General features: G+C 61.6%; 42 protein-coding genes and 2 pseudogenes (2 of these 44 only partly in view). 24 read left to right on the forward strand and 20 right to left on the reverse strand.

The window, feature by feature from the left end:
• Window positions 1-1,116: the 5' portion of a sensor domain-containing diguanylate cyclase gene (locus ASG57_RS06455; RefSeq protein WP_057195961.1), read on the reverse strand. The gene continues 789 nt to the left of window position 1, outside the view; 1,116 of the gene's 1,905 nt are visible here — the first part of the coding sequence; it begins with the start codon at window positions 1,114-1,116; its stop codon lies off the left edge, out of view.
• 175 nt (window positions 1,117-1,291) lie between these two features.
• Window positions 1,292-1,507, reverse strand: a complete 216-nt coding sequence (locus ASG57_RS06460; RefSeq protein WP_057195962.1) for a hypothetical protein — start codon at window positions 1,505-1,507, stop codon at window positions 1,292-1,294.
• A 105-nt stretch (window positions 1,508-1,612) separates the two neighbouring features.
• Between ASG57_RS06460 and hemE the strand changes: the two genes are divergently transcribed.
• Window positions 1,613-2,647 carry a uroporphyrinogen decarboxylase gene (gene hemE, locus ASG57_RS06465; RefSeq protein WP_057195917.1) on the forward strand — a complete coding sequence of 345 codons (1,035 nt, stop codon included), beginning with the start codon at window positions 1,613-1,615 and terminating at the stop codon, window positions 2,645-2,647.
• Between the two features lie 165 nt (window positions 2,648-2,812).
• Here the strand turns inward: hemE and hemC are convergent, their stop codons facing one another.
• Genes hemC through ASG57_RS06480 form a run of 3 tightly spaced genes read right to left on the reverse strand, consistent with a single transcriptional unit; the run spans window position 2,813 to window position 6,087 of the window.
• The gene (hemC, locus tag ASG57_RS06470) at window positions 2,813-3,793 is read right to left on the reverse strand and encodes a hydroxymethylbilane synthase (RefSeq protein ID WP_024341394.1); all 981 of its coding nucleotides are present in this window, start codon (window positions 3,791-3,793) and stop codon (window positions 2,813-2,815) included.
• Window positions 3,794-3,817: 24 nt separating this feature from the next.
• Entirely contained in the window at window positions 3,818-5,443 is a 1,626-nt protein-coding gene (locus tag ASG57_RS06475) for a GMC family oxidoreductase (RefSeq protein ID WP_057195918.1), read from the reverse strand.
• A 53-nt stretch (window positions 5,444-5,496) separates the two neighbouring features.
• Window positions 5,497-6,087 (reverse strand): TetR/AcrR family transcriptional regulator, encoded by a 591-nt coding sequence (locus ASG57_RS06480; RefSeq protein ID WP_024341392.1) that lies wholly within the window; start codon window positions 6,085-6,087, stop codon window positions 5,497-5,499.
• A gap of 99 nt (window positions 6,088-6,186) precedes the next feature.
• On the opposite strand from ASG57_RS06480, the gene ASG57_RS06485 reads away from it, so the two are divergent.
• On the forward strand, window positions 6,187-6,552 hold the full coding sequence (locus ASG57_RS06485; protein ID WP_057195919.1) for a nuclear transport factor 2 family protein: 366 nt from the start codon (window positions 6,187-6,189) through the stop codon (window positions 6,550-6,552).
• An 11-nt stretch (window positions 6,553-6,563) separates the two neighbouring features.
• Here ASG57_RS06485 and ASG57_RS06490 read toward each other — a convergent pair whose 3' ends face one another.
• Window positions 6,564-7,715, reverse strand: coding sequence for a hypothetical protein (locus tag ASG57_RS06490; RefSeq protein WP_230646598.1), 1,152 nt, complete (start codon window positions 7,713-7,715; stop codon window positions 6,564-6,566).
• 187 nt (window positions 7,716-7,902) lie between these two features.
• Here ASG57_RS06490 and ASG57_RS06495 point away from each other — a divergent pair, with 187 nt between their 5' ends.
• Entirely contained in the window at window positions 7,903-9,864 is a 1,962-nt protein-coding gene (locus ASG57_RS06495) for a putative bifunctional diguanylate cyclase/phosphodiesterase (RefSeq protein WP_024341389.1), read from the forward strand.
• A gap of 111 nt (window positions 9,865-9,975) precedes the next feature.
• Here ASG57_RS06495 and ASG57_RS06500 read toward each other — a convergent pair whose 3' ends face one another.
• From ASG57_RS06500 to pgm, 4 genes are all read right to left on the reverse strand, one after another.
• On the reverse strand, window positions 9,976-10,956 hold the full coding sequence (locus tag ASG57_RS06500; protein WP_024341388.1) for a PDR/VanB family oxidoreductase: 981 nt from the start codon (window positions 10,954-10,956) through the stop codon (window positions 9,976-9,978).
• Between the two features lie 10 nt (window positions 10,957-10,966).
• The gene (locus ASG57_RS06505; protein WP_024341387.1) at window positions 10,967-11,719 is read right to left on the reverse strand and encodes a GntR family transcriptional regulator; all 753 of its coding nucleotides are present in this window, start codon (window positions 11,717-11,719) and stop codon (window positions 10,967-10,969) included.
• A gap of 3 nt (window positions 11,720-11,722) precedes the next feature.
• Window positions 11,723-12,772: an aromatic ring-hydroxylating dioxygenase subunit alpha gene (locus ASG57_RS06510; protein ID WP_024341386.1), complete on the reverse strand. Its 1,050-nt coding sequence runs from the start codon at window positions 12,770-12,772 to the stop codon at window positions 11,723-11,725.
• 158 nt (window positions 12,773-12,930) lie between these two features.
• Window positions 12,931-14,577, reverse strand: coding sequence for a phosphoglucomutase (alpha-D-glucose-1,6-bisphosphate-dependent) (gene pgm / locus ASG57_RS06515; RefSeq protein ID WP_024341385.1), 1,647 nt, complete (start codon window positions 14,575-14,577; stop codon window positions 12,931-12,933).
• Between the two features lie 247 nt (window positions 14,578-14,824).
• On the opposite strand from pgm, the gene ASG57_RS06520 reads away from it, so the two are divergent.
• Complete coding sequence (locus ASG57_RS06520; protein ID WP_057195920.1) at window positions 14,825-15,619, forward strand: transglycosylase SLT domain-containing protein; 795 nt, start codon at window positions 14,825-14,827, stop codon at window positions 15,617-15,619.
• Window positions 15,620-15,749: 130 nt separating this feature from the next.
• On the opposite strand, the gene ASG57_RS06525 is transcribed toward ASG57_RS06520, so the two are convergent.
• Window positions 15,750-16,637, reverse strand: coding sequence for an aldose 1-epimerase family protein (locus ASG57_RS06525; protein WP_057195964.1), 888 nt, complete (start codon window positions 16,635-16,637; stop codon window positions 15,750-15,752).
• A gap of 179 nt (window positions 16,638-16,816) precedes the next feature.
• Between ASG57_RS06525 and ASG57_RS06530 the strand changes: the two genes are divergently transcribed.
• From ASG57_RS06530 to ASG57_RS06560, 7 genes are all read left to right on the forward strand, one after another.
• Window positions 16,817-17,920, forward strand: a complete 1,104-nt coding sequence (locus ASG57_RS06530; RefSeq protein WP_057195921.1) for a glycosyltransferase family 4 protein — start codon at window positions 16,817-16,819, stop codon at window positions 17,918-17,920.
• Window positions 17,921-18,171: 251 nt separating this feature from the next.
• Window positions 18,172-19,305, forward strand: a complete 1,134-nt coding sequence (locus ASG57_RS06535; RefSeq protein ID WP_057195922.1) for a glycosyltransferase — start codon at window positions 18,172-18,174, stop codon at window positions 19,303-19,305.
• On the forward strand, window positions 19,305-20,642 hold the full coding sequence (locus tag ASG57_RS06540) for a hypothetical protein (protein WP_057195923.1): 1,338 nt from the start codon (window positions 19,305-19,307) through the stop codon (window positions 20,640-20,642). The genes ASG57_RS06535 and ASG57_RS06540 overlap by 1 nt, the downstream gene beginning before the upstream one ends.
• Window positions 20,643-20,671: 29 nt before the next feature.
• On the forward strand, window positions 20,672-21,946 hold the full coding sequence (locus ASG57_RS06545) for a glycosyltransferase family 4 protein (protein ID WP_057195924.1): 1,275 nt from the start codon (window positions 20,672-20,674) through the stop codon (window positions 21,944-21,946).
• A complete protein-coding gene (locus ASG57_RS06550; RefSeq protein WP_057195925.1) occupies window positions 21,943-23,337 on the forward strand; it encodes a hypothetical protein in 1,395 nt (464 codons plus the stop codon). The genes ASG57_RS06545 and ASG57_RS06550 overlap by 4 nt, the downstream gene beginning before the upstream one ends.
• A gap of 426 nt (window positions 23,338-23,763) precedes the next feature.
• On the forward strand, window positions 23,764-27,672 hold the full coding sequence (locus tag ASG57_RS06555; protein WP_057195926.1) for a hypothetical protein: 3,909 nt from the start codon (window positions 23,764-23,766) through the stop codon (window positions 27,670-27,672).
• Window positions 27,673-28,038: 366 nt separating this feature from the next.
• On the forward strand, window positions 28,039-28,527 hold the full coding sequence (locus ASG57_RS06560) for an acyltransferase family protein (RefSeq protein WP_057195927.1): 489 nt from the start codon (window positions 28,039-28,041) through the stop codon (window positions 28,525-28,527).
• 106 nt (window positions 28,528-28,633) lie between these two features.
• Here ASG57_RS06560 and ASG57_RS06565 read toward each other — a convergent pair whose 3' ends face one another.
• Window positions 28,634-30,100: a lipopolysaccharide biosynthesis protein gene (locus ASG57_RS06565; protein ID WP_057195928.1), complete on the reverse strand. Its 1,467-nt coding sequence runs from the start codon at window positions 30,098-30,100 to the stop codon at window positions 28,634-28,636.
• 155 nt (window positions 30,101-30,255) lie between these two features.
• On the opposite strand from ASG57_RS06565, the gene ASG57_RS06570 reads away from it, so the two are divergent.
• Window positions 30,256-31,059, forward strand: a complete 804-nt coding sequence (locus tag ASG57_RS06570; protein WP_057195929.1) for a polysaccharide pyruvyl transferase family protein — start codon at window positions 30,256-30,258, stop codon at window positions 31,057-31,059.
• Window position 31,060: 1 nt separating this feature from the next.
• Window positions 31,061-32,176 carry a glycosyltransferase family 4 protein gene (locus ASG57_RS06575; protein WP_057195930.1) on the forward strand — a complete coding sequence of 372 codons (1,116 nt, stop codon included), beginning with the start codon at window positions 31,061-31,063 and terminating at the stop codon, window positions 32,174-32,176.
• A 15-nt stretch (window positions 32,177-32,191) separates the two neighbouring features.
• Here ASG57_RS06575 and ASG57_RS06580 read toward each other — a convergent pair whose 3' ends face one another.
• From ASG57_RS06580 to ASG57_RS06595, 4 genes are read right to left on the reverse strand one after another with little or no spacing between them, the layout of a single operon-like run.
• Window positions 32,192-33,280 (reverse strand): acyltransferase family protein, encoded by a 1,089-nt coding sequence (locus tag ASG57_RS06580; protein ID WP_057195931.1) that lies wholly within the window; start codon window positions 33,278-33,280, stop codon window positions 32,192-32,194.
• Window positions 33,277-34,386 (reverse strand): acyltransferase family protein, encoded by a 1,110-nt coding sequence (locus ASG57_RS06585; RefSeq protein ID WP_230646599.1) that lies wholly within the window; start codon window positions 34,384-34,386, stop codon window positions 33,277-33,279. The genes ASG57_RS06580 and ASG57_RS06585 overlap by 4 nt, the downstream gene beginning before the upstream one ends.
• A gap of 7 nt (window positions 34,387-34,393) precedes the next feature.
• Window positions 34,394-35,731: a hypothetical protein gene (locus ASG57_RS06590; protein WP_024341369.1), complete on the reverse strand. Its 1,338-nt coding sequence runs from the start codon at window positions 35,729-35,731 to the stop codon at window positions 34,394-34,396.
• 7 nt (window positions 35,732-35,738) lie between these two features.
• Entirely contained in the window at window positions 35,739-36,950 is a 1,212-nt protein-coding gene (locus ASG57_RS06595; RefSeq protein ID WP_230646600.1) for an acyltransferase family protein, read from the reverse strand.
• 636 nt (window positions 36,951-37,586) lie between these two features.
• Here ASG57_RS06595 and ASG57_RS06600 point away from each other — a divergent pair.
• The 3 genes from ASG57_RS06600 to ASG57_RS06610 all read left to right on the forward strand — a co-directional run bounded on the left by ASG57_RS06600 (window position 37,587) and on the right by ASG57_RS06610 (window position 41,092).
• A complete protein-coding gene (locus ASG57_RS06600) occupies window positions 37,587-38,099 on the forward strand; it encodes a hypothetical protein (RefSeq protein WP_230646601.1) in 513 nt (170 codons plus the stop codon).
• Window positions 38,100-38,130: 31 nt separating this feature from the next.
• Complete coding sequence (locus tag ASG57_RS06605; RefSeq protein ID WP_024341366.1) at window positions 38,131-40,332, forward strand: Wzz/FepE/Etk N-terminal domain-containing protein; 2,202 nt, start codon at window positions 38,131-38,133, stop codon at window positions 40,330-40,332.
• 472 nt (window positions 40,333-40,804) lie between these two features.
• A complete protein-coding gene (locus ASG57_RS06610) occupies window positions 40,805-41,092 on the forward strand; it encodes a hypothetical protein (RefSeq protein ID WP_024341365.1) in 288 nt (95 codons plus the stop codon).
• A 41-nt stretch (window positions 41,093-41,133) separates the two neighbouring features.
• Here ASG57_RS06610 and ASG57_RS06615 read toward each other — a convergent pair whose 3' ends face one another.
• Window positions 41,134-42,564 (reverse strand): undecaprenyl-phosphate glucose phosphotransferase, encoded by a 1,431-nt coding sequence (locus tag ASG57_RS06615; protein WP_024341364.1) that lies wholly within the window; start codon window positions 42,562-42,564, stop codon window positions 41,134-41,136.
• 614 nt (window positions 42,565-43,178) lie between these two features.
• Here ASG57_RS06615 and ASG57_RS06620 point away from each other — a divergent pair.
• Window positions 43,179-43,916, forward strand: a complete 738-nt coding sequence (locus ASG57_RS06620) for a metallophosphoesterase family protein (RefSeq protein ID WP_024341363.1) — start codon at window positions 43,179-43,181, stop codon at window positions 43,914-43,916.
• Window positions 43,917-44,098: 182 nt separating this feature from the next.
• On the opposite strand, the gene fcl is transcribed toward ASG57_RS06620, so the two are convergent.
• Both fcl and gmd read right to left on the reverse strand, forming a co-directional pair.
• Window positions 44,099-45,052, reverse strand: coding sequence for a GDP-L-fucose synthase (gene fcl / locus ASG57_RS06625; RefSeq protein ID WP_057195933.1), 954 nt, complete (start codon window positions 45,050-45,052; stop codon window positions 44,099-44,101).
• Window positions 45,033-46,103 carry a GDP-mannose 4,6-dehydratase gene (gmd, locus tag ASG57_RS06630; protein WP_024341361.1) on the reverse strand — a complete coding sequence of 357 codons (1,071 nt, stop codon included), beginning with the start codon at window positions 46,101-46,103 and terminating at the stop codon, window positions 45,033-45,035. The genes fcl and gmd overlap by 20 nt, the downstream gene beginning before the upstream one ends.
• A gap of 1,794 nt (window positions 46,104-47,897) precedes the next feature.
• Here gmd and ASG57_RS39935 point away from each other — a divergent pair.
• From ASG57_RS39935 to ASG57_RS06665, 7 genes and pseudogenes are all read left to right on the forward strand, one after another.
• A pseudogene (locus ASG57_RS39935) lies at window positions 47,898-48,008 on the forward strand (PEPxxWA-CTERM sorting domain-containing protein); the annotation flags it as partial.
• A gap of 650 nt (window positions 48,009-48,658) precedes the next feature.
• Window positions 48,659-48,793 carry a hypothetical protein gene (locus tag ASG57_RS39625; RefSeq protein ID WP_283805282.1) on the forward strand — a complete coding sequence of 45 codons (135 nt, stop codon included), beginning with the start codon at window positions 48,659-48,661 and terminating at the stop codon, window positions 48,791-48,793.
• Window positions 48,794-50,556: 1,763 nt separating this feature from the next.
• The gene (locus ASG57_RS06645; protein ID WP_082528897.1) at window positions 50,557-51,414 is read left to right on the forward strand and encodes an alginate O-acetyltransferase AlgF; all 858 of its coding nucleotides are present in this window, start codon (window positions 50,557-50,559) and stop codon (window positions 51,412-51,414) included.
• Between the two features lie 10 nt (window positions 51,415-51,424).
• Window positions 51,425-52,804, forward strand: coding sequence for an MBOAT family O-acyltransferase (locus tag ASG57_RS06650; protein WP_057195935.1), 1,380 nt, complete (start codon window positions 51,425-51,427; stop codon window positions 52,802-52,804).
• 7 nt (window positions 52,805-52,811) lie between these two features.
• Window positions 52,812-53,864 carry an alginate O-acetyltransferase AlgX-related protein gene (locus tag ASG57_RS06655; RefSeq protein ID WP_024341356.1) on the forward strand — a complete coding sequence of 351 codons (1,053 nt, stop codon included), beginning with the start codon at window positions 52,812-52,814 and terminating at the stop codon, window positions 53,862-53,864.
• 4 nt (window positions 53,865-53,868) lie between these two features.
• Entirely contained in the window at window positions 53,869-54,849 is a 981-nt protein-coding gene (locus ASG57_RS06660; protein ID WP_156402598.1) for an alginate O-acetyltransferase AlgX-related protein, read from the forward strand.
• 189 nt (window positions 54,850-55,038) lie between these two features.
• Window positions 55,039-57,633 carry an NfrA family protein gene (locus tag ASG57_RS06665; RefSeq protein WP_057195937.1) on the forward strand — a complete coding sequence of 865 codons (2,595 nt, stop codon included), beginning with the start codon at window positions 55,039-55,041 and terminating at the stop codon, window positions 57,631-57,633.
• An 11-nt stretch (window positions 57,634-57,644) separates the two neighbouring features.
• Here the strand turns inward: ASG57_RS06665 and ASG57_RS36535 are convergent.
• A pseudogene (locus ASG57_RS36535) lies at window positions 57,645-57,671 on the reverse strand (IS5/IS1182 family transposase); its annotated part runs 192 nt beyond the window's last position; the annotation flags it as partial.

Here is a 57,671-nt window from a genome sequence, read left to right on the forward strand (position 1 = left end):
CGGGGTGCCGATCAGCTGATCGGGGCGCCACCCGACGACGCGCACCGACGAGGGCGAGACATAGCGCAGCCGCTCATCGAGGCCGATGCGTGTCACCATGTCGCTGGAGCCTTCGGCGAGCAGGCGGAAGTGCGCTTCCTTCTCGCCCAGGGCGGCGGCCATGCGCTGGCCCCGATGCAACTGCCACACCAGCACGCCGCCGATGACTGCGATCAGCATCACCAGAGCGAGCGCATAGAGCATGCGGGAGATTGCGTCGGCTCGCCAAGGCGCGAGCAGCTCCTCCTTGTCCAGCGTGGCCAGCAGGACGACTGGATAACGGCTGCTGCGCCAGAAAAAGCTGACACGCTGAGCGCCATCCAGCGGCGATTCGAAATGATAGGCGCCGCTTGGCCGCTGCAGGCTGGCGTCGCGGAACAGCGCGGTGTCTGCAACGCTGCGTCCCACAAATTTTTCGTTGCTGGGATCGCGCGCGATGATCACGCCGTCGCCATGTGTCAGCGCAATCGAGCTGTTGCGGCCGATCTCGAACTGCTCGTAGAACTGCGAGAGATATCTGGAGCTGATGGTCGCGAGCACCACGCCGCCGAAGCTGCCGTCCTGCTTGTTGAAGCGACGCGACAGAGTGACCACCCATTCGCCATCGAGCAGGCTCTTCACGGGGCGGCCGACATAGGGCTCTCGTTTCGGGGAAAGCTGATGCTGACGGAAGAATGCATCGTCGCTGAGCGTCGCGCCGATCGTGCCGGGCGAGGTCAGCCAGTTGCCCTGATCATCGATGACGGCGAGGCTGTGGACACGCGGAATCGCCTTTCTGCGCGCTTCCAGGACAGTGCCGAGCTTCGCGATCGTGATGGGCCCAGTGCCATCGATCTCCAGCCGGCTGACCGCGCCGACGACGCCGGAATCCAGGAGATCGAGGCTATCCTCGGCATGCTGGGTCAGTGAACGCGCGACGTTCGCCAACTCCGTCTCGGCGCTCCTGAGCACAGTGTCGCGGGCGCTCCATTCACGCCAGCCGCTCACGCCCAAGATGGCGGCGCAGGTGAGCACGACGAACGCGGCCGCGCGCAGCGCCAAGCGGCTCCATCCGGGTCGTGTGGTGACGGCGGTCATGCGGCAGAGATCTCCGATCATCGGAACCTCTGCCTGTTCTGTTATTGAAATCTGAAAGCACCGCGGCTCGCGGCGGCGCTGCTCCGCCTTTCCAGTAGTCCTACGGGGGACCGGATTCACTCATCGCTAACAAGATGCTAGCAGGCCTATCGGAATCCGGCGCGCCTACCTCTCCCTAGCTGAAGATCGCCTTAACTTTGTCCCAGAGCGAGGGCTGGTCGGCATCTGCATCTGCCTTCGAGGGCGTCGGCTGCGCGGCGCTGACGGGATCCGAAGCCGGGAACGTATCCTTCAGCCCGGCGTCGAGCTTGGATTGCCGATCAGCGGCGAGCGCCTCGTGCGGGTCGTCGGCGAGCTTGTCGTGCGGCGCGGGATTGAATGTCTCAGCCATGATCTCCTCCATTGGCTGTTCAACGCAGCGAAGTTGCGCTGGTTCCCCTGTTCCGCTGGCGGCCGGGCCGGTGTATCAGGAGCCATAACCTCTGCAGGACCATTCGTGCCCCAATCTGCGATCAAGCCCTTCATCGACGTGCTCTCCGGCCACCGACAAGCCGTCCCGCCCGTGTGGATGATGCGCCAGGCCGGGCGCTACCTTCCGGAATATCGCGAGGTGCGCGCCAAGGCAGGCGGCTTCCTCGATCTCTGCTTCAACCCGGAGCTGGCAGCCGAGGTGACGCTGCAACCGATCCGCAGGTTCGGCTTCAATGCGGCGATCATCTTCTCCGACATCCTGGTGATCCCCCATGCGCTCGGCCGCTCGGTGCGGTTCGAGGTGGGCGAGGGCCCGCGGCTCGAGCCGCTCGACGATCCTGCCAAGGTCGCCACGCTGGCCTCGCGCGCGGATTTCAGCAAGCTCGCGCCGGTCTTCGAGGCGCTCAAGATCGTGCGCGGCGCGCTCGATCCCGACGTCGCGCTGATCGGTTTCTGCGGCGCGCCCTGGACGGTGGCGACCTACATGGTCGCGGGCCACGGCACCCCGGACCAGGCGCCGGCCCGGATGATGGCCTATCGCCATCCTGAAGCTTTCTCGGCGATCATCGACGTGCTGGTCGACAACTCGATCGAATATCTGCTGGCGCAGCTCGCGGCCGGAGCCGACGCCTTGCAGATCTTCGACACCTGGGCCGGCGTATTGCCTCCAGCCGAATTCGCGCGCTGGTCGGTCGAGCCGACGCGGCGCATCGTCGAGGGCGTACGCGCGAAGGTACCGGATGCGAAGATCATCGGCTTCCCGCGCGGTGCCGCCGCGCAGCTACCAGCCTATGTCGAGGCAACCCGCGTCAGCGCCGTCAGCATCGACTGGACCGCGGAGCCGGGCTTCATCCGCGATCATGTGCAAAGCAAGGTCGCCGTGCAGGGCAATCTCGATCCGCTGGTGCTGATTGCAGGCGGTACCGCGCTCGATCGCGCCGTCGACGATGTGCTGGCAAATTTCGCGCAAGGGCGGCTGATCTTCAATCTTGGCCACGGCATCCAGCCGGAGACGCCGATCGCCCATGTCGAGCAGATGATCAAGCGCGTGCGGGGCTGATTGATTTGGCCCGTTCGGGCACGGCAACAGAAAACCGAAAACAACCCCATGCACAGTAGACAAGCCATTGAAAGCCTTGGGCTGGCATGGCTCACCCCGCGCGTTTGACACGTCGGGCAAAACAGGCGCAGAACGGCATGATCGCCGATCGTGGTTTCGCGAGCCTCAGCGAGGCCTGCTGCGCTCGATAATCTCCGCCGCCCCCTTCGCCAGCAGGTCCAATCCCACCGCACGGCCGAGCTCGCGCGGACGATTGGCAGGGCCGGCACGCGAGACTTCGATGATCGTGTTGCCGGAGAGGTCGAGCACGGACGCGGTGAGCGACATGTGATCACCTGAGATGGTCGAGAAGCCGGCCACCGGCGAATTGCAGTGGCCGTTCAGCACCCACAGCACCTCGCGCTCAGCGTCGGCCGAGGCGTGCGCGGCGGGATCGTCGATCGCTGACAGGATCTTTCGCGTCTGCCAGTCCTGCGCCGCGCATTCGACCGCGACGATGCCCTGCCCTGCCGCCGGCAGCATCTCCGTCGCGGTGAATTCGTAGGCTATGCGGTTCGCCAGACCGACGCGATCGAGGCCCGAACGCGCCATGATCAGCGCATCCGCCGGTCCCACCGCGCCGCCGTCCGGCAGCCGCTGCTTCTCGCCATTGTCGAGCTTGCGCACGCGCGTATCGGCGGCGCCGCGGAAGTGGATGATCTCGACCTCGGGAAACAACCGCCGCGCATAGGCCGCCCGGCGCACCGCGTTGGTGCCGATCTTGAGGCCCTTGCCGCGGGACTGGCGCAGCGCCTCCAGCGTCACGCCCTCGCGCAGCACCAGCGCGTCGCTCGGCGGATCGCGCGACAAGGTGGCGCCGATGACGAGGCCCGGCGTATCCTCGTTACCCGGCATGTCCTTGAGCGAATGCATGGCTGCCTGCAGCTCGCCTGAAACCACGGCCGCGCGGATCTGCGCCACGAAGGCCCCGCCCTTGCCGCCATGCGACAACAGCTTGCTGGTCTGGTCGAGATCGCCCGTGGTGTCGAACTTGACGATCTCGACGTCGAGACCGGGCACCGCGGCGGTCAGGCGGCGTGCGATTTCTTCCGTCTGTGCCAGCGCCATCGCGCTCTTGCGGGTGCCGATCCGAAATCGAGTAGGCAAGTCGAATGTCCTTTCAGGGCGAATTCAGCCCGCATCCTCCAATATCATGTCGGAGGCCTTCTCGGCGATCATGATGATCGGCGCATTGGTGTTCCCCGACACGAGGTCCGGCATGATCGAGCCATCGACGACACGAAGACCGTCGAGCCCCCTCACCTTCAGCCGCTGATCGACCACCGCGAGCGCGTCATTGCCCATACGACAGGTCGAGGTCGGATGGTAGATGGTGCTGCCGCGCTCGCGACAATAATCCAATATCTCGGCATCTGTGGATACCTTCTCGCCGGGGTCGTACTCGCTGACCACGAACGGTTTCAGCGCCGGCGCGTTCAGGATCTTGCGCAAGATCTTGATGCCCTCGACGTTTGTGGTGCGATCGGTCTCGGTCGACATGTAGTTGATGCGGATCTCCGGGGGCACGGCGGGGTCGGCACTCTTGATGCGGAGGGAACCGCGACTTTCGGGCCGGAGCTGGCAGACCGAAGCCGTGAAGCCGGAGAAATCGTGCAGCTTCTCGCCCATCTTGTCGGTCGAGAACGGAAGGAAGTGCACCTGGATGTCGGGCGAAGCCAGCCGTGAGCTGGTCTTGAAGAATGCGCCGGCGGTGCCGGCCGCGATCGTCAGCCAGCCCTTCCGAAACAGTGCATAGCGCGCCCCGGCCATGGTGCGGCGAAGCGGATGATTGACCGTGTCGTTGAGGGTGATCTTCTGCGAGCAGCGCATCACGATGCGAACCTGCATGTGATCCTGCAGGTCGTTACCAACGCCCGGCGCGTCCAGCACCACATCGATGCCGTGCTTGCGCAGGAGGTCGCCGGGGCCGACGCCGGAAAGCTGAAGCAATTGCGGCGAGTTGTAGGCCCCGCTGGAAAGCACGACTTCCTTGCGTGCGCGGGCGCGGCGCAATGCTGCGCCTTGCCGAAATTCGACGCCGACGGCGCGGCGCCCTTCGAACAACAGACGCTGGGCGTGTGCCGAGGTTTCGATCTTGAGATTGCTGCGTGACTTCGCGGGTCCGAGATAGGCGACCGCCGTCGACGCACGCCGTCCATTGCGCGTCGTGGTCTGGAACAGACCGACGCCTTCCTGCGTCGCACCGTTGAAGTCAGGGTTGTAGGGCAGACCGGTCTCGACCGCTGCATCGATGAAGGCTTTCGACAACGGATCGGTCACGATCATGTTGGACACCGGCAGGGGACCGCCCGTGCCATGATATTGATCCGCACCGCGCGACTGGTTCTCGGCTTTCTTGAAATAGGGCAGCACGTCGTCATAGCCCCAGCCGGTATTGCCGAGCTGGCGCCAGCGGTCGTAGTCCTCGTGCTGGCCGCGGACATAGAGCAGCCCGTTGATCGAGCTCGATCCGCCCAGCGTCTTGCCGCGCGGCTGGAAGACCTGCCGGCCCTTCAGCTCGGGCTCGGGCTCGGTCTGGTACATCCAGTTGACGGTCTTCTCCTTGAAGAGCTTGCCGTAGCCGAGCGGGACGTGAATCCAGATGTTCGAATCCTTCGGGCCCGCCTCGAGCAGCAACACGCTGTGCTTGCCGTTCGCCGACAGTCGGTTGGCGAGCACGCAGCCGGCGGAGCCGGCACCGACGATGATGTAGTCGAATTCGGGATCTGACGGTGCGAGCGAGGAATTTGCGTTCATGCGCTACTGTTCTTCTCGTTGTGTGGGCGTTTCCGGCAACGTGATTAGCACAATCATGCGGTGACGCGCAGCGCCTCGACCAGCGACTTGAACGCACGGGCGTATTCCGTGCCTGCCCTTGCGATGTCAGCGCGTCCAGCGCAGGCGACCGCGGCTTCCGTGACCGCGCCGAGCAGCAGTCGCGCCAGCGGCTCGACCGGCTGCTTGGCGACCAGGCCGGATTCCATGGCGATGGAAAGTGCGCGCGGCAGCTTGCCGCCGAAATGCTTGGCGTCGATCTCGCGCCAGCGCTCCCAACCGAGCACGGCCGGGCCGTCGCGCAAAATGATCCGGCCGGTCGGCCCCTTTGCGGTCGCGGCAAAGTAATGCTGGGTGCCGGCAACCATTGCGGCGAGCACGTCCTTCTCGGCCCGCGCGGCGCCGTCGATCTCAATCACGAGATCGCGTGAGACCTGGTCGAAAACGGCTTCGAACACCGCTTCCTTGGTCTTGAAGTGATGATAGACCGCGCCCTTGGCGATGCCCGCGGCGCCCGCGATCTCATCCATCGTCGTGGCGGCGAAGCCTTGCGTCCCGAACAGGCGGCGCGCCGCCGCCAGGATCGCTTCGATTGTTGCGGCGCGCCGCTCCGCCTGTTTCGCCATGAATCCCGTCTAACCGAATTCGCGGCAGGCGGCCAGTTGACTTTTCGACCGCCGGTCGGTATTTACCGACCATAAGTCGGTTATCTTGCGGGGTGTGCCGTGCCAAGTCGGGATATCGTTGAAGCTTTCGCGAAACGCCTGGAGGCCGGTGATTTCATTGGCGCGATCGAACAGTTCTGCACGCTCGACGCCGTGACTTTCGAGAACAACGCTGCTCCAACGGTTGGCCGCGACAAGCTCGTCGCCAAGGAGCGCGGTGTGCTGGCGGCCTCGAAGGAAGTCAGGGCGGTTCGCATCGGGCCCAGCCTCATCGAAGGCGATCATGTCGCGACCCGCTGGTGCTTCAGCTTCACCAACACCGAGGGCGTGACGCGGACGCTGGAGGAGATCGCGTGGCAGACCTGGCGCGGCGATCAGATCATCGAGGAGCGCTTCTTCTACGATCCGAAGCAACTCGGACGCTGAGCAGATTGCCCTTATCGGTATAGCATGACCACGGCCACGGCGACGACCGGCGCCAGAAACTGAATGGCCTGCCACCGAGAGCCGTCGATCGACCAGCGTCCGTAGACGATGGTGCCACCATGTTGGGGTGACGGCCCGGGTTGATCTCGGAACGCCTTCCAGCGCGCCTCGGCAGGCACGAGAAAATTCTCGGGCTTGACCGTCATGTCGGCGCTGTTCAGCACCACCTGCATCATCTCGCCCTTTGGCCAGAACATCGCCTCGGCCCCGGGCGGCGCGAAAAAGCTGCGCTTCGGTGCGACGTGCCGCTGATAGAAGTCCAGACCGACCGTGACGGCCGCAGAATGCGGATTGGCGAAGGGCGGCCCTGAGACGGACGGAATCTCAAGGTAGCCCACCCCCCGCACGTCGTGCCAGGGAATGAAAAGCCCCTTGAGCCAGGGTCTATGAAACCGGATGCCCGCGGAAGACAAGGAGACGACTGCCCGATCCGCATAGAAGTGCCGATAAGAGGAGAATGCGATCCAGCCCCATCCCACGTAGAGCAACATCCAGCCGAAAACATTCAGCGATGGGTTCACCAGATGGCTCCAATAGAGACTGCGCATGGCGCCAACGTAGCTGGAGCTGCCGCTCGACCCGCCGGCCATCAGGCTGATCACACCGATGACGCCGGAGATGACAACCAGGACAAGGGCGCCGATCAACAATTCAAGAAGCAATGGCAGTCCGGACCTTCCGATCAGGGTCGTCAGTGCATAGCCTGCGAACGCAAGTCCCAGGAGCGCCAGATAGATGGCGGCCAGAGCCGCTCCATTCTGGCCGCGACTCTCGGCGTGAAGCGCGATCGCAAGGCCGGCGACGCAAGCCCACATGGCCCAGGGGACCCGGTCCATCCGCCATTTGTCCATCGTGTATTCGACCGTCGCCGAAACATCGGCTGAAGGCTCGCTCATGGACAGGCCCTCGGGATTCGAACGCATCCAGTGCCGACGCGGCGCACGCCAGCCCGGTCGGTCCACGAAACGTATCACGCGTTCGAGGGGACGTCTCGGTCCGGCCAAGGGCGGCAAAAAGCAAATCGAGGAGCAACTCTTCCCGCACACGAAGCCGCTCAGGCTCGATGCGAAGAGGCGGACAGCTTCCTTGCCGCCGCCGAGCACGCCATGTGTCAGAGGTGTGACGCATAGCGCCGCATCGTATCGATTTGTTATCGATACCGCGTGACGAACACGCAGAAGTGGTCGCGGCGAACGTGGCAAACGGGGATAATTCATAGTTCGTCAAAGGTTTGCAGCGAATTCTCACGATAGAGAGCCGGACAAGCGGCTCGTGCTGCCAGGCTTGGGAATGCGGACTCAAACGACCAACTATGTCGCGCGGCTGTTCGCCGGCGATCTGTCGGCCTTTGGCGGTCCCGCAACCGACGAGGCCATGGCCGGGCATCTCCGTGCCGAGCAGATGTCGCTGGTGCTGGGCTATTCAGTCGGCATCATGCTCGCCAATGCCTGCAACGCCATCGTGCTCGCCATCGCGCTGTGGCCGTCTCCGGACAGGATCGCTGCGCTGATCTGGGCAGGCGCCGTCGCCGGCGCCGCGATCGCGTTCGGCCTGCACTCGCGTGCGGTGCGCCGCATCACCAAACCGCAATTCGTCTCGCGGCGCGCCATGCACCGCCTGGTCCGCAATGCCTTCATTCTCGGCGCTGCCTGGGGCATCGTCCCGGTCGCCTTCTTCGCCGATGCCTCGACCGGCGGCCAACTCGTCATCACCTGCCTGTGCTCGGGCATGCTGGCCGGCGGCGCGCTCGCGTTCGCCACGATCCCGATCGCGGCCATTGCCTTCACGGCTCCGATCTTCCTCGGCATCGCTATCTGCCTGGGCAGGAACGGCGACCTCGCCTTCCTGCTGATCGCCTTCCTCGTCGTGGCCTACGGTAGCGTGCTGCTGCGCGGCGTGTTCGTCAACTCTTTCTCGTTCGCGCGGCGCGTGACGCGGCAGGTAGAGGCTGAGCGCACGGTGCGGCAGGATCCTCTCACCCATTTGCCCAACCGCGTGGCCTTCAACGAGACGCTCGATGCGGCGCTGAAGCGACTGGCGTTATCAGGTGAGGAGTTCGCGGTGCTGCTGCTCGACCTCGATCGCTTCAAGGAGGTCAACGACCAGTTCGGCCATCCCGCCGGGGACGAATTCCTGGTTCAGGTCGCAGGCCGCCTGCAACGCTGCACACGTGCGGCCGAGCACGTCGCGCGCATCGGCGGCGACGAGTTCGCGCTCGTCATGGCCAACCTGACGCGGCCGGAGGATGCGCTCGAAATCGCCGAACGCCTGGTCGCGGCTTTCGACGAACCTTTGCGGATCGACGGGCGCCAGATCGTGGGAGCGACCAGCGTCGGCATCGTGCTGGCGCCGCGAGACGGCGACACGCCGCTCGACCTCATGAAGAATGCCGATGCCGCGCTCTACCGCGCCAAGAAGGCGGGACCCGGCACGATCTGTTTCTTCGAGGAGGTCGACGACAGGGCATCACGCGACCGCAAGGCGCTGCAATCGGATCTCGCAGGGGCGATCGCGCGAAACGAGCTATTCCTGGTGTTCCAGCCGTTCCTGGATCTCGACGACCATCGCATCACCGGCTTCGAGGCGTTGCTGCGCTGGCAGCATCCCTCGCGCGGGTTGGTACCGCCCAACGAATTCATCCCGATCGCAGAGGAGACCGGACTGATCCACGAGATCGGCGAATGGGTCATCCGCCGCGCCTGCGCCACGGTGGCGCTATGGCCGGAAGAGATCAGAGTCGCCGTGAACTTCTCCGCGGCGCAGTTTCACAACACAGCCATCCTGCAGACCATCGTGCGGGCGATTGCCGACGCCAGGATCGCCCCGCACCGGCTCGAGATCGAGATCACGGAATCGATGCTGCTGTCCAAATACGGCTCGGCCGCATCGGTCCTGAATGCGCTGCTGGAGCTCGGCATAACCGTGGCGCTGGACGATTTCGGCACCGGCTTCTCGTCGCTGACCTACCTGCGCAAGCTGCCGTTCAGCCGCATCAAAATCGACCAGTCCTTCATCCGCGACATGCTGGCCCAGCCGGACTGCGCCGCAATCGTGAAGTCGGTGGTTTCGCTGGCGCGCGACCTCGACATCGGCGTGGTCGCCGAGGGCGTCGAAACTGCCGACCAGCTCGAATATCTGCGCCAGATCGGTTGCGACGAGGTGCAGGGCTATCTGATCAGCCGGCCCGTGGCGGCTGATGGCGTCATGGCGCTGCTGGAGACGAAGAGGGTCCGGATGACTTACGCGGCGTAAGTGATCGGGGCCGAAATCGCCGCCGCGTTGGCGGTGAACTCCCTCTCCCGCAAGCCGGGAAGGCGGAGCCTGCGGCACCGTCCGTTGCTCCCAAAGGGTTTTGGAGCTCGCTTAGATCGCGTCCGCCCGCAGCAGCGTGTCCACGACGATGGTGCCCCGCGCGCGGGAGACGCAGGCGCAGATCTTCTGGTTGCTCTGCTTCTGGTGATCGCTGAAGAAGACGTCGCGATGGTCGATCTCGCCGTCGACCGCGACCACGTCGATGGCACAGAGGCCGCATTCGCCGCGCCTGCAGTCGAACATCACGTCATGACCGCTGGCATTGAGCACGTCGAGCATCGAGCGCTCGCGCGGAATCTGGAGCTCGACATCGGAATCCTTAAGCCGGACGCGGAAAGCCTCGGTCGGCAGGGTGCCGCTGGAGCCGAAAGTCTCGTAGCGGAGATCTGGCAGCGGATGGCCGGCGCCGATCCAGGCGTGGCGCGCGGCGTCGAGCATCCGCATCGGGCCGCAGAACAGGGCCAGCGTTCCCTGCGGCACTGAGGCGAACAATGCATCGAGATCGAGCCGCTTTCCTTCGTCACCGGCATGGACCACGAGGCGATCTCCGAGCATCCCGGCGAGGTCGCCGAGATAAGCCGCCTCGCCGCGCGAGCGCACGGCGTAGTGCAGCGTGAGCTCCGCACCGCGGCGGGCCAGCGCCTGCGCGGCACCGAGGATGGGCGTGATGCCGATGCCACCGGCGATCAGGCAATAATTGGGGCGAGCCCAATCGACCGCGAGCAGCGAAGCGGGCTGGGTGATGTCGAGCCGCGCGCCCGGCTGCAATGACCACATGTAGCGCGAGCCGCCGCGGGAATCCTCGGCACGGCGCACCGCGACCTTGAAGCCGGCGGGCGAGGCTTCGCCGACCAGCGAATAGGACCGCGTCTCGGGCAGGCCGTCGATGGTGACGCTGACATTGATGTGGCTGCCGACCGGATAGGCGGCACCATCGAACCGATCCGGCCGGATCAGGAATTCGCGGATGCCGGGGGCGAGATCGCGGGTCGAGACCAGCGTTGCCGGGATCCAGCTTTCGATGAAGCGCATGGGACTCCCCTCAATCGGTTGCGGTCTTGATCAGCGCGAGCGCCGGCAAGAGGTCGAGATGGGTCCGGTTGCGCAGCGCCAGCCGCAGGTTTCGCACGGCAAGCCGCGCATGTTCGCGCATGATCGCCTCGGCCCGCGCGCCTTCGCGGTTCTCGATGGCGTCGATCACGACGCGATGGTGCTCCTGACCGATGATCAGGATCTGCTGCGCCTCCGGCAGCGCCGACTGCGCCATGACGAAGCCGCTCGGGGATGCAAACGGCAGCGCCGAGGCGCGGTCGATCTGCCGGATCAGCGGCGGGCTGCGCGACAGCTCCGTGAGCAAGGCGTGGAAGCGTGCGTTCAGCGTGACGTAGGCCGAGAACGCATCGACCGAGATCGGCACCTGCCGCAGCAATTCGTCAATCGCGGCCAGGCATTCCTTCAGCGGCTCGAGCTCGCGCGCGGAGACGCCGCGCTCGGCGGCGAAGCGCGCAGCCAGGCCTTCGAGCGTGCCGCGGAGCTCGATGGAATCGGAAATGTCGCGCTCGGAGAACGCCTTGACCATGAAGCCGCCGGAGGGGATCGCCTCCAGGAGGCCCTCTTCCTCCAGCCGCACCAACGCCATGCGCACGGGCGTGCGCGAAGCGCCTGTCGTCTCCACCGCCTGCAGCTCGGAGATGCGCTCGCCCGGACGCAAAGCGCCGGACAGGATCTGGTCGCGCAACGCAAGCTGCGCCTTCACGGTCTGCGAGACGGAGCGGTCGACCTCACGTTCGGCCATGCTCTACTCCGCGGCCTGAAGGTGCTTTGGGGCGCTTTCCTTCGCCACCATCCGATCGATCAGCTTGCGCGCCCACATCGCGCCGGCATCGACGTTGAGATTGTAGAAGATGCGATCCGGATTCTCGTCCATCGCGCGCTGCTGTGCTTCCAGAATCAGCTCGTCCTCACGGAAGATGCCGGAGACGCCCTCGCGGATCTCGGTGGTGATGCGCTGCTCGCCGATACGGTAGTTGCGGACGAAGGCCCAGAAATAGTGGCAGGTCTTCTCGGTCTCGGGCGTGATGGTATTGAGCACGAAGCCGTTGACGCCGTGCGAGCGGTCGCCTTCCGGCGCGCCGCTGCCGGCCGGGGCCACACCGACGTCGATGGCGATCGTGCACGGAGCCTCGAAGCGGATGATCTGCCAACGGTCGACGAGCCCCGGCTTGCCGAGCTGCTTGGCCCAGAACGGCGGCGGCTCGATGTTCCGCATCCAGCGCGTCACCGTCACCGTCTTCTCGCCATGGGTGACGTCGAACGGGGCCTCGGCCACCGCATCATTGCCGATGGAAGAGCCGTGCACGAAGGTCTCGTGGGTGAGGTCCATGAGATTGTCGAGCACGAGGCGGTAATCGCATTTGACGTGGATGGTCTTGCCGTCGCCCGCCCAGGCGGGATCGTGATTCCAGTGCATGTCCGGCACCAGCGCGGGATCGGCCAGCGCGGGATCCCCCATCCAGAGCCAGATGTAGCGGTGGCGTTCGACCACCGGATAGGCGCGCACGCAGGCTGACGGATTGATGGTCTCCTGCGAGGGCATGAAGGTGCAGCGCCCCTGCGCGTTGAACTTCAGGCCGTGATAGCCGCAGACGACGGTGTCGCCTTCGAGCCGGCCCTTGGACAGCGGCACCAGGCGATGCCAGCAGGCGTCCTCCAGAGCGGCCACCGAGCCGCCGGCCTTCCGGTACATCACGACGTGCTTGCCGCAGATCGTCCGCGGCAGCAGCGCCGCCTTCACTTCGGCGTCCCAGGCGGCGGCGTACCAGGCATTCATGGGGAAGGGTTTTGTCACTGTCTCACTCCCACGGCTTATGTATGCTTTATGTATACAATAGCCGTGCGGGAGAATCGTTCAAGGCCAAAATTAGCCTAATATAATACCTCTACTTCATCCAATGTATACAAGAATGCGGCGATAACTCAGAGGGCGAGAGGGGCCCCGCGCCCTGCTTACGCCCCGAACACCTTCGCCAAGCCCGCCTGCGCCTCTTCCTGGATCCGCTTCAGGTGCTCCGGACTGCGAAAACTCTCGGCATAGATCTTGTACACATCCTCCGTTCCCGAGGGCCTTGCGGCGAACCAGCCGAAATCGGTTTCGACCTTGATGCCACCGAAGGGCTGACCGTTGCCGGGTGCCTTGCTCAGCGTCGAGCGAACCGGATCGCCGGCGAGTTCCTTCAGGCCGAGCTGCTCCGGCGTGACTGATTTCAGGATGTTCTTCTGCGGCCCGGTCGCGGCGACATCGATGCGGGCGTAATGGGGCATGCCGAACTCGGCGGTGAGATCGGCAAAGAACTGGCTCGGATCGCGGCCGGTCTTCGCCATGATCTCGGCGGCGAGCAGGCCGAGGATGACGCCGTCCTTGTCGGTGGTCCACACCGTGCCGTCGCGGCGCAGGAACGAGGCCCCTGCACTCTCCTCGCCGCCGAAGCCGAAGCCGCCGGTGACGAGGCCGTCGACGAACCATTTGAAACCAACCGGCGTCTCGACCAGCTTGCGGCCGAGCTTCTTGGCGACGCGATCGATGATGGAGCTCGACACCACCGTCTTGCCGATCGCGGCGTCCTTGCCCCAGTTCGGCCGATGCGTAAACAGGTAGGAGATCGCGGTCGCGAGATAATGGTTCGGGTTCATCAACCCGCCGGTGCGCGTGACGATGCCGTGGCGATCGGCGTCGGTGTCATTGGCGAAAGCGACGTCGAAGCGGTCGCGCATGCCGATCAGGCTTGCCATGGCGTAGGGCGAGGAGCAGTCCATGCGGATCTTGCCGTCCCAATCGACCGTCATGAAGCGGAAGGTCGGATCGATCGCCTCGTTCACGACAGTAGCATTCAGGCCGTAGCACTCGATGATCGGATGCCAGTAGTGCACGGCGGCGCCGCCGAGCGGATCGATGCCGATCTTGACGCCGGCGGACTTCACGAGGTCGAGATCGACCACGTTGCCGAGGTCGGCGACATAAGGCGTGACGAAGTCGTAAGCGTGGACGTTCGACGACTTGCGCGCCCTGGCATAATCGATCCGCTTCACGTCCTTGAGTCCGTCGGCGAGATAGGCGTTGGCCCGTTTTTCGACCACGCCGGTCACGTCCGTATCGGCCGGACCGCCATGCGGCGGATTGTACTTGTAGCCGCCGTCCTCGGGCGGATTGTGCGATGGCGTGATGACGACGCCGTCGGCGAGACCGCTGGTGCGGCCCTTGTTGTAGGTGAGGATGGCGTGCGAGATGACGGGCGTCGGCGTGTAGCCGCCGTCCTTGTCGATCATGATCTCGACGCCGTTGGCGGCGAACACCTCGATGGCGCTGACCAGCGCCGGCTCGGCCAGCGCGTGGGTGTCGATGCCGATGAACAGCGGTCCTGTCAGTCCCTTCTCGCGCCGGTAATCGCAAATGGCCTGCGTGGTCGCCAGGATGTGGCCTTCGTTGAACGTGTTCTTGAACGAAGTGCCGCGATGCCCCGACGTGCCGAACGCCACGCGCTGCGCAGGATCGGACGCATCCGGCTTGCCGGCGAAATAAGCCGTGACCAGCCGCGGAATGTTGGTGAGCGCGTCCGGCGAGGCCTGCTTGCCCGCCGCGGGATGAACATCAGCCACTGAAATATCCTCGTCCTGTCGTGAGTGCGGGACACCATAGCATCCGCATTGCCCCCGCCAAGCCACAACACGCGCGAGGGGGAAGGCGTTCCTTGGCTTAACCTCATCCGCGTCGTCCCGTCGTCCGCGGCTACAACACCTCGCCGGGCGAACGCGTCGACGCCGCAACCAGCTTCACGCCGCCCCGCGCGACAGTGAGGTCGGGTGAAATGGCGGTTTGTTAACTCCGCCGCCCTATGACAGACCCATGCTGTGGGATCGGCCGCACTTCGGGCTCGGCGCGATGTGGAGACACGTCGCGGTCGTCCTGCTTTTGTCGATGCCGATCGGCGCACATGCCAGCGACGGCGATATCGACGGGCCGCGCACGACCTCGACGATCGCCGACGCCAGCACAGAGCTCGGCGCTGGCGAGACTCCGTCATCCCGGGCCATGATCCGGAGGATCATCGAGAGAGAAACCGCAAGCACCGATCTACCGGCTGCTGTTGCCGAGGCGGTCGTCTTCGTCGAAAGCGGCTACAACCCGTCCGTCATCGGCAGCGGGGGCGAGATCGGCCTGATGCAGGTACGGCCCGAGACGGCGGCGATGCTGGGCTTTCGCGGAAGCAACGCGGAACTCGCAGAACCCGACGTCAACATTCATTACGGCGTGCTTGCTCTCAGCCTGGCCTGGCGTGTGGCCGGCGGCGATCTCTGCCGCGCCCTGATCAAATACCGGGCAGGTCAGGATGAAGAAAAGCCGACGGCCCGGTCGCAGGTCTACTGCAACCGGGCCCGTAACCGTCTCGTTGCGATCAGCGCAATGCCGTTAGGCACCGAAGCTGCGGCTACGACAGATGCGGCGCCCGCGATTGCAGCTGTGGCCCCGGCAAAACCGGCGACCCGATCGAAAACGCCGGTGCAGCCCAAAGCCGTCTATGCCCGCCACCGGCAAGGCACCGCGGCCGCCAGCCGCGCCTACTGGGCCGCACACGAGGCGAGGATCAGCCAGATCAAGGCGCGCATCGAAGGCAGAAGAAAGCGCGTGGCGTCACGTTGACGGCGAGCCGCTGTGTTAGAGCCGCTCTTTGGAGCGCGAGCCTCCGCCGCCTTGCGAAATACACGATCGGTGCTCGGCGAGGATCCCGCGTGCATTGAGGTCTGAGAAGACGATCAGCCGCCTTGCGGCTTCACGACGATCCGACTTCGATCCGGTACGACAAGGACTCTTCCGCGTCCGGCGCGATATGCATGAGCCCCGGCTTGTCGGTGAATTCGCCGTCGAAGCCGGCGGGACTGGCATGGCCGTGCCAGGGCTCGATGCAGAGGAACGGCGCGCCTGATGGTTTCGACCAGATGCCGAGCTCGCGAAAGCCGCGCCAGGACATCTTCAGCCAAGGTCCGCTCGATGCGCCCAGCCTCGCGCCGTAGCGGACGGAATTGCTCTCGATCCGGTCGAAGATGATGGCGTCGTCGGTGAACAGGGATTCGGACAAAGGGAGCGAGGCGCCTTTGACCGGGCTCGGCTCCGCTTCCGGCCGCAACAGTCCACCATTGAGACGGCGGATAGGAGACTGCTCTGCGCGATCGAAGGTCAGCGCATAGCTCTCCTTGGCCGCGCCAGGCTGGAGCGGCCAGTTGAAGGCAGGATGGCCGCCGATCGACGCGGGCAAGACTTCCTTGCCGGTGTTCGCGATCGTGAGTGTCAGGTCGAGCCCGAGCTGATCGATCGCATAGGCGGCCGTAAGGCGGAATGCGAACGGATAGAGCGCCCGCGTCGCCTCATCGTCTACGAGCACCAGGGCGCAACGACTCTCGCCGCGTTCTGCCCAAATAAAGCGTCTGTCGCGGGCAAAGCCATGCTGAGTCATCCGATAGGCCTTGCCCCGATGCCGCAGTTCGTCGTTGGCGAGGCGTCCGACGATCGGAAACAGCAGCGGCGCGTGACGCGGCCACTCCGGCCCGGCCTGCCAAAGAAACTCGATGCTGCTGTCCTTCAACGAACACAACTCGGCACCGTGCGCCTTGATCGTTGCCGTGAGGGAGCCGCTACGGAGGGAGTGGGTGTCATCGGTCATCATCGACCTCTACACCCCGGTCTCGCACGCAGCAAGGCGAGGCCGGCCATGCAAGCGGCGCCTCCGAGCCATGCCGGGCTGCGTCATATTTCTGTACCTAACCATTGCTCACTTGCCGCTCCGCCCCGTCCCAAGCACCGAAATCCGGCAGGAACTCCAACAACAATCGTGGTAGCTAATTGAAGATCTTCATCAACGGCCGCTTTCTGTCGCAAAAGCTCACGGGCGTTCAGCGCTATGCCGCTGAAATGGTCAAGGCAATCGACGCGCTGCTTGCGTCGGAGCAGACTTCGGCCTCGTTGCGCAATGCCGATTGGCAGTTGCTGACGCCTGCAGATGCAACTGAACATCTCGATCTTGATCGGATCAAGATTCGCGCTGTCGGCCGGTTGCATGGGCACGCGTGGGATCAAATCGAACTGGCGCGCGCCGCTGCCGGCGGCCGCTTGATCAGCCTCTCCAATTCCGGTCCCGTCTTCCATCGCGACCACATTGTCGTGATCCACGACGCCCAGGTCTTTCGCCGGCCCGATTTCTTCGATTGGCGCTATCTGGCCGTGCATCGGACGATGGGGCGGTTGCTCTCCCGGCACGCAGCCATCGCAACCGTGTCGGCCTTTTCCCGCAGAGAACTCGCCGACGTGCTGAATCTATCGGCATCGAGCATTCCGGTCTTCCCCAACAGCGCCGAACATTTTGCGGCTACCAAGCCGGACCCCGGAATTCTCGCGCGGCTTGGAGTCAGGCCGCAGAGGTTCTTCCTCTTCGTGGGCTCAAGGACCAAGAACAAGAATCTTTCCGTTGCGATTCGCGCCGTCCAGTTGCTCGATCGACCCGACGTTCCATTGGTCGTCGTCGGAGGCGATAACAGCAAGGTCTTTCAGGATAATTCGGGCGAAGGATCTGCCGGCCTGGTGCTCGCCGGTCGTCTCACCGACGGCGAGATCGCGGCGCTGTATGCTCAGGCGTCGGCATTCGTGTTTCCCTCGCTCTACGAGGGCTTCGGTGTGCCTCCACTCGAAGCCATGATCTTCGGCTGTCCGGTGATCGCATCGACGGCAGATGCCGTCGTCGAGACGTGTGGTGAGGCGGCTGCGTATTTTCGCGCCAACGACGCTGAAGCGCTGAAGCAACTCATGCTCGAAAGATTGGCAATCGGCACGATCTCGGACCAGGAACGCAGGCGGCAGCAGGATCGCTTGGCATTCTATTCGTGGAAGAAATCTGCGAAGGCGCTGCTGGATCACCTTGCGACACCAGCAAGCGTCGCCAGCGCTGCTTGAAATTCGACATAGCTCGCCTATCGCGCGCATTGGTTTTTGCACAAACGTTTTGCAACTCGCGGCTCCGCGTGTGGTTCCAGGAAATTTTTCCGATCGCGCGATGATCGCAAGCGAGCAGAGCATGGCGCAACATAACCACATCGCTGCCCCAATATCGCTACGTATTCGAGGAACTGTGTTTCGCACTAGCGAAAACAGAACAGGGATACACGATGTCCGGCTCTCCTACGCGGTTCTATGCGAGGCAAACGATGAAAGTGCTGCACATCGCCGAGACGATCCGCGGCGGCATCGCCAGTTACCTGAATGAACTGCATCCACAGCAACAGGCGAGCTTCGGCGCCGACAACGTGCACTATGTCGTGCCCTCGGATCATCGACGCGATCTCGGCGCGATCGATGACAATCAGATTACGACGTTCGAGCGGTCCAGCCGCAGCATCTCGGGATTATTCCAGATGCTGCGCGCAAGCATGCAAGCCCTCGACGCCTTTCGCCCGGATGTGGTGCACCTGCACTCTTCCTTTGCAGGACTCGTGCTTCGCCCTGCGCTGGCAGCCCGCTCGGACGGTCCGCGGGTCGTCTATTGCCCACACGGCTGGGCGTTTGCGCGCGAGACCGGTCGTCTCAGCCATGTCGTGACGAAGGCCGCAGAAACTCTTCTCGCGCGAACGTCGGACCGCATCATCTGCATCTCGGGTGACGAGTATAGCGAGGCGATCCGCGCGGGAATTTCTGCCGACCGCCTCACTGTCGTCCACAATGGCATCGCGAAGAGCCGCAATCCGCAGCCCGTTGCGGCCGACTGGACGTCCAAGAAGGTCAAGGTCCTGTTCATCGGGCGCCTGGACCGACAGAAGGGCTTCGATCTCCTGATCGAAGCAGCGCGCTCGCTCGAGGATGTGCTGGACGTTCGCATCATCGGCGCCTCCGTCGTCAATAAATACGAAGGGCCGACGGTGCCTTCCAATGTCTCGCTGCTGGGCTGGCTGGATCGCCCCGCCATCGAGACTCAGCTCGAGGCCGCCGACCTCGTCGTGATTCCGTCACGATGGGAGGCGTTTGGTCTCGTTGCCCTTGAAGCAATGCGAGCGGCCAAGCCGATCCTGGCGTTCCGCAGCGGCGCGCTGCCCGAGATCGTCGTCGACGGTGTGACGGGGGTGCTTTGCGAGCCCGTCGCGGTCCAGCCGCTCGTCGATGGTTTCCGGCGCGCGCTCGATCTCGACCTCAAGGTGCTGGGACAGCGCGGCTACGACCGCTTCAAGCAGCTGTATGACGTTCAGAAGACGCATGCACAATTGCAGCAGGTCTATGTCGAGCTTCTCCAGGGCGACGGGGTCGAGGCGAAGGCGGGACTGCAGTCGGATCTTTCCAAGAATTTCTGATGGCTCGACCGCTCCCATGCACCTTGCTTCGCGACAGTCTTCGGGTCGCGAGCCTCATCGCATCCATTCTCCTGCCAGCCTCCGTCTGCGCGCAGCAGGCGCAGCCGCTCGATGCCCGATTCCTGCTCGGGGTCGGCACGCATCAGGGGCTTGGCGGCCCAGTGAGCGCGCGCGGATATGTTCCTGCCGAGAACATCGCCCAGATCAAGCAACTCGGCTTGAACGCTTTCCGCGACGATTTCCCCTGGTCCGATTTCGAGATGCCAGGACGCCGGCTGGGGTTCAACCCCAGACTTGGCAGGCTCGAGGCGCAAGTCAGGTCCGGCGTCGCACGCCCTCTCCTGATTCTGGCCTTCGGCCATCATCTCATCCCGAATTCCTCGCCACCGACGACCGATGAAGCCCGGCAGCGCTTCGCGGAGTATGCCGCTGCGGCGGCGCGATCGGTCGTAGCGCAAGATCCCCTGTTTGAGCTCTGGAACGAATGGAACCTGGCGTCGAAGAAAGATGCTGCGTTCTCGCCGGAAAATTATCTGGCGCTCGCGCAGGTCGCACGACCGGCGGTCAAGCGCGTTGCGCCGAATGCGCCTTTCCTGGTCGGAGCACTCGGCGACGATCCGGGCTGGATATGGACGGAGAAGATGCTGCGCACCGGCATTCTCCAGTACGCGGACGGCGCTTCGATCCATCTCTATAATTTCTGCATGGGCCCGAGCAAACGCACCTCGGCCGAAATCATCGACAGGCTGACGGCGTTTCACCGCCTCGTCAGCCAGGCGAGCGGAAACCCCACCTTCCCGATCTATGTCACCGAGACCGGCTGGACCACCGCCAGCAACAAGTGCGGCGTCAACGAACAGGCCCAGGCCGACAATACGGCACAACTGATCCTGTGGGCGTCGACTGCAACGCGCTGGCTCAAGGGAATGTGGCTCTACGAGCTCAAGGACAGCGGAACGAATCCGTCGGACCTGGAGCACAATTTCGGCCTCTATCGTTTCGACAATTCGCCGAAGCCGGTCGCCTGCGCGGCCCAGGGCGCCTGGGCCTTCATCCGCTCCAGCCTGAGTGCCGAGCGACGAGAGCTCGCCAGCGGCGTCGTGTCGATCAACGCATCGACGACGTCCGGCGGCAGAGTTGCGGTCTGGTCCGAGGCCCCGGGCCGACGCTACGAAATCCGGATCAAGGACGATCAGCAAGGCGCGAGCTTTGCGATGCCGTGCAATGCGACCGCAAAACCGGCTTCCGGAATCTGGATTCCGGTTTCGAGCACTCCGGTTCTCATTGCAGCCAATGACAGTGCCATTCCCGCCCTGGAGATACGTCCGGTGCGATAGACGCCATTTTGCAGATATGGGGTTACGCGATGAAAGTTCTTTTGACATCCACGCTTTATCCGACGCCTCAGGCGCCAAAGATCGTCGGCGGCGCAGAGATCTTCGCGCGACGTTTCGCCGAAGGCCTGGCGCAACGCGGAGACGAGGTCGAGGTTATACGCGCAGCACCCGCGCCCCAGCAGGCTCGCGAGACCTGCAACGGCATCAACATCTATTCTGCGCCCGTGCGGAATATCTATCTGCCCTTCACGGAGCAGAAAAACGTCGCGTTGCGCAGCATCTGGCACGCCATCGACGATTGGCAGATGCAGGCGCCCCTGATCGCGGAGCGCATCCGGGCCTTCAAGCCGGACGTACTGCACTCCAACAATTTGTCGGGTCTCACCACCGCGATCTGGCGCGTTGCCGCCCAGCTCGAGGTCCCGGTGCTCCATACGCTTCACGACTATTACCTGACCTGCCCGCGGTGCTCGCGCTTCGACAAGGGACATTCCTGCGGGCACACTTGCACGAGCTGCGGGATCCTGACCTTTCATCGCAAGCGCGCCACGCACTGGCTCAGCGCCGTGGTCGGTGTGAGCGAGCGCGTCCTGTCCATTCATACCGACATTGGCATGTTCTCGGAGACGCCGATCCGTACCGTGATCCGCAACGCCTCGACCGAGCCGCCGCGTGAGCCCTATCCACGTCCCATCTGCACCGCGGAAGTGACGTTCGGGTTCATCGGCCGGCTTACGGAGGAAAAGGGCATCGATAACCTCATGCTGGCTCTTGCTCTGCTGCCCCGCGACCGGATCCGGATGCTGATCGCCGGTCGGGTCAGCGACCAAGAGCAAGGACGTCTCCGGGCTCTCTCGGGAGATGCACGAATTGAGTTCATGGGCTTCGTGGCGCCTGACGATTTCTACAAGCAAGTCGACGTAGTGGTCGCACCATCGATCTGGCACGACCCCGGCCCGCTCGTCGTCGCGGACGCAAAGGCGGCCGGCAGGCCCCTGCTCGGAACCCGCTTTGGCGGCATGCCCGAAGTCATTCAGCATGGCGTGACCGGCTGGCTCACTGAAGCCGACCCGCAATCGCTGGCGGACAGCATGCTCGCGGTCGCGGCGGATCCGCACAAGATCGATGAGATCAGCCGGCGCCTGATCGCGGACACCAATAAATGGGTATTTGCCGACGTGCTGTCGTCATACAAGAACCTGTATGAACAATTGCGGGAGCAACGGATGTCGCGCCTGCACGCGGCAACGGCCGATGCGCCGCTGGGACGGGCTGTGGCCAAGGAGCGCCTCATTCCGAGATGACACGCCTCTTCGCGATGGCGGGCTACGTCTATCAGAGCGCCGCGGCGATCATCCTGATCTTCGCAGTCAGCCATCTGCTGCCCGCCGCCGCCTACACCAATTTCTCGCTGGCACTGGCCTCGAGCCAATTGCTCTGCGTTCTGATGTTCGAGTGGCTGCAGCTCTCCGGACTGCGTTTCCTGGCGGCAGCCAACGAAGACGAGGCGGCTCGGCTGAGGTGGTCGCTCTTTGCAGCAGGCCTGTCGAGTGCTGGCGCGCTGATCGTGGGCGGCAGCTGCGCATCTCTGGCCAGTGTCCTGCCGACGGCGATCATTGCACTGGGTCTCGGCATTTCCGTGCTTCAGGGCCTGACGGATCTCTATTTTCTGACGGTGCGTCTGTCCGACCGGTTGGGAGTGGCCTCCTCTCTTCTCGCACTCCGTGCAACCGCGCTTCTGGCCGGAGGCGCGTTGGGAGCAGCGACTTCAGGAACGGCGGAGGCAGCGCTGCTCGGTATCGCGTCGGGTCACGTCCTGGGCCTCCTTGCCGGCATGGCCGTCTATCGCACGCCTGTAGAGCGTACTTCGTTGCAGACGATGCTGGCCGACTGGAAGAGCTTCGCCCGTTACGGCATGCTCGCCGCGGGCGCGTCCGTCATCCATCTGTCGGTGCCCGTTCTGCTCCGGATCATCATCATCGGCAGGCTGGGCGCGACCGGCGCAGGTGCCGGATTCTCGATCGCGCTCGATCTGCTGCAACGCCCGTTCTGGGTTCTCAATGCGGCGATCCACACCGTAAGTTATCCCGACGTGGTCAAAGAGTTCGAACGCCGGCCGGTCGTGAAGTCGGTTGAATCGGCCCGACGGATGTTCGAATTCATGGTCTGCACCACCCTTGTGCTGCTCGGTGGGCTGGTAGGCTTCATTCCTGATGCCGCCCGCATGGTGGTGCCACGCGAGAGCCTTGACGGCTTTCTGGCGACGGCGCCGGCAGTCGCCGTCTTCTATTTCCTGCACACCCATCTGCAGGCCACAGCTGCCGTCGTTCCACACCTGGAGAAGCTCGCGACCAGGCTTGTGGTCGTCGCCGCGGGGCAGCTCGCAACCGTCGCAGCTGTCGTGTTTGCCGCAACATGGGCGGGCCTGTCGCCGCGGCAGGCTGTCGGCTGCGCTTCGGTCGCCACACTTGCGACGATCCTCGCTGCGCTCGGTCCGACCCTGCGCTTCGACGCATTCCCGCGCTGGTCGTTGGTCGCGCAGGCGGTGGCGGCTGCGGTCCTGATCGGATCACTCGGCGCAATTCCGACCGAGCCCGCGGCATGGCTCGCCGGCAAGATCGTGATCGCGGCGATCGCGACTGCGATCGTCGGATGGCGCGGAGACTTCCTGATGCTGGCCCGCCGAGGCAGATAGCTGCGCTGTCCCTTCACGGAAGCAAGTGGCTAGTCAGCCGCTCCTATGGAACCGTAAGCGGCCCTGGTAAATCCGGCAGTGAGACCCCGTGAAAATACGTACAACCAAAGCGCTAATCGTCCATAGTTTACGCGCCAACGAAAACGGCACCTGCCAACAGGCTGAGCAACCAAGCGATGCCGCGCGATGTGCGCATAGTTTCAGCAGCATGGGTCGCGCAATTCTTGAAAGCGCCTTCCTCGTGCCATCCTGCGCGGGCATCGCATCAGCATTCGGCTGCAACTCGAGTCGACCTGTTCCTGCACAAGGAACCTCATTCGCTCGCGATTTGTAGCTACGATTTTTATCTGAAATTCACACTCGACAATGAAGCTTGAACGCAAATCCTGCGAGCAATTTTGCTCGCGTTGAAAATTCGAGTGTGCAATGCCTGATCAAACCATCCTGTCCGCCAGCGGCTTCATCAACTCCATCGGCGTCAACACGCATGCCGGCTTCGGGTGGACCGGCTACAACAATCTCGCGCTGATGGTCGACGACCTGAAATATCTCGGCGTCACGCATCTGCGCGACTCGATGGGGACAAGCCCCGCCGCGCAACCGGTGGTCGACGGCCTTGCCGCTGCCGGCTACAAGTTCGATTTCCTGGTGTCGTCCGCCCTGCCCCAATCGGGTACGGCCGGGCTTCAGAAGTATATCGCGTCGCTCGAGAAGTTCGCAACGAGCCACCCGGGCAGCATCAGCGCCATCGAGGGCCTCAATGAGGCCAATCATCAGCCCTTCAGCTACAATGGCAGCTCGAGCCTCACCGCCGCGGCTCAATTCCAGAGCGCCCTCTATCAAGCAGTCAATGCCAATGCTGCGCTCGGCAGCATCCCCGTCTACAATCTGTCACTGGCCTACAACGATCCTCAGGGCTACAGCCAGCTCGGCAACATGTCGGCCTCCGTCGACTACGCCAACGCCCACGCCTATGTCAGCACCAGCCTCAATCCGAGCAGCTCAATTGCGGCAACTCTGAGCGCCGTCATGACTGCGGCGCCGGGAAAGCCCGTGGTCATCACGGAAACCGGCTACACCACGCAAGCCAACACGCAATATCTCGGCGTCAACGAGACGGTGCAGGCCAAGTCGATCCTGAACACCCTGGTCGATGCCTACAAGGCCGGCGTGAGCCAGACTTACCTCTACGAGCTGTTCGACCGCGACTCCTCCGCAAGCAATACCAATCCGGAAGCCAATTTCGGCCTGTTCAACTCCGACGGCACGCCCAAGCTCGCCGCGACGGCGATCCACAACCTGACCACCATCCTGGCCGACGACGGCAAGGGCGGCCAGCAGCCGACCGACCCGTTGAACTACACCCTGGGCAACATGCCGGCCACAGGCAACAGCATGGTCCTCGGCAAGAGCAATGGCGCCTACGAGCTCGTCGTGTGGGCCGAGCCGAAGCTCTGGAACGACGCCACCGACACCGAGCTGACCAATGCGGCCCAGACCGTCACTGTGAATCTCGGCGCCGTGCATCACACTGTGAAGGTGTACGACACGCTGACGGGGACCACGGCCATTGCCAGCTACACCGACGTCAGCACGATCACCATTCCTGTCAGCGATCACCCCGTGATCATCGAGATCGATGCGCCCCCGACCACGACCACGCCGCCGGACAGCCGGACCAGCATTACGGGCGCTGCTGCCGAAATCGTGCCGCAACTGTCCGACCTGAGCGACTCGACGGCGCTGCAGACCATCACGCTGACCGACTCGCACGTCCTGCCGGTCGCTTCGAAGGCGACCATGGACTACATCATCGCCCATTACGGCAGCGCCCTCTCCAAGATCCAGGGCGGATATTCGTTCTCGGTGACCAATACGGCCGCGACCTGGACCAACACGAAGACCTACGATTCGAGCGGAAAGCTGCTCTCGACATCCGACACCGGCCTGAATGCGAGCGGGCAGCCGACGTCGACCAACGTCGTCCACAGCGACGGCTCCCAGGACCTGATCAGCTACACCGGCGGCGTGAAGACGAAATTCGTTCACGTCGGCACCGACGCCGTCCGTACCACAGATACCTACAATACGGCGGGAACTCTTCTCAGCGAGATCGTGCAGAAGCCGGACGGCTACTACTCCACGACGCTATACACCAACGGCGTCAAGACCGCCGCCTATATCAAGAACGCTGACGGTTCGCAGGACAACTATTCCTACAACGTCGTCGGAAAGAGCTTTACCACCCAGGTTCAGCACCTTGACGCATCAGGGAAGATTACTTCGGTCATTCGCAGCCATGCCGACGGCTCGTTGGATTCAACCCAGGTCTACAAGAACGATGGCAGCAGCGTGATCACGCTGTATAGCGCCTCCGGAGTAAAGCTGGTCGAGACCGACTACCATGCCGATCGCAGCAAGGACGTGTGGACGTACAACATCAAGGGCCAGAACTATACGACCCAGCACGACGTCTATGACGCGTCCGGATTCCTCACGACCCTGACGCGCCTGCATGCCGACGGCAGCCTGGCTTTCAAGCTAATGCAGACCCCGGATGGCACCAAGACGACCAACTGGTACAATGCCGTCGGCAGCCTTACCAGCGAGGTGGTTGAAAAGGCCGATGGCTTTACATCGACGACCCTCTACAGCAACGGCGTCAAGACCAAGGCCTATATCAAGAACGCCGACGGCAGTCTGGACAACTATGCCTACGGCGTCACCGGCCAGAGCTACACCACGCTGATTCAGCACATCGATCCGACCGGAAAGGTCACGGCCGTGACTCGCAAGCACGCCGACGGCACGCTGGATTTTACGCAGGTCGTCAACAATGACGGCAGCAGCGTCGCCACCTATTATGACGCAAAGGGAGTACTGACGAAGCAAAGCGAAAGTCACGCCGATGGCAGTAAGGACGTCTTCCTGTTTAACATCACCGGCCAGAACTACACGACCGAGCACGACATCTACGATGCAACCGGCTTCCTCACCACGCTGATCCGCAAGCACGCAGACGGCAGCATGGCGTTCAAGCTGGTGCAGAGCAAGGACGGGATCAAGACGACGGACTGGTACGATGCCAAGGGCGTCCTTACCAGCGAGGTGATTACGAAGGCGGATGGTTACAGCTCGACCACGCTCTATACCAACGGACTAAAAACTGCGGCCTACATCACCAATGCCGACCGGAGCCAAGACAATTTCACCTACAACATCACCGGCCAGAGCTATGCCACGCAGCACCAGCATCTCGATCCGACCGGCAAGACGACAGAGGTGACCCGCTGGCACGCTGACGGCACGCTCGACTTTACCCAGATCGTCGGCAGTGACGGCGGCAGCGTTGTGACCAACTACGACGCCTCCGGCATCAAGAAGATGCAAACCGACTATCACCCCGACGGCTCGAGGGATGTTTATCTTTCCAACATTGTCGGTCAGAACTACACGACCGAGCACGACACTTACGATTCAACGGGCTTCCTCACAAACATCGTGCGGACCCACGCCGACAACAGCCTGGCGTTCACCCTCGTGCAGAGCGTCGACGGCACCAAGACCTCGGAGTGGTACGACGCCAAAGGCGTCATCACCAGCGAAGTCACGACCAAGACCGACGGTTACAGTTCCACGACTGTGTACACGGGCGGTATCAAGACTGCTGCCTACATTAAGAACGCCGAGGGTACGCAGGACAATTGGAACTACAACGTCAAAGGCCAGTCCTACACGACCCAGCACCAGCACCTCGATGCTTCGGGCAATATCGTCGAGATCACAAGGACCCACGCCGACGGCACTCTGGACTTTACCCAGGTCATGAACGATGACGGCAGCAAACTGACCGACATCTATAACAGCGCCGGCATCAAGACCCAGGAGATCGCCAGCCACGCCGACGGCTCGAGGGACGTATTCCTGTTTAACTTCAACGGACAGGCCGGCATCACGCAGCACGAGAACTACAACACCGCCAATGCACTGCAGTTCATCGATCAGACCAAGACCGACGGCACCCATAACGTCACGGCCGTTGGGAGCGGCGTGACGATCCAGGGCGGAGCCGGCAACGACGTGTTCTCGGCCGCGCCGAATTCGACCACCATCGCCTATGATCACGGCCAGGACCAGATCCTCAACTTCCAGGCCGGCGACGCCACGACCCACGACGTGATCCAGATCTCGAAGCTCCTGGCCGCGGACTACAGCCACCTGCAGATGACGCAGTCGGGCACGAACGCGCTCATCACGTTCTCGGAGAACGACTCGATCCTGCTGAAGAACGTCTATGTCACCAGCCTGACGAGCCACGACTTCGTGTTCGTGTGAACGAGACGGTAGCCGTCCAACCGGCAGCAAGATTGCTGGGGCGGGACCATTCCGCCCCACTTCGCTTTTCGAGCACATGCCTCATCGATGAGCAGAGAGCCGAAGGCCATTTGCAATCGGAAGGGCTCCATGCATTTCCGGACCGGCGCGATTGCACCGCAGCGGCGGGATCTCGTCGCTGATGCTCGCGATCATGGTCGCGCTGCCTTATGGAGTCGTCGCCCATGCTCACCTGCCGATCTGGCAGGACCGCTCACAGATGTACGGGGCAACCTTCGATTCTCGGGATCTTAAGGGGTCGGCGACGTCCGGTCGAAGATCGACGGTGCGACTCTTCCGAGCTTCCTGAGCGGGATTCTCCTGACTGTGCTGTTCAGGCTCTCAAGCGATTATCGCAAGAAGCCAGTCGCATTCGCCGGAATAGCACTGTTTGCCGTCTCGATCATGGTCCTCAACTTCTTTGCCAAGCCCGACCTCGCAATCACACTGTTTTCTCTTGCGATCCGGGTCACAGCCACCGGCGAAAGCGCCTTCGCCCGGTTTCCCGGCTCTGACTGGCTTGGCCGCCTCGGCAACACGTCATACGCGATCTACATGGTTCACGAAGTGCTGCTGATCCTGCTTTTCAAGCCGGCGTGGCACTATTTCGGATTTCAACCAAGCATGTTTCCAGTGTTTGCGTTGGTCTGCTGCATCATTCTGACGGTCGTCGCCGACGTGACGTATCACTACTTCGAGAATCCCGCTCGAAAATTGATCAACCGGCTTGCGCCGGGCGATGCGAGGTCGGCCCACATCCCGAAGGCCGAGCCGCTCGATCCTTCGGGGACCCGACCAGCGGCCAATGCGAGCTAGAGCACGATCCGGAAAAGTGTGTAGCCGTTTTCCGAAAAGACCATGCTCAAACACAAAGCGCGATGACGATTCATCCTTATCGCATCGCGCTTTAGGTGTCTTGCAGCTAGATTTTCGACGATCGCCGCACTCGGCTCAGGATTTCCTGGCATATCCGCACCACGGCCGGCCGGGCGATCGCGACAACAACGACAAGATATACCGAAGAACCGAGCAGCACGAGCGCGGCGAGACGCAGCCATGGCGACGTGGCCGGCATCGCAACGGAGGCACCAGCCACCGCGCATGCCATCACCGCAGAGCCCGCAAGTGCGGGCATCAGCGCCGCGGCATAGGGCCTGATACCGAGCGACAGGATCCGCATCGAAGCTCCGGCGGATAGCGGATACAGCAACAAGGCGCGAGCGACGTAGCCGACAGCGATCGCGATAAGGCCAAACGGCGCAGCGAGGATGAAGATTGCTATGTTCGAGACCGCGTAGATCAGCGTCAGCCAGGTTTGCCAGTGCGGTTTGCCGAACGCCAGGATAACGGAGTGATTGTAGAGGCCGATCGTGGTCAGGAATCCGGTGACCGACATGATCGCGAGCAGAGGCGCGGCCCCGCTCCACTTGGACCCGAAGAAAGCAGTGATCAGATCCGGCGCCAGAACCGCTATGCCGGCGAAGATCGGAGCCGTCAGCAGCGACGTGTACAGGACGAAGGCAACCAGCGTCGAACGCGATGCTTCCCGGTCATGCTGGAGGCCAGCGATGGTCGCAAAGAACACCCGGTTCAACGCATTCCCAATCACGGTACTCACGGCATTGACCAGGCGCTTGGCCAGGCTGTACAAGCCCGCGCCGGCGGCGCCGGTATACCAGGTAACGAAAATCAGATCGGAATTGGCATTGGCGAAGTTCGTGATCCCCGTCAGCGCCACGTAGCGCGCATAGCTCAGGAGTTCGACAACAGCCTGCCGGCTGACCCGGAGCCGAGGACGCCAGGGCGTCAGGACCCAAAGGCTGACCAGCGAGATCAACGACGTCGAAACGAGCTGTCCGACCAGCGCAACGACCCCGTACCCCTGGATCGCCAGCCCGATCCCAACGGCCCCGCCAACCGATATTGAAGAAAGCGAGCGGATGGCGAGGGATCGAAACAGTTGATTGCGCATCAACCAGGCTTCGTGCGTCCGTGACAGGCCCTGTACGGCCACCACGATGCAGAACCCCTTGAGAACGATGGCAATGTCCGAAAGACCCGAAAATCGTTCGATCGCGCCGCTCGAGGCGAACAGTGCGAGCGCTGCAAACAAGGAGAGACCTGCGATGAGCCAGAACGAGGCAGTGTAATCCTCGTCCTTCGGCTCGGCACGCGCCTGCACCGCGATCGCGATGCTCTCGATCAAGACTGCCCGGCAGAATTCAAGCGCCAGCGCCCCCGTTGCCACGATGCCGAGAATCTGCGGCGACAGCAGCCGCGCCATGATCATGTAGATCGCGAGCGTGAGAGCCTGCCCGACTGCGGAATCGAGTGCGGACCAAATGACGCCCGAAACGATCGAGCGCGGCTTGATATTCTCGTGGCGCAATTGGAGGCCTGTCACAATTTCCGGTTAGGCCGACTTTCGTCGTTGAGCCATTGGCTGCAATGGTCCAATAGTCGCCTTGTTTACGAGGACACTACGGCAAGAAAGCAGCTACAATCCGAGGCAGCATGAATTTTCGGACCAATCTACGACGGTTGATGAACGAGGTCGGTTGCGACTTTATTCATCAGCTGCCGTATCCGCACGTGGACTTGTTCTTCTGGCGTCCTGACGATGGAACGATAAATTTCGGCGACTATCTTTCGGTCGTCGTCGTTGACCATCTCTTGCGGCATTTCGGCTATACGCTCGCCGACGAGGTGCCGCGGCAAACGCGCTTGTTCGCGATCGGCTCCGTGCTCCATTACGCGCGAAATGACGATGTGATCTGGGGCAGCGGCGTGAACGGACGCCCCGGCCAGGATGACCTCAATCGCCGCGTGCAGAACCTGGACGTGCGAGCGGTGCGCGGCCCTCGTACATGGGAGATTTTGCGGCGCCGGGGCATCGCGGTACCCGAAGTGTTCGGGGACCCTGCGTTGCTGCTCCCTCAGCTGTTTCCGAATCGCTTTCGCCCCACCGCCAAGAAGCCGTGGGTGTTTGTCCCGAATTTGCACGATTTGAGTCTCATCGACCGTGGCGCCGATACGGTGGTCTCACCGCTGGGATCATGGAACCGACGAATTGACGCCATTCTCGAAGCGGAGCTGGTTCTGGCAAGCTCGCTCCACGGCATCATTGTCGCCGAGGCATTCGGGATACCGGCTCGCTACGTGCGCCTGAGCAGCGGAGAATCCGAGTTCAAGTATCGTGACTATTACGAGGGCACCGGCCGGTTTGCCGTCGAGTTTGCCTCGAGCATTGACGAAGGTCGCGAGATGGGTGGGGCTGCGCGCCTCAACTTCGATCATCGTGCCTTGATGAGTGCATTCCCGATCGACCTCTGGAGCGGAAACAGCTGATATGGCCAAGCGCCTCCGCGTCGCGATCTACGCACCGCATTTTGCGGAATATTCCTACCGTCTCGCGTCGGGATTGGCTCGCCATTGCGACGTCCGGCTGGTGCTCAACCGCAAGGACGCCAATCAGCAATGGGAGCTGGCCGATATCGCCGTGACAGCTCCGTTCGAAACGAGAGTTCGCGACCTGAGCCTGCGCCGCGGTGGCGCGATCGGCATCCCGGCCTCATTCCTCGACATAATTTCGTTTCGTCCCGACGTGATTCATTGTCACGAAGTTCCGGAGATCTACACGTCCGGGCTGATCCAGCTTCTTCGTCCGCTCGGCATTCCGCTGGTGTTGACCGTTCACGATGCGATCCCGCATTCGGAAGGCGGCTCCGGTACGTCGCCGCGTGAAGATGCATGGCGCGGGCGCATGCGCGCAGCCGCGTCGGTCGTCACCACGCATGGCAAGAGCTGCATCGCCGATTTTCGCCGTGCCTCGCCTGACTTCAAAGGGGAAGCGATCTCCAGCATGCACGGCGTGCTCATGGTTCCACCGGCCGGGGGCGCGGTCACCGCGCCGGAGGCCGCGCGCATCCTGTTTTTTGGACGGATGTGGGCCTACAAGGGCCTCGACGTCTTCATCGATGCGATCGACATGTTGGCCCGGCGCGGTGTGGCCCATGAAGCGATCGTTGCCGGCCGCGGCCCCGAGATGACACGGCTCGGAGCGCGCATGGAGGCGATGCCGACCGTCAAGACCATCAACGCCTATATTGCGCCTGCCGAGACCGGACGACTGTTTCAGTCCGCAACCGTGGTCGCCCTGCCCTATAAGGATGCAACGCAGAGCGGCGTGCTTGCATCCGCCTATGGGAATTCCCGCCCCGTGGTCGCCAGTGCCACTGGCGGCATTCCCGACGTCGTGACCGATAACGTCAACGGGCTGCTGGTCCCGCCCGGCGATGCCACTGCGCTGGCCGATGCGCTCGAGCGCGTGCTGACGTCGAAGCCTCTCGCCGCAACGTTGACCGAGGGCGCATGGCAGACCGCCGTCGGCATCCTCAACTGGGATCGCATCGCTGAAGGACTGCTGGGGTCCTATCACAAGCTCGCCGGTCGCACCGTGAGCTGAGCGCGGCCGGCGCCCTCAAACCGATTGCTCGATCTGCGGCCGGGAGAACATGCTGCTGATCGCGCCGTCCAGCAGTCGCCTTAGCCTGACCTCGATTAGCTCATAGCTGATCGCGCTTGCAACCAGCGACATCACCAGCCCAAGCCCGATGAAGGCGGTCCACAGCAGCCAGCGGTCGACGCCGGCGGCGACCAGCTTCAAGCCGATCACCTGCAGGGGAAACAGCACGAAGGGGTGAACGAGATAGAGGCTGTAGCTGATCTTGCCGACATATTGCAGCGCCGGTAGGCTCAGAGCCCTGCCGAGGCCCGAGTCCGGAGCGAGCACCATGCCGAACAGCAGAAATCCGGGAATGAGCCCGACGAAGGGGTGAAACAGCACCAGGCTCGCATACAGCGCCGCTCCGCAAGCAATGCCCGCGAGCAAGCCGATGCGTCCCGGAATCGAGATGCGGAATCCCGTGGCACTGAACAGCATGCCGATGCAGAAGAAGGCGGTGATCGGCCAGTGCATCAGGCAGGCGATGCCAAGCAGGATCAGGGGCGCCGCCAGCAATCTGCCACCGGTGCGCCACACCGAGAACGTCAGCGCAAACCAGATGTAGAACGCCCACTCATAGGTCAATGTCCAGGCGTTCTGCTGGGCGATGGGCAGGCCGAGCGCGTCCTGCACGAAGAACAGATTGGCCGCAAAAATCCCGAGATAGCTGGTGAGATCGATCCCGCGGAAGAATTTGTAGGCCACGATCGGACCGATCGCGAACAGCGCAAGATGCAGCACGACGAACACCGGCATGATGCGCAGCACGCGGTCGAAGAAGAACCGTGACAGCGACCCGTGCCGCACCAGGCTTGCCGGGATCAGGAATCCGCTGATCATGAAGAACAGCTCGACGCCGTGCCCGCCGACATTGATCACCGATTGCAGCCAGGGCCAGAGCGGCGGCAGGAAGCCGGGATCCGGGATGTCGTACATCCCTCCCTTCGGCATGTCGTAGAAATGGTCCATCAGCACGCTCAGCGCGGCGATGGCGCGAAGGCCCTGGACCGACGGAACGAACGATCCATCATGCGCGGCGCCCGGCTGGTGGGGTGCCTTGATCACTCCGCGGCACCCTGGATGCTGAGGGCCGGTTCGGGGACGACAGGCCTTCTTCGCGCCGAGCGGAACCTCTGCCCGAAGGAAATGCTGGGCTTCTCGATGAAGGCGAATGTCATCCAGCTGACGAGGATCGACAACACCAGGGTCACGGCCAGGAAGATCGACCAGCCGAGAGGTCCGTCGCCGAACCAGACGAGGCGATCGATGAAGCCCATCACGAACGGCGACATCAGGTAGACCGAGTAGCTGATGACTCCGACGAAAGCCATGGGGCGCCAGGCCATTCGTTCGCCGAACACGGCAAATCCGATGAAGACCAGCGCCGCGCAGACATAGGCCGATCCGATCGAATAGCTGTAGAAGAAATTCTCATGATACACGCCTCCGAACCTGCGGTCCGACAGGGTGATGGCGAAGATCGCATACATCAGAGTGCAGATCGTCACATGGCTCCACCGCAGCTTTCCGCCGATGACGGTGTCGCGGATGATCTTGCCCAGGAACATCGCCGACAGGTTCAGCCCGACCTCCATCACCGAGGAGACCGTCCTGTTCTCGACGAAGAGTGCGGCCGCGGTTCCGACCAGCGCCGCCGCAACGACGATGCTCACCGCCGTGAAGCGCCGGTTCAGCAGCCCCATGGCAAAGAGAATGGTGCATCCGACGTAGAACAAGAGCTCGATCGCCAGCGTCCAGTAGAATACCAAGAGGTTCGGGACGTTCACGAAGGTCTGGAACATCGTCAGGTTCGCGACGACCTGCCCCAGCGGATAGACCTTCGAATCAAGAAGGTACATCGCCACGAGCCCGACCACGAGCGAGGTCCAGTAGGCCGGATACAACCGAAAGAAGCGGCTGATCGTAAAGTCGCGCACGGGCGTGGCGCTGTCCGGAAAGCTGAACGGAATGACGAATCCGCTGACGAAGAAGAACAACACGACGCCGAACCGGCCAAAATTCATGTAGTAGCCGAACAGATCATGGATCGGCCAGTAATATGCGCCCGTCGGGTGCTTTTCGACGATCACCTCGAATACGTGCTGGACCACGACCGACAACACGGCAATGCCGCGCAGCGTGTCGATGAATGCGAGCCTTTTGTGCATCATTTCGCTCTCACCTGCCTCCGCTCGCCGCCGGCATATCCGGGCGGAAGCCTTCCAATGACGGCATCGGCGGCCGCATGACGATTGGCACGGCGTCGCCTGCTCGTGCGGAGGCTGCGCGCCGTGAGAACACCTCGCTGAAGCTCAACGCGATGATCAGCAGCCCGGACGCCGGGCCGTAGTTCAGGACCGTGATCGTGAACATATTGACGACGAAGATCAGCGTCAGCTTGTAGACGTCGGTCGTCCCGAACGTCGCGCGGAATACCATCACCATGAATGCGACGAACGGGAGGCCGAACATCAGGTACGTGCCGATATAGAAATTGTCGACGGGAACCCAGAAGTGCGCAAGCGGCGAGAACAGCTTCTGTGGATAGTTGAAGCAGCCCACGCCGCAGCCGGTCACGAGACCAACGGGCATGAGCTGGCTCAGGTAGACGAACGGCAGCTGCCAGCTGTTGTTGATGCGGTCAACGATGCTGAACAGGGTCGTGTGCGGCACTGCGGCGGTACCGGAAGCCAGCACGATCATGAAGAAGGGTACGAGTATCGCGGCAAACGACCACAGTGCAATGGTCCGGATCGCGGCGAAGCGCGATCTCTCCGGAAGCATCCGCACGCACACCAGCAAGACCAGGTAGAGCACGAGGACGATCATGGTCGTCTTGCTCGTGGTCAGGCGAGTCACATAGATCGCGATGGAACCGAACACGATGCACCAAGTCGTACTCTTACGGATCGACGTAATTGCGAAGGACACGAGTATGAAGAAGGCGGCCATTGTGCTTTCTGCCGCAAAGCCAGTGAGACGCTGATCGTCGCCGCCATAGGCCCACCATAGGCGGCCCGCCTCACGAACGGCGCCGAAGGACTCATATTTGTAGCCGACCCAGGGCATCAGGTAGAATTTCGTCAGCAGCACGCCGATCAGCGAGAGATAGAACGTCACGGCAATGACCGACCGCAGCTTCTTGTAGGAGCCCAGGCTGGTGTCGCAGAAACAGAATCCGACGAACACCGGGAGCATCATCTTGAACGACGACATCGCCGCATTCGTCGTGCCCAGCATGAAATAGCCGAGCACTAGCGACAGCATGATCTGCACCAGTACAACTGCAGCCATGATGCTGCGATTGCGCAAGATACAATGCACGATGAACTGAACCAGGCACAGAAGCGCAATGCCATCCGGCGCGAACCACAGCGCGTCCAAATGCATGATGCTTGTGTAATACCGCATCACGCCACCGAAGGCGTCCCGGACCAGATAGGCCGCGAGCGCGATCGCCTCGATATTGAGGCTGATCAGCATCATCCTGCGGGGCTGCAGCGCGAAGGTGCTCATGCGCGGCTCAGTTGCTCAGCCGCGCCGATCGGGCGGGGGATGGCGCAAAGTCCGGGGGGCTTCCGAATGCATTTCGCAGGAGCCTGCCGCCGGGAATTTCGACGTAGAGATAGGTGAGGTGCGAAACCGCCAGCACGGCGGCCAGTGAAACGACGAGATTCAGCGTCGCCGGCAGGCCTGCCCAGATCGAATCCAGGGCGGCGATTCGCCCCGCTCCCACGCCCCGCACGAAATATTCAGCCAGCAGCACCACGAGCGCGTGCACCATATAGATGGAGTACGAACGGCGTCCCAGCCAGACCAACGGTTTGGCCACCAGGATGCGCGGCACCAGCAGCGCATCCGGAAAGGCCAGCAGGCTGCCGAGGAAGACCGCGAACATCACTGGCGCGAGGAAAGTCGCCGCAGGATTGGTCTCCGCCAATGATACCAGGACTAAGCTCGCGATCATGGCGACGAATTGCAACGCGCCCTGCACGGCAGGGTGCGGCCTGGCCGGCAGGCAATCGACGATCCTCACCATCAACACGCCCAGGAAAAAGCCAACGAAGCAGCGCAGAAGACCGAAATCCGTCTGAAGCTCGATGCTTTTCTTTTCGAGCACGAAGATGATGGAGACAAGACTTCCGACCGCGAGCAGCCCGGAGAGGACATAAAACCACGACAGCGAGCGCATGCGCAGGGCAAAGAGAACGATCAGACCAAACACCAGGTAAGTGTAGAACTCGACGCTGATGCTCCAGCTCGGCGCATTCCAGCTCAGATAGTCGATGAACCCCATCGAGTGGAGAAGCACGACGTTGAGGCCGAACGAATAGGCATTGTTCACTTCGAACGCCGCAGGCGCGGCCACCACCACACCCCCCATGACCAGGCCAATGCGCAGCAGGCGAAAGACGAGGTTAGCCAGCAGCATGACGATATGCAGTGGGTAAACTCGCGCCAGGCGCCGTATCATGAACTCGCGCAGCGAGAAACGCGAAAAGTCGTTCTCGACGTAACTGAGCGCCATCACCATTCCGCTGAGAACAAAGAACAGATCGACAAGCAGCCATGCACTCCTGAAGAAGGAGCAATTGATCCAGGCGTTATGCGGAAATGCCGCAAGAAAGGTCGGCATCAGCAACAGATGGTGGATCACCACCGAAGTCGCTGCGATCCCCCGAATACTGTCGAGCGGCACGACGTGCGCCTTCTCACGATGAACCAACTCCGTCACATCAACATTCCGTAGCCGTTGCATCGCAGCAGTGTGTATCAGGTTTCGCGCGTGTTCAATCTTTGCGATCGCGAACTCGCATTCGACGCATGATAACCGACGATAATTTCAACGCTTGCAGACTATTCGGACATGCGAGCGCCAAGTTGATGCCACTTTTCGTTTGAGGCCTGTGTACTTCGGGCGCAAAGTTCATCAGCCATAATGATTGCGAGTATTTGCGTGAAAAGTGTGCGCGAAATTCGGCGCTGTTGCGGTAGCGCCTAGCGACGAGCTGATTCGCCTGCGGCGGTGCTCGCACAAAGATCTCTCTCCCTTAGCGGAACAAAGAGGAGAGTGATGACTTGCGTCGGTTTTGCGACGTGCGGACGCGCGAATGCCTTTTATGTTCTCAAGTTGCAACATTCCTGAGCGCGGAATGCCGTTCTCGCAGGCATTGCAAACCGTTCCTGTGCAACCGCAGACCGGCGAGCGTCGCATTCGCTCTCGGCAATCCCGCGCCTTTTGCGTCGCACAACATTTGACACAGTTGCCTGCCAGGTTTCGCTTGTTCTCCAATTGCAACGGAAGCAAGGAACACGGATGGGCCGCGGACTAACACGTCTCCATGCGCAGCCGCGATGGCTGGCAATTGTCTTGATCGGTTCCGCGTTGATTGTGACGAGCGTCGATGTCTGCAGCGCTCAGTGCGTCGAATTTTCGGATCGCGCCTCGCAGCTTGAGCTCGACGCATTCGTAAAGTCGCCCTCTTCGCTACTGGAGCGGATGCGCAATGACAGAGAAAAGCTGAGATTTCGGCTCGCCAGCTACATTACTACGGATCCATCGGTGTTGCCGTCCGTGCAGACGTTGATCTCCACGTCGGCCTCAGCCGAACGGTCAGCCATTGGCGGCGCGCTGCGATTTGCCGAAGCGCGCTGCACGTCGACGAAACCTGCGGCGGCACGCAAGATCAGGGATTTCGCGCAGCGGATCGGAGATCTCCACGTGCAAGCGGGCTATTCCGCAGCGGGAGAGGACAGCTCGGGCGTCCAGGCCCAATCGCAAGGCAAGCGTCTGGCACCGCCGCCCCGAGCCGGAGCCCTTCTCGAGGGCGAATGGAAGACCAAGCTGGCCAACCCATTCAAGCCCGTTCCCCTTCCGAATTGATCGATGATTGTCAAAGGCAGCAAAGTTTCAGATGTACCAGCCTAGAGAACATTTCCAGTCGGGGCAACGCTTCGGCATCGAATTCGGCGGAGCGGTGCTCAGCTTCGAGCGCGTGGCTGACGTGCTGCGGCGCCAGTGGCCGATCATTGCGGCTTGCGTCGGAGCTTCGTTGGCTCTGGTGATGGTATACCTGGCTTCGGCGCAACCGATGTATACGGCGAATGCCCGGATCATGATGGATACGCGTCAGGCGCAGGTGCTGGACAAGGAGAGCAACACCAGCAGCGCTTTGATAGATACCGGCTATGTCGACAGCCAAGTCGAAATCATCAACTCGGATGACTTGATCCTGTCCGTCGTCCGTCGCCTGAAACTGACCGAGGACCCGGAGTTCAATGGCTCCAATCCTGGCCTCCTCTCCCTCATTCTCGGCAAAGTCATGTCGCCGTTTCGCTCGGACGAGCCGGCGTCCCAGGAGCGAATCGAACATGCCGTGGTGCAGCAGGTGCAGAAAAACCTCAGGACGGAGCGCGTCCTGACAACCTATGTCCTGTCCCTGAGCTATCGCGCGCGAACCCCGGACACGGCTGCCAAGATCGCCAACGCCATCGCCAATGCGTACTTGGTCGGCGCGCTGGAAGCGAAATATCAGTCCACCAAGCGGGCGACCGAGTGGCTCCAGCAGCGCAGCTTGGAACTGAGCGAGCAGGCAACAGCCAGCGACCGTGCCGTGCAGACCTTCAAAGCCGAGAATAACATCGTCGGAACCAGCCGCGGCCTGATGTCGGAGCAACAATTGTCGGACCTGAACAGTCAGCTGGTTCAGGCGCGGGCTGCGACTGCGGAAGCCAAGGCGCGTCTTGACCGGATCGAGGCAATCTCCGATCAGGATCTCACGCAGCCGACAGTAACGGACGCCCTCAACAATTCCGTCATCACCCGCCTGCGCGCGCAGTTTCTCGACCTCCAGGCCCAGTACGCCGATTGGTCCAGGCGCTATGGCAAGACCCACCTTGCGACAGTCAATTTGGCCAACAAGATGGAGGAGCTGCGCAAGAACATCGCCGACGAGCTGCGTCGGATCGGAGACGCCTATCGCAGCGACTACGAGATCGCAAAGAGCCGAGAGGCATCGCTCGACAAGAGCGTAAAGGAACTCGTTGCCCAGGCAGGCCACACTGGCCAGGCGGAGGTCAAGCTGCGCGATCTCGAAAGTGCCGCCGATACTTATCGTAATCTCTACAACAATTTCCTCGAAAAGCTGCAGAGCGCCACCCAGAATCAGAGCTTCCCGCTCAGCGAGGCGCGTCTGATCAGCACCGCCACCAAACCGGACCGCAAGAGCTCGCCGCGCACCGTCCTCGCGCTGGTGGGCGGCCTCGTCGGCGGTCTCTGTCTCGGTTTAGGCGTCGCATTTGCGCGCGAGCTGCTGAGCGACGTGCTGAGGACCCCCGGAGAAGTCGAAGACGAGCTCGGCGTGAAGTGCCTCGGCGTGCTGCCCGATATTCGCTCGCCAACGAAGGCCAGCTTATCCGATCTGTCCCGCTACGTCGTAGATCATCCATTCTCGCGGTTTGCCGAGACGTTGCGCAACATCAAGGTGTCGATCGACGTCGCGCGCCTGACCCGCGAGATCAAGGTGATCGGCATCGTCTCTTCCCTTCCCAAGGAAGGAAAAACGACGGTCGCAGCCAATTTCGCACAATTGGTCGCCCTCACTGGGCACCGCACGGTTCTGATCGACGGCGATCTGCACACGCGCTCGCTGACCCGAGAGCTCGCGCCCGATGCCAAAAGCGGACTTGTGGAGGCACTCAACGACCCCGCGAGCCTTGGCTATCACGTCCAACGGAGCAAGGAGACGGGTCTGGATTTCCTTCCCTCCGTCGTGGCTTCTCGCATGGTGAATTCGGCCGATGTCATCGGATCGAAGGCGATGGCCGAGCTGCTCAAGATGTTGAGAGAGCACTATGAATATATCGTGATCGACCTGGCCCCGGTGATGCCGGTAGCGGACTCGAAGGCTGTCAGCCTGCTGATCGATGCCATGGTCTACGTCATCGAATGGGGCCAGACGACACGAAGCGCTCTTCAGGAGTCGGTTTCCGGGTCGGAAGTCCTGCAAAAGAAGCTGCTCGGCGCCGTGCTCAACCGCGCCAACCCAAAGATGCTCAAGCGTATCGAGGCCTATAAGGGTAAGCACCACAACAGCTATTACGTCGAGCACGCCTAGTCTTGGGCGGAAGGAGTTCGGCCCCACGTTGGATCGCCGCATTGGACCGGGGAGTTGCACCGAGGTGGGGCATTCCCGCGCAACTGTGGTGAGGAAACTCGGCCCTTCGGGCGAGCTCCTGCATTCAACCCCTTCTCATCGTGCTCATGTTCTCCGGGCCGCAGCCGGCAGCGGGCCGACATAACGGATCGCTGGCGCGCGTAACGATCGTGAACAGTTCCGCTGCTCGGTCGGCTTACGTTCACCGTATTCGTCCGGAATCCACAACTTGCAGTTATTTTGCTCTACCAAACGCAAGGATTGGCGTAGACGATGGCGGCCAGAACAGCCGTACTTTGGACCATCGGTCGACACCAGACACGTCCGGCGCTTGATGCCTCCACAATGCCGAAACTTTAGGCATCTTTCTTTCTCGGTCCTGCGCCGCTAATCTCGGCTCATACTGGTGGTAGTTCCTTTCCGGTGGACTCGGATGCTGATCGTCCTCACGATTCTAATTATTTGGGTTCTGCTCAATATTCTTTTCGTGGTGATCGTGGTTCCTCCACGCAAGCCGCTTCGGCAGCCTGTGGCGACGACGCTCTCGCCGGCGCCCATCGACCCGAGCCGGCGCGAAATCGACCAGGACGAGCCCTTCTCGATCCGCCACGTCATCGTCTCCGTCGCCATGGGAGCGTTCTTCGTGCTCGTACCGCCGCTGCTCGCCCTGCGCGATGCGATCATGCGGCTCTTCGGCAGGCCGCCGCGGAATGGAACCTGAGGCTTCAGGGCCGGGGAGTTCCACTCACCGAGAGTGAGCGACTAGTACGCTTCCTGGAACATCACCGCAGACGCTGTGCGGGCCATGATCTTGAGATCGAGCCAGACGCTCCAGTTGCTGACGTACCAGACGTCGTACTCGACCCGCTTCTCCATCAGATCGATCGTCGGCGTTTCGCCCCTGAATCCGTTTACCTGCGCCCAGCCTGTCAGACCCGGCTTCATGTGATGGCGGTAGACATACTTGCTGATGAGCTCGTCATAGTAATTGTCATGGGCGAGCGCGTGTGGGCGTGGTCCAACCAGTGACATGTCTCCACGCAGCACGTTCCAGAGCTGCGGCAGCTCGTCGATGCTCGTCATGCGAAGGAAACGCCCGATCTTTGTGACCCGGGCATCCCTCTTGGTCGCCTGCGTCACCGTCTCGCCGTTCTCGCTGACGGTCATCGTCCGAAATTTCCAGATCTCGAACGGCCTGCCGTTGAAGCCACGACGCGACTGCCGGAATATGACGGTCCCCGGGGAATCCAGCTTGATCAGCACGGCCACAGTCAGCAGAAGCGGCGTCAGCATCACGAGCGCGAACAGAGCGACGCCGACATCGAGACAGCGCTTCTGCAACCGCTCGAGAATGGTGAGCGGCGGCCGCTGGATCTCGACCGCTACGGTTCCGCTGACCGGCAGAAAGGGACGGGTCACGAGATCGGCAACGGAGTCGTCTGGCAGCAGGCGAATGGGCTGCGGGACGGCGCGCAAATAGGGTCCCAGCTTACGCAGCATCGGCAACTCGTTCCAGTCGATCGCGAGCAGATATTCGTCGACATCAGCCGATCGCGACTGACGGATGACGTCGCGAATCTGTCGTTCCCACTGGCCATCCTCCCGGTCTGCTCCGAGCACGAAATGGCGCATGACGTCGAAGCCATTCCTCCGCAAATCCTTGAAGCGGCTGGAGGTGAAGTCGAGCGGCTTCAGACTGAGCAGGATCACCTTGCGATCGACCAGCCGGCTTCTCGCAAAAGTGGTACCGAACACGGCCTGCCAGGCGAAGCGCAGGCTGATCAAGCCGAGCCCGCCGATCACGGCGAAGACGATGACGGTGCCGCGCGATAGATTGTCCGTCGATTTCAGCAGGAAGGCGGCAACGGCAAGGATCGTGAGTGATGTCAGCCAAATGAACACCGCCATTCGAAGCTGCCATACGACGTTGAGCAGACGGTACGTGGAATAGACGTCCCGGAAATAGGCGATCCCGACGAACACCACGCCGACAAACAACCCCGCTCCCGCCGACGCGCTGTCGGAAGGCGAACCGACGACCACACCATACAGCGAAGCCCCCGCCACATAACTTAACAGGATCAACAGAAAGTCGGCGGCGATGACGACGATCTGAAAGGGCCTCTGAAGAGCGCTGCCGCGCGCGGATGACAGCGCATGAGCACTTTCAGAACCATAAGTTGCAACAGCCATTCTAACCTCTACTTATCGAGAGAGTGCCTGACGCTCATCGTGATGCTGAAGACTCGTCAATTCCCGCACGGAAAGTGTTGATTGATCGCAGCGACATTGTGGCGCCGCACGCAAAACTTTTGCGGCGCACGGAAGATGCGCCATGTTGAAATGCGAAGTGAAAATTCGAACGCTGAAAATGTCGTCACAGTGCTGACATATGAGCGAACCGAGTGCCCTATTTTGAATCAAGTTCCGTATCCACGCGACGCAACGCCGTTGCTTAAGCGCTGTTTCGCTCAACTATCAGGCGCGGCGTTGCTCTCGCAAAGAGCAGATCAGTTGATCACGAGAATCTCTTGGGACTTCTATCTGTGGGTGCACCTGCCTCCTTTTCATGAGTCATGCGGACTTGCGGCACACCCCGGGTCAGCGATGCAATTTCCGCGGACCGATTTCGTTCCGCCAGTCCAGCACGAGACGAGTAGGCAGAAAATTCCGCGCCCTTCTTTTGGCGTGATCAGGTCGGAGAACAACGACGCGGCCCCACCGAATTCGCGTTGTTCGTGTTGGATGGAAGCTCTCCGGTGCCGGCGACTTGGGGAATTTTTCGATCACCCGACCGATTGAGCGTCATGAGATCCCTCGCGCGACCACGCCCGCCCATTCCCAAACCGCAATTGCCGGACGGAGTGCGCATCTATGCCATCTCGGATATCCACGGCTGCGCACATTTGCTCCAGCCCATGCTGCGGGTGATCGACGCCGACGTCGAGCGCAGCCGGCCGCGCCATGCTGTCGAAGTCTTCATGGGCGACTACATCGATCGCGGCCCGGATACGCGCTCCACCCTCGACATCCTGGTCGAGCGGAGCCGCCGGGGAAACGCGGTTTTCCTCAAGGGCAATCACGAGGCCTTTCTGGTGAGGGTGTTCGAAGACCCTTCACTGTTCGAGGACTGGATTGCTTTCGGCGGGACCCAGACATTGATGTCCTACGGGCTTGCCCCGCCGGATCTCAAGCGCGACGAGCCGGCATCGATCCTCCGCGACCTCATTCGCGCAATGCCGACCGAGCATCTGGAATTCCTGGACAATCTGAGGCTGAGCTTCAGTTGCGGAGACTTCTTCTTCGTCCACGCCGGCGTTCGCCCCGGCGTTCCATTGGCCGAGCAAACGGAGCGCGATCTGCTCTGGATTCGCGAGGAATTCCTGCAAAGCGAGGAGCAGTTCGGCAAGTATATTGTCCACGGTCATACGCCGGTCCGCAGTGCGGAGTTCCTGGCCAACCGCGTCAACATCGACACCGGCGCCTATGCGACCGGCAACCTCACCCTGATGAGCATCCAGGGAAGCCGCATGCTCGCCGTGTGACACGGCCGCGCCCGCACGGCAGCTGACGCGAGACCGTTTCACGGGATGGAAGGAGGTCCGCGCTCCTTGCCGCCGCTACCTGGGACGACCTATGACTCCTTCGATTTCGCGTGGAGAGGCTCCCGAGAGATCCACCGGCGCGTGCTCACGTAGTGGTCACTCGGTCGGGATCGCCGCGTGGTCTACTTCGGGTCCTGCTGGCTGGACAAGAAGGCTGAATAAGCCAATCGTACTCCATCCTTCAGCGCGGTTTGGGCCCGCCAGCCGAGCTTAGCGAGGCGGCTAACGTCGAGCAGCTTGCGCGGCGTGCCGTCGGGACGCGAGGTGTCGAAAGAGATCTCGCCATCATAACCTACAACGTCTGCGACGACACGCGCGAATTCGGCAATCGTGATCTCCTCGCCTGTGCCGATATTGATCAGTTCCGCACTCGAATAGATCTTCATCAGATGTATGCAGGCATCCGCCAGATCATCGACATAGAGGAATTCGCGCCGCGGCCTCCCTGTACCCCAGACAAGGACGCTCCCGGCGCCCGTCAGCTTTGCCTCATGAAAGCGACGGATCAGGGCCGCAACCACATGACTGTACTCGGGATGGTAATTGTCGCCGGGACCATAGAGATTGGTCGGCATCACGCTAATGAAGTCACATCCATATTGGCTGCGATAGGCCTCGACCATCTTGATACCGGCGATTTTGGCGATCGCGTATGGTTCGTTGGTCGGCTCGAGAGCACCGGTCAGCATCGAGTCCTCGCGCAGAGGCTGAAGCGCCAGCTTCGGATAGATGCAAGAGGAGCCCAAGAACATCAGCTTCTCGGCGCCGTTAACGTGCGCGGCATGAATCACGTTCGCCGCGATCGCGATGTTGTCGTAGATAAACTCGGCGCGTAGCGTATTGTTGGCGACTATGCCGCCGACCTTGGCGGCGGCGAGGAAGACGACCTGCGGCCGTGTTTTCGCGAACCAGTCGAACACGGCGGCTTGGTCGCGGAGGTCGAGCTCGTGCCGGTCAACCGTGACGAGCCGCGCATCTTCCTGATGGAGTCGGCGCACGAGAGCGCTGCCGACCATACCGCGATGGCCGGCCACATAGACGCTCTTGCCTTTCAGTTCAAACCGTGCGTTTGCCACGGGCCGCGTCCCGCTTTGCCTCTGCCAGGTCGCTCGCCACCATCTCCTCGACCAGTTGGTCGAACGTCCGCTTCGGCTTCCAACCGAGCTTCTCGCGCGCCTTGCTGGCGTCTCCGACGAGGAGATCGACCTCGGTCGGCCGGAAATATGTGGGATCGATCCGTACCACGATTTTGCCGCTCTTCACGTCAACGCCGGTCTCATCGATCCCCTCGCCGCGCCATTCGATACGGCGCTCGATCTGCGCGAACGAGAGCTCCACCATCTCCCGCACGGAGCGCATCTCGCCGGTTGCGAGCACGAAGTCGTCGGCCTTGTCGGCCTGGAGTATCATGTGCATGCCCTCGACATAGTCGCGCGCATGACCCCAGTCGCGTTTGGCGGACAGGTTACCAAGATAGAGCGTGTCCTCGAGACCGACCTCGATGCGGGCGACGCCGCGGGTGATCTTGCGGGTCACGAACGTCTCGCCGCGTACCGGGCTCTCATGATTGAACAAGATGCCATTAGACGCGAACATCCCATAGGCTTCACGGTAATTAACCGTGATCCAATAGCCGTAGAGCTTTGCGACGCCGTATGGCGAGCGAGGATAGAACGGCGTCGTCTCCTTCTGCGGGATTTCTTGCACGAGGCCGTAGAGCTCGGAGGTCGAGGCCTGGTAGAACCGCGTCTCCTTCTCCATGCCGAGGATGCGGATCGCCTCGAGTAGCCGCAGCACGCCGACAGCATCAGCGTTAGCGGTGTATTCCGGACTCTCGAAACTGACGGCGACGTGACTCTGGGCGGCCAGATTGTAGATCTCGGTCGGGCGGATCTGCTGCACCAGGCGGATCAAATTGGTCGAGTCCGTCATGTCGCCATAGTGCATCAGAAACGGGACGTTCCCAACATGCGGGTCCTGGTACAGATGATCGACGCGAGCGGTATTGAACGAAGACGAGCGCCGCTTGATGCCATGCACGGTATAGCCGAGCGACAGCAGATGTTCGACGAGATAGGCGCCGTCCTGCCCCGTAACCCCCGTAATGAGCGCGATACGCTCAGCCATGACTAACGTCTCACCTTTCGACCAGAACTGGGATTAGCGACCGCAAACTCGATACGATTCTCTTGATGATGCCTGTAGCGTTGGGCCAACCGCACACTGCCTTTCTTGGCCATATCGGCCGCCCGGGTCAACCCGAACGTGACTGAGACTGCGGCCCATTGGGTCTTCCGACGGCCGGGACAGTCCAATACCCGAGATCTGCAGGCCCCCTCGCTCGGTCGCAATCGCTCAATCAAAGGCCGCCCCGCATCATCGGCCAGGCCGGCCGGCCCCCATTTACCCGGCAAGCCACGGCGAGACGGGCCTTGCCGCCCCCGTTGCTGATGATCGGAGCGATACGCTCGACCCTCACCTACCCTGGACAAGCAGCGGCACGCGTCGCGGGCCTATTTGGCTGTGGGTCGAATTCGGTCACTCTTGCCGCTACAACTCGTGCAGTTGCACCGTCCTATGGGTTATGCGACCAATATCTTGGAAATCCGGCGCGATTTGGCCTGCGCTCCTGCTTTGATCTGCGTAGCGTCGCTTTCGCCTACAGAGCACCGTCCGATTGCAACGACAGAGAGCCAAGCAATCTCGCAGCACTTCACCTGGTTCTCGGGCTGTTGTTCGTACCGCCTGTCCAAGCGTCGCGTTGGGGCCCGTTCAGCAGCTGACGCAGGATCAACACGCACGGTTGGCTGATGCCCTGGAAAAGCTGTGGGCGGGTTGGTCGGCTGCTGTCGTGGGAGGAGCGGGGCGGCCCGTCTGAATGACAGTTCGAAATAAATGGGCAGTCAGCCTGATTTAAACAGACTTGCGGAACAAAATTGATCACGCGCTGTTGATTGGATTGAATACCCAAAGCTTCGTACGCGGCGCAGCCGTGTGCGCACCCAGACGGTCTCATCTTTTTGAAAGCCATTTACCGCCCGATGGGCGACAGTTCGAATTTCGGATGCGACGGATGGTGCTGAAAGAACCTGTTCCAGATTCTGATCTGCTTCTCTTGATGTCAGAAATAATTTCCTTGCGGGAACAGGTGGCGCAAGCCGAACTGCGGGCCCATCAACTCAAACGGGATGCCGCGCGGCGAGCGTCCGCCATGTCGACAAAACGAGGGGCACAGAAGCGCCGATGAAGTTGGGCGTTCAGGTCTCGGGGTGACTACCCTGCCGCACGGAAATCGGCCCTCCCAGGCGCTCAAACCGATGCGACCTGAGGCAGTCCCGATTCTTCGATTCATCAATTGACGGCCTCAGAATATATCTGTAATAAATACAATATAATATAGTATTAAATGCGTGAGACTCGCCTATGATCAGAACGTGCTTCGCTGCCGCCCTGACGGGACTGATTGCTGCTACCACAGCCCAAGCGGCTACGATTCCATACCAGAACCAAGGTACGGAAAATCCGATTACTTACACGTTCGTTGCGAACTCCACTGGTTCATTGCTCGCGTACTTTTATGGGTCAGGAGCCGCTTTCAGCGAGAACCTGGGCTTGCTCGTCAACGGCCAGGACGATCGGGGTACGGCTCTGAACAACCACACCAGTCAGTACGGCACGATGCACAATTTCGGCCAGGTGAACGCCGGTGATATCCTGGTCTTCTACATCGACGTCAAGACGACGGGGCATACCTACTACTCTGACATTTCGGAGAATAGTGATGGCGTGAACCACGTCTACTCGACAGCATTCGATGGCGACGGGAAGATTCCGACGGGAACCTATGTTGGCTTCGAGGATCTCAGCCTGCATCAGACCGGGTGGACGGATCACAACTACACCGACGAGCAGTTCGTTTTCACGGTCGCGGCCGTGCCTGAACCTTCGACTTGGGCAATGATGATCCTCGGGTTCGCCGGCGTTGGTCTCCTTGCATATCGTCGCCGCAATTTGCTGCCGACCGCCGCCTAGACCAGCCGGCTCCCCGAACTCCTTTCGAGAGAAGGTCTGCGAAGCGACCTTTTTGTCCGCCAGAACCACCTTTCTGAGGGATGCAACACAAGCGATGACAAGGGTTGAAACTAGGACTAAGAATCCAGTCCTGCCCATAAAATGAATATCGTCTCCTATTATCATTTGATCGCTGGAGAGTGACATGCTGACGAGGTATTTCGTATGGCTCGCCGCGCTGGAATTCTTGCGCCGCCGACCTCAAGAAGGAGAAAGAGGAAGCACGCCGAATAGCAGGCATCTCGAACACCGCGAGATGCAGACCTCGATCTAATTCCAAACACGCTTGAAATGAAGATCGGTCGTTTTAGCGAGCCGAAGCGAAAAAGAAGGCGCGTACAGCTTGTCATCGTTGTCGCGCGTTAAGGCGAGGCCGCGATGGCCAAAAGGGCGGGCGAGCGTGTGGTTCAGACTGCCGTCGCCTCTCACGGATGGCGAAGACGGATCCGACGATGTCCGGGGAAACTTCCTGGGCCTGAGCGATCTTGATCAGGGAGGTCCTAGTTCACCAATCGGCCTCGTACTGCAATCTCGAAATTGGAAACACAGGACTCGATACTACGGGCCGGACCGTCGTCGTTCAGATCTTGAGCTACGTAGCGAAGGCGCGCATGGGACCTTCCCTCGATTTCGTCGAGGTCGCTCGCAATCTTCTCAAGAGCCTCCTGAAGGCGTCGCAGATGAGAAAGGTGCATCGCGGCATGACCCATCAGATCTCTCCCCATAGTAGGCCCGACGAGGATTGAGCCTGCAGTGGCGCGCGCAAGCAGTCCGGGAGCGCGTCCAAAGTGACTAACAGAGGCCGTCGCAAGGCACTGCACCCGACAGGGTCCTCGCACCCGAGACTTAATAATTCCCATTATTTGAGTTTTTAACCGAGGGGTCAAGCTCGCTTTAATGAGTCGAATTTAATGGCAAAAAGTTACTCGGATCCCCGGGATAAACAGCCGTACCGCCACCCAGCATTGCGAGCGACGCCGCTGCCTGTCTGCTTCTCCGAAGGGCTGCGACGGCGCCCGAACAACGGAGCATCTCGCTGGTCGCAGCCAGTCTTGCGATCACAACAGAGTTCTTCCGCACCGCAAAATCGCTCAGCTTTCGACTTGCCTCGCGCTCGATCCGAAGATTTGCGCTGCCAATGATCCGTTGGATCACAAAACGGCTGCAGCCACCCAATCGCGCGCCCTCGCATTCAGAAGCAGAGTACCTCCGTTAGTGAGGGTGGCGAAGCTCTTCTTCACCTTAACAAAGCCCTTCGGCCTGCCGGTCACAGCCGGTCAGCACGACCACCTGAATCGACCTCAGCCAGATCACCCCGGCGGCGAGACGCTGCGGATGAAGCGCTTCAGCCCCTCCGAAGCGCCCCTCGTCTCCAGTGAGATTGCAGACGACTCTCACCATCTCTCATCCGCACTTTCGACCTCCAACAAGGCATAGCCGGGGTCTGGACGGTCTTCAGAAGCTACGCGAGTTCGTTGCTCGCCTTCGCCAATCCATCGGTCGTCTTCACATTCTTGCAACGGGTTTAATCCCAACGCTTCTGCAAAGACTACCGCTCTGACGTGTGAAATTGGTGTCGTGCGCATTTGCTCCTGCTTGGAGCGAGCAATATGTCAGCGGGCATCCCGAGTTTCGCGATTTTTCGGCATTGACCGAGAACTAAACCCCGGGTCCGAAAAATCAACGCTGAAACTCCTCAACTTGCTGCTTCGCAGCGTCAGGCTTGGACAAGTTTTCGATCGTTTTTGCATTTCCTCGATCCTCGCGTTCACCCCTTCAAGGCTCTGAGCACATTGCCAAGCTGGGTGCGGAAACCATTGACCGGGTCCAAGGTGCAGTTGCGGATGCAGGTGCCGATGGTCCACTTTTCTGCGCAGACGAAGGAATTGTCTCGGCCACTGCCCGTGCAGAGCAAGTAGCCGCGCTAAAAACAGTCTCCGCTCTCTGGGAGTGAACAAATCCGTCAGCATAACCCGCCGGCATTATCCAGCGTCGGCCAACCGGCCCGGAAAGCCTCGCCAAGCCGCGCCGTATCACCACCAAAAGTAAGGAAACACCCGGTATCGCAGCCGAGGATCGCCATAATAGCCGGGACCTTCATAGGGTCCGTAGAAATTACCGTCCCCATACACCCAACGCGCGACTGGCTTACGGGTAGGTGGTCGGTAGCAGCGTCCCGCCTCATTGCAGATCACCTTGACCTGCACGAGCGCCGGTTTGGAATGGGGCGTAGTGGTCTGGACTAGAAGCGGCGCCGCAGCCGCCCCCCCTGCCAGCATCATCGAAAGACCGGCGATCGCTCCAGTAAATTTCAGCATTGTCTTGCCCTTCGGATCCACCCGATTCTAAGTTCGACAGAGACTAACAGTCTTAATGGTCTCTTTTCCGCAGGACAAGGCCGCCTGAGACCCGCATGTTGTCGTCCGTCCCCTGACCAAACCACTCGGCGATCGATCTGCTACATCGGCACATGTCGCTTCGCGCTCCCCGCGAGAGACAAGGCCGCTGAATGCCGGTAGCTTCGAACCAAGAAGGGGGTCTCACGAAGACCTTGCTAACCAATTCCGTTTCCCATGTGGCGACTGGAATTTCGGGGCGGATTTTCTGGCCGTTGGTGCGGTGGTATGTAGCCAAGGCCCGCTTCATTGCTGATCTGACCTTCAAAATGACCATCCATCTCATTTCGTGTGTTCGGCGTTGCCGACGATCGTTCGGCCCTGCCCTGCTCATAGCCTTATCGTTTGGGCAGTTGGCGCAAAGCCAGGGCCAGGAGATCGGCCGCCTGTACGCAACCAGACCACCGCCCGGATACGCCTTCATCAGGATCGCCACAGTATCTGAGGGCAATTCCCCTCGGATACAGGTCAACTCGGCAGATCTGGCCATTAACGAGGCCACGGGGGCGAGTTCATATCGCGCCGTTCCCGGCAACCAGCCCCTGCACCTGGCGGCGAACGGCTCTCCGATCTCAAAAGATGTCGTGCCGGCCCCGGAAACATTTCTGACCTTGGTGGTCTCGAAAGCCAACCCCGCCTGGACCGTCCAATCGATTGACGAGGGGCAGAATTCGGATGACGGCCTGAAGGCCAAGCTCCGCTTCTTCAACCTCGTGCCCGGCTGCGCAGCCATTCTGAAGATTGCGGACGGCCCCACAATCTTCGAGCAAAGTCCATTTGCCTCCGTCCGGTCTCGGGCCATCAATCCCGTATCCGCACGGCTTGAAGGATCCTGCGGCGAGGGCAGCGCCAGCCTGACGCTTCCTCAATTGCGTGCCGGGGATCACTACAGCGTGTTCCTTCGGAAGGAGTCCCAACGGCTTCGTCTCACCGGCGGCTTGGATGAGACCGAGCCTCATCGGGAGCGCTAGGCAGTTCGCGATGGTATTCGTCAGCGACTCCTTTGTTTTTCTCTTCCTGCCTCTGTTCCTAACTGTCTACGCAGTTGTTTCCGCGCGCCTGCGGAATGCCACGATCCTCCTATTCAGCCTCGTCTTCTATGGTTGGTGGCGGTTCGATTTTCTCCCCCTCCTCATTGCGATCGCGTCCTGGTCCTGGGCTACGGGGCTCTGGATCGTCCGAAGCTCAGGCCGCGAACGTCAGCTTGCCCTGACCGCGGCCATTGTGGCCCCACTCGCAAGTCTGATCTGGTTCAAATACGCCAACCTTCTCGTTGAAACCGCATCGGTCTTAGGTGCACCGGTCGAGCATTGGACAGCTATTCCATTGCCCATCGGCCTCTCATTCTTCGTGTTCGGCGCGATCTCATACTCGGTGGATGTCTTCCGAAAGACCGTCGCCGCCGAGCCCAGTTTCGTGAACTACGCCACCTATCAGGCAATGTTCGGCCATCTCGTCGCGGGTCCCGTGGTGCGCTATCAGTCCGTGGCCGAGCGGCTGTCTTCACGCACCTTCCACCTTTCGGAGTTCACCGAGGGCTGGCGCCGCTTCATGCTGGGTTTCGCGCAGAAAGTTCTCCTTGGAGATACACTCGCGCCACTCGTCGATGCCGGCTATGCGCTGCCCAACCCCAGCGTGGCCGACGTCGCGTTGACGGTTACCGCCTACACGCTGCACCTTTACTTCGACTTTGCAGGGTACAGCAGCATGGCCATCGGTCTCGGACTGATGGTCGGCTTGAAGTTTCCGGAGAATTTCGACAATCCCTATCTGAGCCGATCAATTACCGAATTCTGGCGCCGCTGGCACATCAGCCTGTCGAGTTGGCTGCGCGACTATTTGTACATACCGCTTGGCGGCAACCGCGTTGGCAAGGTTCGCTCCTACTTCAACCTGCTGATCACCATGGCGCTCGGCGGCCTCTGGCACGGCGCCAGCTGGACTTTTCTGGTCTGGGGCATCTGGCATGGTTTGGGGCTGATCGTAGCACGGCTCTGGAACGTAGCCGGCGCGCCTCCGATCCCCACATTCATTTCCCATCTGCTCACTTTGGCCTTCGTGATGGTCGGATGGCTCTTGTTTCGCGCCCAGGACTGGCAGGCTGCGCAAACAATGTTGTCCGGTCTGCTGGGCTTTCATGGACTTGCCCTGTCATCGCCGATGGCTGCTGCTGCAAGGCCAACGGAGTTGCTGACAGTCTGCATTGGGCTCCTTGCGGTCTACGCTCCGACGCTGCCGCCCTCTCGTCTGCGAGCCTATATCGCCCGTCCACCGTTCGAATTGGCGCTCCTCTTGTGGCTATGCGCCTTGTGGACGATACAGAGCCGCACCGTTATTCCTTTTCTGTATTTCCAGTTCTAGGGACGTCATGCTCAGGGTTGTCCTCGTACTCGCAGTGATCTTCTCGGGGCTGGTCTCCGTGCTGATCAGAGGTCATGGTTCTCTGGGCGAAGTGCTGAAGACGACGACGTTGAACGACCTTGCCGATGGTCGCTTCGCCCAGAGAATCGACAAGGCGGTTCTTGGTGCAGTACCACGCAGCACTGACCTGGACGGCCTCGTTTCCGGAATCGAATATCGATTGCTCGGCGATGCCGGACCACAGGTCCGCGCCGGTTGCGGTGATTGGCTCTTCACCATGGAGGAATTGCGCGCAGAGCGTCACGCCGGAGCCAACATGGCGCTCCGGGCAGAACTGCTGCGGGGGCTGGCGCATGCAGTCAGACAATCCGGCACGCGTCTCATCATTGTCCCGGTGCCCGACAAAGCCGCGCAGGTCGAAGACAGGCTCTGCGGAATCACTGCAGCGCAATCGCGATTGCGAGACCAATTCTGGAACGAGCTCGGCCGCATGGAAGGGGCGGTTGTCGTCGATCTCCGCGATAACTGGCCCCGTCCAGGCTATTGGAAGACGGACACACACTGGGATCAAACCGGCGCCCGCTTTGCTGCCGAGCGGATCGCACAAGCCGTCGCACACACGCTCGAACCCGCGCCAGAGACGGTGAAGCTGATTGAAGGGACCACGCGACAGCGCACGGGTGACCTCGCCAGATTGTCTGGGTTGACCGATGCGCCACGTGTGCTCGCGCCACAGCCCGAGCAGGAGCGAGAATTGAAGGCGGACATCTCGCGATCAGGCGGATTGCTCGACGACACGCCCGAACCTTCTATCATTCTCGCTGGATCGTCCTTTTCGATGAATTCGGGGTTCTTCGAGTATTTCCAGAACTCGCTCGCTCGAGAAGTCGCGCAGGTCAGCTGGCCTGGCGGAGGGTTCGCCGGCGCGCTGCTAGAACTTCTCGAGACACGATCTGGCAGCTTGGAGAAAGCCAAGGTCGTGATATGGGAGTGGCCAATGCGATCATTGACCTTCCCTCCAAGCGAAGCCGAGAAAAACTTCCTACGCCGGATCAGGTGATGCAGTGGCGCAAAGTGTAACGCGATTGATGGTGATTACTGCTGCCGCGCTCCTGGCGTCCGCACCGCTGACGTCGGTCGCAACTGCGCGCGATGCCGTCATCGAAGGCAAATCCAACTGGCTCTTCGCCGGCTGGGAAAGCCTCACCGTCGCGCGTCCTGACGCCGAGCGAAGCTCCATCGAGCTGATTTCGGAGGTCGGGCAGCTCTTGGCTCAGAAAAATGTCAAGCTTATCGTCGCCATTGTCCCGCTCAAGCCCAGGTACTATGAAAGCCTGCTTCCCGATGGCTCAAAGCTGTCCGACATCGTTCGGCAGCGTTACGATCGGGAACTCACCGGACTGCGCACTGCCGGCGTTGCAGCGCCCGATCTTCGAGACGCTCTCAAGACCGTCATCGCCGACAAGAAGGAGGTCTTCTACCGCACTGATTTTCATTGGACGACGTTTGCCGCCGAAGCGTCCGCGGATCTCGTCGCCAGCGCAATCACCGCCGACGGCCCCCTCCCCGGCAAAGCCGGAAGCGGTGCGCAGCTTGGCGAATGGATGAACGATCGCCACCTTGGCGACCTTGCCGCCAATTTCCTGCCGCCGGATCGAAAACGGGCGATCGGCCCCGAAGCCTACGTTATCCGGGGCCCCGCCAAACCAGCCGTCGGATTGCTCGATGAGGATCCGGCTCCAGTCGCCGTCGTAGGCAACAGCTTTGTGCAACCGTATTTCGGCTTTCCGCAGCGGCTGTCCAGCAAGATCGACAGGCCGGTGGCGCTGAAGTGGAATCCCGGGGATGTCGGACCATGGGCCACACTCCTGCAATTCTTGCGCTCAGCCGAATTCAGGACGTCGCCAATCAGATACCTCGTTTGGCAGTTCAACGAAGCGCAAGTCCAGAACGGGCCCGACGCCGTCGGCGAATGGGCTTCGCAGAGTATTTCCAGCCGCGTCGAGTGGCGAATGAAGGTTAGCGATGCCTTGAAAAATCGGTAAAAGGCTTAATTTTCTCTGACGTCAGGATTTCCTCCTAAATCTGCTGCGAAACACCGCAGCAATTGCGCAACATGTCGGACAAAAAGCATGATCTTTGAAGGTCTTGTTGCAGTCGGACATCAAATTCTGGTTCCGCAGGTTTGCCCCGTCCGCTAATCTGAGATGCAAGTGTTACTGCCTGTGGGGGCCATGGTTATCAGGGGCGCAGAGCGTCTGAGACGACGTAAGCTGCGGGCTGCCCTCGGCGGCCTCGCGCTTTCGCTTGTCTTGGCGTGCTCGGCACGCGCCCAAACCGCCGATCTGGACCGCCCTCTCGACGGCGAGGCCTACTCCTCCGCCGCACAAGCATATAAATCGTTTGAGCAGGGCAACTACCAGGCTGCCGCAAACCAGGCTGCAGCCTCGGTTTCCTTGCGACCTGACATCCTCCGCCTGCGGTTGCTCTTGATCGACGCATTAGTCGCTGCAGGCAACCTTGCGTCGGCCGAACAGGCAACCATGGCGGCGCTCGCAACTTTTTCCTCGAACCAGGAGCTGGAGTCCCGGCAATCCAGTATTCGCCAGCGGCTTGCACAGCAACCGGCCGGCGAGGGCTACAAGGCACTTGAGCGGGGAGACCCAAAGGCCGCTGTTCGCGCCGCCCGCAAAGCCGTGGAGTATGGGCCGGATGTGATGTCATACCGGCTGCTTCTGCTTGCCGCCCAACTCGCCGACGACAACCTTGTTGGTGCCGCAGAGACCGCCTCGGAGGCGATCAAACTCGATTCCGGCAATTACGTTCCGCTCGTGTGGCGGGCATATATTTCCCAGAAGCTCGGCAACCGGACGCTCGCCGTCGCAGACTTCAATGCGGCACTCGCCGTTCCCGACCTTACCGACGCCGAGAAGAAGCAGATCCGATTGATTGCATCCGATGCGGCCCTGGCTTCCGGCGACGCCCGCGCGGTTCAGATCCTGCTTCAGCCATATGCCAAGACAGATCCATCGGTCGTTACGCGGATTGGCGATGCCGATGCTGCTGCCGAAGGCAAGGCGACCCTGAAGGGCGACGGCAGGCTCATGCCGATGCCGGTGCAGGATTGCCGCGACACGCCATACGGCTCGGTCTGCAGTCTGCAGGCGCCGCTCGTTCAGAGCATCGCCACGCCCATCGACAAGAAGGCCGAAGGCATGGAGGCGGCAGGCAAGGCCTACGAGGCCGCCCGTGCCAAGAACTACAGCGTGGCGATCGAGCAAGCCAAGAAAGCGGTGGCGGATACCCCGGAGATCGCCAGCACCCGGCTGCTCCTCATCAACCTGCAGCTAACCGCCGGTCGGCCGGCCGAGGCCGAAGCCACAGCGAGCCGCGCAATCGCGGAAGGCGTGGTTGATGCCGAGATCTACGCACAGCGCGGATTCGCGCGCAGCCGCATCGGCCATGACAAGGGCGCAATGGCAGATTGGGAGACAGCGCTTGCGCGTGGGCTTCCAGGCGATCAAATCCGGAACGTCCGTCTCGCGCTGGTCGACACGGCGCTGAAGGCCAAGGATCCGCAACGGGCGCTGCGGTCGCTTCCGCGCGTAGGCCTAGACTACGACTTCACAATTCGCCGCGCATATGCCTATCAAGCTTTGAGCCGCAAGGAAGAGGCGCTGCGCGACTTCAGGTCGGCTGAGCGTCTATCTGTCACCAATGTTCAGCGCGATGGCGCTATCCAGGCACAAATCAACACCCTGCTGGAGCTTGATCGCAAGCCCGAGGCACGAGCGATCTTCGACGCGGCGATTGCTCGGGGCCAGCTCAAATCGATCCGGGGCGCAGATGTCGCCTATATCGGCGTTGCCGTCGGCAACGATAAAGTGGCGCTGGAGCTGTTCGATCGCGCGAAGGCAAACGGTGCGTTGCCGCCCCGGGCCACCATCGATGCCGGCTACACCGCGATGCGGCAGTTCCTAAATCCAAAGGCAATCGCCTATCTCATGGAGGGCATCGACGCGAAGGCCGACGGTCGCATCAACATCGACGATCAGAAGTTGTTCGAAACACGGCGGACGGTTGCCGATCTGACGCGCGTATGGGGGATCAACAGCTCGATCTCCTACGGCAAGGTGGGGTCAGCTCCCAATCCTTTCCTGACGATCAACTCGCCCGCAAGCACCTACACGTCCCAATTTGGATCGGAGCTCTACTACCGGCCGGAGGCGTTCGGAAACCGTAACGGCGCCCTGTTCGAGGTTTTCGGCCGCCTCTTCGAGACACTGTACGACGAGGCGGGCGGACCTACCGGGCTACGTACGACGCAAGGCATGGCCGGCGCCCGGTGGAAGCCGTTCTCGGATCACAACCTCGTATTCGAGGTGGACAAACTGTTCAGGCTTGGCAACGCCGCCCGCGACGATACGCTGCTGCGAGCGGCCTATTCGTACACGGTCGGAACGGACTTGCGGGCAATAGACACGCATTGGCCGACCTGGTATATCTATGCGGAGGTTGATCGCTTCTTCCAGAAGACACAGCTCATCGGATTGTTCGAAGGACGCTTTGGTCACAGCTTCCGCCTGGATCCGATCAGCAGGAACCTGGTGTTCTTCCCCCACGCAGTTGTTGCCGCCAGCTACGACGATTCATTTGCTGTTCGCGACGCCTTTTCTGCCGGCGTCGGCAGCTCGATCCGCTATTGGTTTGGTGAAACGAAATATCTTGCGCCTCCCTCTTACTGGGAGCTGACGCTGCAGTATCGCTTCAGGCTCGCCGGCGACAGGCGCGCCGAGGGCATCTTCGCGCAAACGTCCATCAACTACTAACTCGTCGTCCGTTAAGAAGCCGATTGCAGCGGGGAGCG

Source organism: Bradyrhizobium sp. Leaf396, assembly GCF_001424605.1.
In the GTDB taxonomy this organism is placed as follows: domain Bacteria; phylum Pseudomonadota; class Alphaproteobacteria; order Rhizobiales; family Xanthobacteraceae; genus Bradyrhizobium; species Bradyrhizobium japonicum_C.

Bases quoted from the DNA above. Each gene is read 5' to 3' on its own strand.
- ASG57_RS06495 (WP_024341389.1), top strand. From the start codon at position 7,903: ATGCGGACTCAAACGACCAACTATGTCGCGCGGCTGTTCGCCGGCGAT.
- ASG57_RS06460 (WP_057195962.1), bottom strand. From the start codon at position 1,507: ATGGCTGAGACATTCAATCCCGCGCCGCACGACAAGCTCGCCGACGAC.
- ASG57_RS06655 (WP_024341356.1), top strand. From the start codon at position 52,812: ATGCTCAGGGTTGTCCTCGTACTCGCAGTGATCTTCTCGGGGCTGGTC.
- ASG57_RS06475 (WP_057195918.1), bottom strand. From the start codon at position 5,443: ATGAACGCAAATTCCTCGCTCGCACCGTCAGATCCCGAATTCGACTAC.
- ASG57_RS06480 (WP_024341392.1), bottom strand. From the start codon at position 6,087: ATGGCGAAACAGGCGGAGCGGCGCGCCGCAACAATCGAAGCGATCCTG.
- ASG57_RS06570 (WP_057195929.1), top strand. From the start codon at position 30,256: ATGAACGAGGTCGGTTGCGACTTTATTCATCAGCTGCCGTATCCGCAC.
- ASG57_RS06500 (WP_024341388.1), bottom strand. From the start codon at position 10,956: ATGCGCTTCATCGAAAGCTGGATCCCGGCAACGCTGGTCTCGACCCGC.
- ASG57_RS06620 (WP_024341363.1), top strand. From the start codon at position 43,179: ATGAGATCCCTCGCGCGACCACGCCCGCCCATTCCCAAACCGCAATTG.
- ASG57_RS39625 (WP_283805282.1), top strand. From the start codon at position 48,659: ATGGGACCTTCCCTCGATTTCGTCGAGGTCGCTCGCAATCTTCTCAAG.
- ASG57_RS06585 (WP_230646599.1), bottom strand. From the start codon at position 34,386: ATGATGCACAAAAGGCTCGCATTCATCGACACGCTGCGCGGCATTGCC.
- ASG57_RS06590 (WP_024341369.1), bottom strand. From the start codon at position 35,731: ATGAGCACCTTCGCGCTGCAGCCCCGCAGGATGATGCTGATCAGCCTC.
- ASG57_RS06650 (WP_057195935.1), top strand. From the start codon at position 51,425: ATGGTATTCGTCAGCGACTCCTTTGTTTTTCTCTTCCTGCCTCTGTTC.
- ASG57_RS06555 (WP_057195926.1), top strand. From the start codon at position 23,764: ATGCCTGATCAAACCATCCTGTCCGCCAGCGGCTTCATCAACTCCATC.
- ASG57_RS06535 (WP_057195922.1), top strand. From the start codon at position 18,172: ATGAAAGTGCTGCACATCGCCGAGACGATCCGCGGCGGCATCGCCAGT.
- ASG57_RS06665 (WP_057195937.1), top strand. From the start codon at position 55,039: ATGGTTATCAGGGGCGCAGAGCGTCTGAGACGACGTAAGCTGCGGGCT.
- ASG57_RS06550 (WP_057195925.1), top strand. From the start codon at position 21,943: ATGACACGCCTCTTCGCGATGGCGGGCTACGTCTATCAGAGCGCCGCG.
- ASG57_RS06525 (WP_057195964.1), bottom strand. From the start codon at position 16,637: ATGACCGATGACACCCACTCCCTCCGTAGCGGCTCCCTCACGGCAACG.
- ASG57_RS06520 (WP_057195920.1), top strand. From the start codon at position 14,825: ATGCTGTGGGATCGGCCGCACTTCGGGCTCGGCGCGATGTGGAGACAC.
- gmd (WP_024341361.1), bottom strand. From the start codon at position 46,103: ATGGCTGAGCGTATCGCGCTCATTACGGGGGTTACGGGGCAGGACGGC.
- ASG57_RS06615 (WP_024341364.1), bottom strand. From the start codon at position 42,564: ATGGCTGTTGCAACTTATGGTTCTGAAAGTGCTCATGCGCTGTCATCC.
- ASG57_RS06605 (WP_024341366.1), top strand. From the start codon at position 38,131: ATGTACCAGCCTAGAGAACATTTCCAGTCGGGGCAACGCTTCGGCATC.
- ASG57_RS06645 (WP_082528897.1), top strand. From the start codon at position 50,557: ATGCCGGTAGCTTCGAACCAAGAAGGGGGTCTCACGAAGACCTTGCTA.
- ASG57_RS06540 (WP_057195923.1), top strand. From the start codon at position 19,305: ATGGCTCGACCGCTCCCATGCACCTTGCTTCGCGACAGTCTTCGGGTC.
- ASG57_RS06505 (WP_024341387.1), bottom strand. From the start codon at position 11,719: ATGGCCGAACGTGAGGTCGACCGCTCCGTCTCGCAGACCGTGAAGGCG.
- ASG57_RS06610 (WP_024341365.1), top strand. From the start codon at position 40,805: ATGCTGATCGTCCTCACGATTCTAATTATTTGGGTTCTGCTCAATATT.
- ASG57_RS06575 (WP_057195930.1), top strand. From the start codon at position 31,061: ATGGCCAAGCGCCTCCGCGTCGCGATCTACGCACCGCATTTTGCGGAA.
- ASG57_RS06545 (WP_057195924.1), top strand. From the start codon at position 20,672: ATGAAAGTTCTTTTGACATCCACGCTTTATCCGACGCCTCAGGCGCCA.